The sequence below is a fragment of the Streptomyces sp. NPDC086787 genome (genome assembly GCF_044745865.1).
GTDB lineage: Bacteria > Actinomycetota > Actinomycetes > Streptomycetales > Streptomycetaceae > Streptomyces.
Genome location: NZ_JBIVBC010000017.1, coordinates 57,672 through 112,951, shown reverse-complemented (window position 1 = coordinate 112,951; position 55,280 = coordinate 57,672). Strand labels below are relative to the sequence as shown.

At 71.5% G+C, this 55,280-nt stretch carries 56 protein-coding genes, 3 tRNA genes and 1 other RNA gene (2 of these 60 cut by a window edge); 30 read left to right on the top strand and 30 right to left on the bottom strand.

Features of this window, described 5'->3' with window-relative positions; translation table 11 throughout:
• Window positions 1-111: the start of a MarR family winged helix-turn-helix transcriptional regulator gene (locus tag ACIPK3_RS29590; RefSeq protein WP_402574545.1), read on the bottom strand. It extends 405 nt beyond the left edge of the window; the window shows 111 of its 516 coding nt (coding positions 1-111); its start codon is at window positions 109-111; the stop codon falls past the left edge of the window.
• A gap of 206 nt (window positions 112-317) precedes the next feature.
• On the opposite strand from ACIPK3_RS29590, the gene ACIPK3_RS29585 reads away from it, so the two are divergent.
• Window positions 318-515, top strand: coding sequence for a hypothetical protein (locus ACIPK3_RS29585; RefSeq protein WP_402574544.1), 198 nt, complete (start codon window positions 318-320; stop codon window positions 513-515).
• Window positions 516-524: 9 nt separating this feature from the next.
• Here ACIPK3_RS29585 and ACIPK3_RS29580 read toward each other — a convergent pair whose 3' ends face one another.
• From ACIPK3_RS29580 to ACIPK3_RS29540, 9 genes are all read right to left on the bottom strand, one after another.
• A complete protein-coding gene (locus ACIPK3_RS29580; protein WP_402574542.1) occupies window positions 525-1,274 on the bottom strand; it encodes a hypothetical protein in 750 nt (249 codons plus the stop codon).
• A 408-nt stretch (window positions 1,275-1,682) separates the two neighbouring features.
• The gene (locus ACIPK3_RS29575) at window positions 1,683-2,612 is read right to left on the bottom strand and encodes an RNA polymerase sigma factor SigF (protein ID WP_402574540.1); all 930 of its coding nucleotides are present in this window, start codon (window positions 2,610-2,612) and stop codon (window positions 1,683-1,685) included.
• 267 nt (window positions 2,613-2,879) lie between these two features.
• Window positions 2,880-3,746, bottom strand: a complete 867-nt coding sequence (locus tag ACIPK3_RS29570) for an RNA polymerase sigma factor SigF (RefSeq protein WP_402574572.1) — start codon at window positions 3,744-3,746, stop codon at window positions 2,880-2,882.
• Window positions 3,747-3,915: 169 nt separating this feature from the next.
• Window positions 3,916-4,209: a Dabb family protein gene (locus tag ACIPK3_RS29565; protein WP_402574539.1), complete on the bottom strand. Its 294-nt coding sequence runs from the start codon at window positions 4,207-4,209 to the stop codon at window positions 3,916-3,918.
• Window positions 4,210-4,236: 27 nt separating this feature from the next.
• Window positions 4,237-4,416 (bottom strand): hypothetical protein, encoded by a 180-nt coding sequence (locus ACIPK3_RS29560; RefSeq protein ID WP_402574537.1) that lies wholly within the window; start codon window positions 4,414-4,416, stop codon window positions 4,237-4,239.
• A 117-nt stretch (window positions 4,417-4,533) separates the two neighbouring features.
• A tRNA-Ser gene (locus tag ACIPK3_RS29555) sits at window positions 4,534-4,621 on the bottom strand.
• Window positions 4,622-4,677: 56 nt separating this feature from the next.
• Window positions 4,678-5,109, bottom strand: coding sequence for a tRNA adenosine(34) deaminase TadA (gene tadA / locus ACIPK3_RS29550; protein ID WP_402574535.1), 432 nt, complete (start codon window positions 5,107-5,109; stop codon window positions 4,678-4,680).
• Between the two features lie 56 nt (window positions 5,110-5,165).
• The gene (locus ACIPK3_RS29545; RefSeq protein WP_402574570.1) at window positions 5,166-5,705 is read right to left on the bottom strand and encodes a hypothetical protein; all 540 of its coding nucleotides are present in this window, start codon (window positions 5,703-5,705) and stop codon (window positions 5,166-5,168) included.
• Window positions 5,706-5,978: 273 nt separating this feature from the next.
• On the bottom strand, window positions 5,979-6,245 hold the full coding sequence (locus ACIPK3_RS29540; protein WP_402574534.1) for a hypothetical protein: 267 nt from the start codon (window positions 6,243-6,245) through the stop codon (window positions 5,979-5,981).
• A gap of 94 nt (window positions 6,246-6,339) precedes the next feature.
• On the opposite strand from ACIPK3_RS29540, the gene upp reads away from it, so the two are divergent.
• Complete coding sequence (upp, locus tag ACIPK3_RS29535) at window positions 6,340-6,975, top strand: uracil phosphoribosyltransferase (RefSeq protein ID WP_402574532.1); 636 nt, start codon at window positions 6,340-6,342, stop codon at window positions 6,973-6,975.
• A gap of 59 nt (window positions 6,976-7,034) precedes the next feature.
• On the opposite strand, the gene ACIPK3_RS29530 is transcribed toward upp, so the two are convergent.
• Both ACIPK3_RS29530 and ACIPK3_RS29525 read right to left on the bottom strand, forming a co-directional pair.
• Entirely contained in the window at window positions 7,035-7,679 is a 645-nt protein-coding gene (locus tag ACIPK3_RS29530) for a LytR C-terminal domain-containing protein (protein WP_402574530.1), read from the bottom strand.
• A gap of 149 nt (window positions 7,680-7,828) precedes the next feature.
• Entirely contained in the window at window positions 7,829-8,125 is a 297-nt protein-coding gene (locus ACIPK3_RS29525; protein WP_003999914.1) for a type II toxin-antitoxin system VapB family antitoxin, read from the bottom strand.
• Between the two features lie 116 nt (window positions 8,126-8,241).
• On the opposite strand from ACIPK3_RS29525, the gene ACIPK3_RS29520 reads away from it, so the two are divergent.
• A complete protein-coding gene (locus ACIPK3_RS29520) occupies window positions 8,242-9,930 on the top strand; it encodes a helicase HerA-like domain-containing protein (protein WP_402574528.1) in 1,689 nt (562 codons plus the stop codon).
• 196 nt (window positions 9,931-10,126) lie between these two features.
• Here the strand turns inward: ACIPK3_RS29520 and ACIPK3_RS29515 are convergent, their stop codons facing one another.
• The 4 genes from ACIPK3_RS29515 to ACIPK3_RS29500 all read right to left on the bottom strand — a co-directional run bounded on the left by ACIPK3_RS29515 (window position 10,127) and on the right by ACIPK3_RS29500 (window position 12,651).
• Window positions 10,127-10,456, bottom strand: a complete 330-nt coding sequence (locus ACIPK3_RS29515) for a hypothetical protein (RefSeq protein ID WP_402574526.1) — start codon at window positions 10,454-10,456, stop codon at window positions 10,127-10,129.
• 107 nt (window positions 10,457-10,563) lie between these two features.
• Window positions 10,564-11,232 carry an HdeD family acid-resistance protein gene (locus tag ACIPK3_RS29510; RefSeq protein WP_402574524.1) on the bottom strand — a complete coding sequence of 223 codons (669 nt, stop codon included), beginning with the start codon at window positions 11,230-11,232 and terminating at the stop codon, window positions 10,564-10,566.
• 72 nt (window positions 11,233-11,304) lie between these two features.
• Entirely contained in the window at window positions 11,305-11,904 is a 600-nt protein-coding gene (locus ACIPK3_RS29505; protein ID WP_402574523.1) for an HhH-GPD-type base excision DNA repair protein, read from the bottom strand.
• A gap of 24 nt (window positions 11,905-11,928) precedes the next feature.
• Window positions 11,929-12,651 carry a siderophore-interacting protein gene (locus tag ACIPK3_RS29500; RefSeq protein ID WP_402574521.1) on the bottom strand — a complete coding sequence of 241 codons (723 nt, stop codon included), beginning with the start codon at window positions 12,649-12,651 and terminating at the stop codon, window positions 11,929-11,931.
• A gap of 77 nt (window positions 12,652-12,728) precedes the next feature.
• Between ACIPK3_RS29500 and ACIPK3_RS29495 the strand changes: the two genes are divergently transcribed.
• The 3 genes from ACIPK3_RS29495 (at window position 12,729) to ACIPK3_RS29485 (ending at window position 18,757) form a co-directional block, all read left to right on the top strand.
• Window positions 12,729-15,494 carry a GNAT family N-acetyltransferase gene (locus tag ACIPK3_RS29495; RefSeq protein WP_402574519.1) on the top strand — a complete coding sequence of 922 codons (2,766 nt, stop codon included), beginning with the start codon at window positions 12,729-12,731 and terminating at the stop codon, window positions 15,492-15,494.
• 111 nt (window positions 15,495-15,605) lie between these two features.
• Complete coding sequence (locus ACIPK3_RS29490) at window positions 15,606-17,402, top strand: copper resistance CopC/CopD family protein (RefSeq protein ID WP_402574568.1); 1,797 nt, start codon at window positions 15,606-15,608, stop codon at window positions 17,400-17,402.
• Between the two features lie 176 nt (window positions 17,403-17,578).
• Entirely contained in the window at window positions 17,579-18,757 is a 1,179-nt protein-coding gene (locus tag ACIPK3_RS29485; protein ID WP_402574517.1) for an acyltransferase family protein, read from the top strand.
• A 230-nt stretch (window positions 18,758-18,987) separates the two neighbouring features.
• Here ACIPK3_RS29485 and ACIPK3_RS29480 read toward each other — a convergent pair whose 3' ends face one another.
• Window positions 18,988-20,388, bottom strand: coding sequence for a macro domain-containing protein (locus ACIPK3_RS29480; RefSeq protein ID WP_402574515.1), 1,401 nt, complete (start codon window positions 20,386-20,388; stop codon window positions 18,988-18,990).
• 79 nt (window positions 20,389-20,467) lie between these two features.
• Here ACIPK3_RS29480 and ACIPK3_RS29475 point away from each other — a divergent pair, with 79 nt between their 5' ends.
• Window positions 20,468-21,385, top strand: coding sequence for a macro domain-containing protein (locus ACIPK3_RS29475; RefSeq protein WP_402574513.1), 918 nt, complete (start codon window positions 20,468-20,470; stop codon window positions 21,383-21,385).
• A 389-nt stretch (window positions 21,386-21,774) separates the two neighbouring features.
• Here the strand turns inward: ACIPK3_RS29475 and ACIPK3_RS29470 are convergent, their stop codons facing one another.
• From ACIPK3_RS29470 to ACIPK3_RS29455, 4 genes are read right to left on the bottom strand one after another with little or no spacing between them, the layout of a single operon-like run.
• A complete protein-coding gene (locus tag ACIPK3_RS29470; protein ID WP_402574511.1) occupies window positions 21,775-22,473 on the bottom strand; it encodes a TIR domain-containing protein in 699 nt (232 codons plus the stop codon).
• On the bottom strand, window positions 22,470-24,074 hold the full coding sequence (locus tag ACIPK3_RS29465; RefSeq protein ID WP_402574509.1) for a hypothetical protein: 1,605 nt from the start codon (window positions 24,072-24,074) through the stop codon (window positions 22,470-22,472). The genes ACIPK3_RS29470 and ACIPK3_RS29465 overlap by 4 nt, the downstream gene beginning before the upstream one ends.
• Before the next feature lie 22 nt (window positions 24,075-24,096).
• Window positions 24,097-24,726 carry a hypothetical protein gene (locus tag ACIPK3_RS29460; RefSeq protein ID WP_402574507.1) on the bottom strand — a complete coding sequence of 210 codons (630 nt, stop codon included), beginning with the start codon at window positions 24,724-24,726 and terminating at the stop codon, window positions 24,097-24,099.
• A complete protein-coding gene (locus tag ACIPK3_RS29455) occupies window positions 24,723-25,364 on the bottom strand; it encodes a hypothetical protein (protein WP_402574505.1) in 642 nt (213 codons plus the stop codon). Before ACIPK3_RS29455 ends, ACIPK3_RS29460 begins: the two co-directional genes overlap by 4 nt.
• 10 nt (window positions 25,365-25,374) lie before the next feature.
• On the opposite strand from ACIPK3_RS29455, the gene ACIPK3_RS29450 reads away from it, so the two are divergent.
• Entirely contained in the window at window positions 25,375-25,824 is a 450-nt protein-coding gene (locus ACIPK3_RS29450; RefSeq protein WP_402574503.1) for a helix-turn-helix domain-containing protein, read from the top strand.
• 92 nt (window positions 25,825-25,916) lie between these two features.
• Here the strand turns inward: ACIPK3_RS29450 and ACIPK3_RS29445 are convergent, their stop codons facing one another.
• Together ACIPK3_RS29445 and ACIPK3_RS29440 are read right to left on the bottom strand one after the other, a co-directional pair.
• Window positions 25,917-26,201 carry a hypothetical protein gene (locus ACIPK3_RS29445; protein ID WP_402574501.1) on the bottom strand — a complete coding sequence of 95 codons (285 nt, stop codon included), beginning with the start codon at window positions 26,199-26,201 and terminating at the stop codon, window positions 25,917-25,919.
• Between the two features lie 144 nt (window positions 26,202-26,345).
• Complete coding sequence (locus tag ACIPK3_RS29440) at window positions 26,346-27,572, bottom strand: S8 family serine peptidase (RefSeq protein WP_402574499.1); 1,227 nt, start codon at window positions 27,570-27,572, stop codon at window positions 26,346-26,348.
• A gap of 824 nt (window positions 27,573-28,396) precedes the next feature.
• Between ACIPK3_RS29440 and serS the strand changes: the two genes are divergently transcribed.
• Window positions 28,397-29,689 (top strand): serine--tRNA ligase, encoded by a 1,293-nt coding sequence (gene serS, locus ACIPK3_RS29435; RefSeq protein WP_402574498.1) that lies wholly within the window; start codon window positions 28,397-28,399, stop codon window positions 29,687-29,689.
• Between the two features lie 461 nt (window positions 29,690-30,150).
• Here serS and ACIPK3_RS29430 read toward each other — a convergent pair whose 3' ends face one another.
• Entirely contained in the window at window positions 30,151-31,374 is a 1,224-nt protein-coding gene (locus ACIPK3_RS29430) for an SNF2 helicase-associated domain-containing protein (RefSeq protein WP_402574496.1), read from the bottom strand.
• Window positions 31,375-31,638: 264 nt separating this feature from the next.
• Here ACIPK3_RS29430 and ACIPK3_RS29425 point away from each other — a divergent pair, with 264 nt between their 5' ends.
• From ACIPK3_RS29425 to ACIPK3_RS29415, 3 genes are all read left to right on the top strand, one after another.
• A complete protein-coding gene (locus tag ACIPK3_RS29425) occupies window positions 31,639-31,950 on the top strand; it encodes a calcium-binding protein (RefSeq protein WP_402574494.1) in 312 nt (103 codons plus the stop codon).
• 125 nt (window positions 31,951-32,075) lie between these two features.
• The gene (locus ACIPK3_RS29420) at window positions 32,076-32,324 is read left to right on the top strand and encodes a hypothetical protein (protein WP_037678403.1); all 249 of its coding nucleotides are present in this window, start codon (window positions 32,076-32,078) and stop codon (window positions 32,322-32,324) included.
• Window positions 32,321-32,722, top strand: a complete 402-nt coding sequence (locus tag ACIPK3_RS29415) for a DNA-binding protein (protein WP_402574492.1) — start codon at window positions 32,321-32,323, stop codon at window positions 32,720-32,722. Before ACIPK3_RS29420 ends, ACIPK3_RS29415 begins: the two co-directional genes overlap by 4 nt.
• 262 nt (window positions 32,723-32,984) lie before the next feature.
• Here the strand turns inward: ACIPK3_RS29415 and ACIPK3_RS29410 are convergent, their stop codons facing one another.
• Complete coding sequence (locus ACIPK3_RS29410; RefSeq protein WP_402574491.1) at window positions 32,985-33,551, bottom strand: GNAT family N-acetyltransferase; 567 nt, start codon at window positions 33,549-33,551, stop codon at window positions 32,985-32,987.
• A complete protein-coding gene (locus ACIPK3_RS29405) occupies window positions 33,548-34,321 on the bottom strand; it encodes a GntR family transcriptional regulator (protein ID WP_402574489.1) in 774 nt (257 codons plus the stop codon). The genes ACIPK3_RS29410 and ACIPK3_RS29405 overlap by 4 nt, the downstream gene beginning before the upstream one ends.
• Window positions 34,322-34,741: 420 nt before the next feature.
• Between ACIPK3_RS29405 and ACIPK3_RS29400 the strand changes: the two genes are divergently transcribed.
• The 12 genes from ACIPK3_RS29400 (at window position 34,742) to ACIPK3_RS29345 (ending at window position 44,508) form a co-directional block, all read left to right on the top strand.
• Entirely contained in the window at window positions 34,742-34,924 is a 183-nt protein-coding gene (locus ACIPK3_RS29400) for a hypothetical protein (protein ID WP_402574487.1), read from the top strand.
• Window positions 34,925-35,021: 97 nt separating this feature from the next.
• Window positions 35,022-35,276, top strand: a complete 255-nt coding sequence (locus ACIPK3_RS29395) for a DUF6284 family protein (protein ID WP_402574485.1) — start codon at window positions 35,022-35,024, stop codon at window positions 35,274-35,276.
• A 59-nt stretch (window positions 35,277-35,335) separates the two neighbouring features.
• Window positions 35,336-36,409, top strand: a complete 1,074-nt coding sequence (locus ACIPK3_RS29390; RefSeq protein ID WP_402574566.1) for a conjugal transfer protein — start codon at window positions 35,336-35,338, stop codon at window positions 36,407-36,409.
• Entirely contained in the window at window positions 36,409-36,750 is a 342-nt protein-coding gene (locus tag ACIPK3_RS29385) for an RRQRL motif-containing zinc-binding protein (protein WP_402574483.1), read from the top strand. Before ACIPK3_RS29390 ends, ACIPK3_RS29385 begins: the two co-directional genes overlap by 1 nt.
• Window positions 36,750-37,067, top strand: a complete 318-nt coding sequence (locus tag ACIPK3_RS29380; RefSeq protein ID WP_402574481.1) for a hypothetical protein — start codon at window positions 36,750-36,752, stop codon at window positions 37,065-37,067. The genes ACIPK3_RS29385 and ACIPK3_RS29380 overlap by 1 nt, the downstream gene beginning before the upstream one ends.
• A 2-nt stretch (window positions 37,068-37,069) precedes the next feature.
• On the top strand, window positions 37,070-37,240 hold the full coding sequence (locus ACIPK3_RS29375) for a pRL2-8 (protein WP_402574479.1): 171 nt from the start codon (window positions 37,070-37,072) through the stop codon (window positions 37,238-37,240).
• Between the two features lie 91 nt (window positions 37,241-37,331).
• Window positions 37,332-39,458, top strand: coding sequence for an FtsK/SpoIIIE domain-containing protein (locus ACIPK3_RS29370; RefSeq protein ID WP_402574477.1), 2,127 nt, complete (start codon window positions 37,332-37,334; stop codon window positions 39,456-39,458).
• Between the two features lie 204 nt (window positions 39,459-39,662).
• Complete coding sequence (locus ACIPK3_RS29365) at window positions 39,663-40,130, top strand: hypothetical protein (RefSeq protein ID WP_402574475.1); 468 nt, start codon at window positions 39,663-39,665, stop codon at window positions 40,128-40,130.
• Window positions 40,131-40,217: 87 nt separating this feature from the next.
• Window positions 40,218-41,081, top strand: a complete 864-nt coding sequence (locus ACIPK3_RS29360; RefSeq protein WP_402574474.1) for a bifunctional DNA primase/polymerase — start codon at window positions 40,218-40,220, stop codon at window positions 41,079-41,081.
• Window positions 41,082-41,086: 5 nt separating this feature from the next.
• Complete coding sequence (locus ACIPK3_RS29355; protein WP_402574472.1) at window positions 41,087-42,562, top strand: ATP-binding protein; 1,476 nt, start codon at window positions 41,087-41,089, stop codon at window positions 42,560-42,562.
• Window positions 42,563-42,997: 435 nt separating this feature from the next.
• Entirely contained in the window at window positions 42,998-43,240 is a 243-nt protein-coding gene (locus ACIPK3_RS29350) for a helix-turn-helix domain-containing protein (protein WP_402574470.1), read from the top strand.
• Window positions 43,241-43,248: 8 nt separating this feature from the next.
• Complete coding sequence (locus ACIPK3_RS29345) at window positions 43,249-44,508, top strand: tyrosine-type recombinase/integrase (protein WP_402574468.1); 1,260 nt, start codon at window positions 43,249-43,251, stop codon at window positions 44,506-44,508.
• 79 nt (window positions 44,509-44,587) lie between these two features.
• On the opposite strand, the gene ACIPK3_RS29340 is transcribed toward ACIPK3_RS29345, so the two are convergent.
• Window positions 44,588-44,675: transfer RNA gene (locus ACIPK3_RS29340), tRNA-Ser, on the bottom strand.
• A 72-nt stretch (window positions 44,676-44,747) separates the two neighbouring features.
• Here ACIPK3_RS29340 and ffs point away from each other — a divergent pair.
• From ffs to ACIPK3_RS29310, 6 genes are all read left to right on the top strand, one after another.
• Window positions 44,748-44,846, top strand: an RNA gene (gene ffs, locus ACIPK3_RS29335) — signal recognition particle sRNA small type.
• Window positions 44,847-44,905: 59 nt separating this feature from the next.
• Window positions 44,906-47,185: a DNA polymerase III subunit gamma and tau gene (locus ACIPK3_RS29330; RefSeq protein ID WP_402574466.1), complete on the top strand. Its 2,280-nt coding sequence runs from the start codon at window positions 44,906-44,908 to the stop codon at window positions 47,183-47,185.
• Window positions 47,186-47,297: 112 nt separating this feature from the next.
• The gene (gene purD, locus ACIPK3_RS29325) at window positions 47,298-48,548 is read left to right on the top strand and encodes a phosphoribosylamine--glycine ligase (protein WP_402574464.1); all 1,251 of its coding nucleotides are present in this window, start codon (window positions 47,298-47,300) and stop codon (window positions 48,546-48,548) included.
• A gap of 283 nt (window positions 48,549-48,831) precedes the next feature.
• Window positions 48,832-50,808 (top strand): hypothetical protein, encoded by a 1,977-nt coding sequence (locus ACIPK3_RS29320; RefSeq protein ID WP_402574463.1) that lies wholly within the window; start codon window positions 48,832-48,834, stop codon window positions 50,806-50,808.
• A gap of 200 nt (window positions 50,809-51,008) precedes the next feature.
• Complete coding sequence (locus tag ACIPK3_RS29315) at window positions 51,009-52,511, top strand: N,N-dimethylformamidase beta subunit family domain-containing protein (RefSeq protein ID WP_402574461.1); 1,503 nt, start codon at window positions 51,009-51,011, stop codon at window positions 52,509-52,511.
• 116 nt (window positions 52,512-52,627) lie between these two features.
• A complete protein-coding gene (locus tag ACIPK3_RS29310; RefSeq protein WP_402574459.1) occupies window positions 52,628-53,527 on the top strand; it encodes a phosphoribosylaminoimidazolesuccinocarboxamide synthase in 900 nt (299 codons plus the stop codon).
• A gap of 52 nt (window positions 53,528-53,579) precedes the next feature.
• Here the strand turns inward: ACIPK3_RS29310 and ACIPK3_RS29305 are convergent.
• The 3 genes from ACIPK3_RS29305 to ACIPK3_RS29295 all read right to left on the bottom strand — a co-directional run.
• Window positions 53,580-53,652 (bottom strand) — tRNA-Gly (locus ACIPK3_RS29305).
• A gap of 22 nt (window positions 53,653-53,674) precedes the next feature.
• Window positions 53,675-54,289, bottom strand: coding sequence for a response regulator (locus tag ACIPK3_RS29300; protein WP_402574457.1), 615 nt, complete (start codon window positions 54,287-54,289; stop codon window positions 53,675-53,677).
• Window positions 54,286-55,280, bottom strand: partial view of a sensor histidine kinase gene (locus tag ACIPK3_RS29295; protein ID WP_402574455.1) — the 3' portion only. It continues 256 nt past the right edge of the window; only the last 995 of its 1,251 coding nucleotides appear in the window; its start codon lies off the right edge, out of view; the stop codon is at window positions 54,286-54,288. Before ACIPK3_RS29295 ends, ACIPK3_RS29300 begins: the two co-directional genes overlap by 4 nt.

The window sequence follows — 55,280 nt, the reverse complement described above, 5'->3', positions numbered from 1 at the left end:
CGCGGCGCCGGCCGGGCAGGCGTGCGGAAGGATCCGCCCGAGGTCCCGTTTCACGGCTCCGACGGCGCTGAGCTGACGTGCCAGCTCCTCGAACTGCGCTTGCTCCGCCATCACACCCTCCTTGTTTGTTGCTTCGGGCAACCATAGTATTGCTTGGTTGCTACAGGCAAACAAATCGGTGGCCGGTGACGCAAAAGCTTGGCAAAGACAAGTATTGCGTTCGTAAACATGCAGGTGGAGCGGTCGCGACAGGGCGGCAGCGGGTGGGGTGGGCCCCCGCTTGGGCCGGAACCCGGGATTCGCTAGGGTCTCGGGCCATGGCGAACACTCAGGGCCCCCAGGGCAACTACGACCCCGCAGGCAGCACCCAGATGTTCCGCGCCTTCGTGGAGGAGACCCCCCAGGGGGGCAGGCAGCAGGCGTCCGCTCCGTCGGGCCCCCGCGTCGGTCTGATCATCGGCGTGATCGTCGCGGTGGCGGTCGTGGCCGCGGTGGCCTGGCTGGCGCTCAAGTAGCCGCCTGCCTCACTTCCACTGGACGGTGACGTCCCGCGTCTCGATGTGCATGCCGAGCGGCACGCGCCAGGCGTCGACGCACACCGTCCAGCTCTTTCGCGTGCCCGCGCCGGCCCCGATCGGCACCGGGAGGCTCTGCGTCGAGGTGACCGTCGCCCAGTCGACGCCGAGGGAGCCGATGACGTGGGTGCCGAAGGTGACCGTGCCCGAACGGACCGAGGTGCCTCCCGTGTTGCGGAAGGCCACCGTCACCTCCTCGCACCACCGCTGGTCCGTGCCCTCCCGCGCGGGGGCGCCCCAGGTGAGGGCGGCGGGGGTCGGTGCCGGGGTGTGCGTGGGCCCCGGGGCCGACGGATGCGACGGGGACGTCGCCGATGACGGGGCCGACGGGGCCGACGGCGCTGACGCCGAGGGTCCGGGGTGGGCTTCTCGAAGGTGCCCGGGGCCGTTCGCCGCGGCGGCGGGCCCCGCGGACCCACCCGGGGCCACTTCGGAGGGCCCGGCACCGGACGGCGAACCGCTCGGCGCGGCCCCCGTGCCACCACCGCCGTCGAGCGGGGTCAGCGTCACCCCTCCGGTCGGGGTGAGCCGCACCGGTGGCGAGATCCCGACCGGGCCCACCGCGACGTAGTCACCGCCGGAGGGCCCATCGCCGCCCGCGGCCACGGCCACGCCCAGACAGCCGACAGCCGCCGACACCGCCGCCGTGACGGCGCCCCGGCGGCCACGTGTCCATGTCGCCCACGTCGTCCGAAGCATCGCGCCATGATGGCTGACGCTCCGTCGGATCAGAAGGCCCGCGCACGGAAGAGTCCGGGACCGGTTTCCTGGCGGGGCGAGGCGGGGCGCCCGCGGTGTGGACCCTGCCGGTGGCGGCCGCTGTCGTTCCGGGCCGCGGCCGGGTGGTGGTCGCCGGGGCTGTCGTGGCCGTGCTTCGGCGACTGCTCGTCCTGTGCGGGCCATGTCGCAGGTCGTGGGGAGCAGCGCGCCATGACGGGCCGGGAGTGGGGCCGGGCCGCGCGATGTGGCCTTCGCCGGTGGCGGTCGCCGTCGCTCGTCGTCATGGCGGACGTGGACGGGCGACGGCCGCCGAAGCTGCCGGGATGGCGGCTTGGCGGCCGGTCGTCCGTGTCGTTCGTGTCGTTCGTCCGTGTCGTCGTGGACGGGTCAGTCCGAGATCAGGCCCTCGCGGAGCTGGGCCAGTGTGCGGGTGAGGAGGCGGGAGACGTGCATCTGGGAGATGCCGACCTCCTCGCCGATCTGGGACTGGGTCATGTTGGCGAAGAACCGGAGCATGATGATCCGGCGTTCGCGCGGGGGGAGCTTGGCCAGCAGCGGCTTGAGGGACTCGCGGTACTCGACGCCCTCCAGGGCGGTGTCCTCGTACCCCAGGCGGTCCGCGAGGGAGCCCTCGCCGCCGTCGTCCTCGGGGGCCGGGGAGTCCAGTGAGGAGGCCGTGTAGGCGTTGCCCACCGCGAGGCCGTCGACCACGTCCTCCTCGGACACGCCGAGCACGGCGGCCAGTTCGGTGACCGTCGGGGAGCGGTCCAGCTTCTGCGACAGCTCGTCGCTGGCCTTGGTGAGGGCCAGACGCAGCTCCTGGAGGCGGCGCGGCACACGGACCGACCACGACGTGTCCCGGAAGAAGCGCTTGATCTCGCCCACGACCGTCGGCATCGCGAACGTCGGGAACTCGACGCCGCGTTCGCAGTCGAAGCGGTCGATGGCCTTGATGAGGCCGATGGTGCCGACCTGGACGATGTCCTCCATCGGCTCGTTGCGGCTGCGGAAGCGGGCCGCCGCATAGCGGACGAGCGGGAGGTTCAGCTCGATCAGGGTGTCCCGGACGTACGCGCGTTCGGGGCCGTCCTCGTCGAGCGTGGCGAGCCGCAGGAACAGGGAACGGGACAGCGTGCGGGTATCGATGTCCCCCGTGGCCGGCAGTGCCGGCACGTCCGCGGCGGGCGGGAGATCCTGCCCTCGCGCGGTGTCGGGGGCCGGGATGTCGTCGAGCACGTCGAGAGCGCTGAGCTCCTTGGGCGCAGCCTCGCTCTTCGTGGGCGTGAGCACCTTCGAGCTGCCCTGTTCTGCGGACATGCCACCCCCTTTGGGTCGCGGGACGGTCGGGGCGGCGATCCTTTTCGAGGAACGCAGCCTTCACCTGAATACCGGAGCCGGAGCCTCGGCAAACGCGCTTCCCGCAGAATGTCACATGTCGGCAACACGCTGTAGTGACATGTCGACATGTGAGTTACGAATCGGCCCTGGATAAAGGGGGTCTGACGGGTTTTCGACTCTCAACTGTCGGAAAGCGTGCTGGTGAGCGATTCGCTCTCGCCGGTGATGGCTCGATCCTGTTTGCGGTTATGCGTCGATCCGGTTCGCCGAACGCAGCCGCTGGAAGCTACGCGCGAGTAGCCGCGAGACGTGCATCTGGGACACACCGAGTTCCGCGCTGATCTGTGACTGGGTGAGATTGCTGTAGTAGCGAAGCAAAAGGATTCTCTGCTCGCGTTCGGGGAGTTGCACCAGAAGGTGGCGGACCAGGTCACGGTGCTCCACGCCGTCCAGGGCCGGGTCCTCGTAGCCGATGCGGTCCAGCAGCCCCGGCAGCCCGTCGCCCTCCTGGGCGGCCTCCAGGGACGTCGCGTGGTACGACCGCCCGGCCTCGATGCAGGAGAGCACCTCGTCCTCGCTGATGCGCAGCCGCTCGGCGATCTCGGCGGTGGTGGGGGAGCGTCCGAAGGCGGTGGTCAGGTCCTCGGTGGCGCTGTTGACCTGTACCCAGAGCTCATGCAGCCGGCGCGGCACGTGCACGGTGCGGACGTTGTCCCGGAAGTATCGTTTGATCTCGCCCACCACCGTCGGCATCGCGAAGGTCGGGAACTGCACTCCCCGCTCCGGATCGAAGCGGTCGATGGCGTTGATGAGGCCGATGGTGCCGACCTGTACGACGTCCTCCATCGGCTCGTTGCGGGACCGGAAGCGGGCGGCGGCATAGCGTACGAGCGGGAGGTTGGCCTCGATGAGCGCCCCCCGCACGCGGTGGTGCTCCGGCGTGCCGGGCTGGAGCTCCTTCAGCTGGGTGAAGAGCACCTGGGTGAGAGCGCGGGTGTCGGCGCCGCGGCGTTTCTCGGGGGCAGGGGCAGGGGCAGGGGCGGGGGCAGGGGCGGGGGCAGGGGCGGGCGGCGCCTGTTCCTGGGGCGGCGCAGTACTGGCCGACACGGTCAACGCCACCTCTTCATCGGTCAATCATCCGTCAAAAGCGGTCATAGCATCACAAGACATGTGCACTGTGTGCAAGCACCGCATAACGCCGTGTTGAGGGCAAGTTGGGCCATGTGACATGCGAAAGCCCCCGGCCGGAACGGCAGGGGGCTGCTGACCGGGGGCCGGCCGCTCAGAACTCGTAGTCGGCGATCACCCACGTGGCGAACTCCCGCCACAGTGCGACGCCCGCCTGGTGTGCCGGGTGCTCCAGGTAGCGCTTCAGGGCGTCGGTGTCCTCGACCGCCGAGTTGATCGCGAAGTCGTAGGCGATCGGGCGGTCGGTGATGTTCCAGTCGCATTCCCAGAAGCGCAGCTCCTCGATCCGGCCGCCGAGTGCCCGGAAGGCCTCGACGCCGGCCACTACCCTCGGGTCGTCTCGCCCGACGCCCTCGTTGAGCTTGAACAGGACCAGGTGGCGGATCATGGCTCTTCCCTCAGTTGTTCGCTCGGTTCAGTTCTTCGCCCCGTTGGCGACCCAGGTCATGAAGTCGCCTATGGCCTTCGCGGCGTCCGAGATGCCCTCGAAACCTATCTGGACGTAGTCCGCGGCCTTCGCCGGATCCGTGATGATCACGTACAGCACGAAGACGGCGAGTACGTAGACGGCGATCTTCTTGGTGTTCACCGCCACCGCGGCCTCCCCTGTGACTGCCTGTGATTGTCGGCGGCGAGTGTAACCCCGCGTGTGCGAGGCGTACTTGACACGCCGAGTGCACGAAGGGCCCCGTCTCTCGACGGGGCCCTTCCATGGCGGTAGCGGAGGGATTTGAACCCTCGGTGACTTGCGCCACACTCGCTTTCGAGGCGAGCTCCTTCGGCCGCTCGGACACGCTACCGAGGGAGACCTTACAGCAAGGTGGGGCGTGCTCCGAAATCCGTTTGGCGGCCCTCCTCACCGGTCCCGGAAGAACTCCGTGAGCAGTCGGGCGCAGTCCTCGGCCAGCACGCCCTCGATGACCTCGGGCCGGTGGTTGAGCCGCCGGTCCCGCACGACGTCCCAGAGGGAGCCGGCCGCGCCCGCCTTGTCGTCGCGGGCGCCGTAGACCACGCGGTCCACCCGGGCCTGCACCAGCGCGCCCGCGCACATCGTGCAGGGCTCCAGCGTGACCACGAGGGTGCACCCGGTCAGCCGCCACTCTCCCAGCCGCGCGGCGGCGCCGCGGATCGCGAGCACCTCCGCGTGCGCCGTCGGGTCGCCGGTGGCCTCGCGCTCGTTGTGCCCGGTGGCGAGCACCGTCGTACCGTCCGGGGACAGCACGACGGCGCCGACGGGGACGTCCCCGCCCCGGACGGCCGCGTCGGCCTCGTCCAGGGCGAGCCGCATCGCGGCCCGCCAGCGGTCGCGTACCGGGTCCGCCGCCTGTCCCGCCGCCGGGGCGGTCAGCGGACGGTCTCCAGCACCTCCGAGGCGCCCAGGGCCTCGGCGATGGCGCCCAGCGCGTCCTCCGCGTCCAGGGCGCGCAGTTCCTTCTCGCCGACGCCGAGGTCGTCGAGGATCTCGCTGTCGCCCACCGGGCTGTGCGGCACCGCGTCGGCGGAGGTGCCGGTCCCGTCGTCGGACTCGTCGTCCTCGTCCGACTCGCCGTCCTCGGTGCCGTCGAGGTCCAGGGCGTCGAGGTCGGGGCCGTCGGAGCCGGGCTCGCGGCCCAGCAGTTCGTCCGTGAGCAGCAGCTCGCCGTAGGCGCTGCGGGCGGCTGCCGCGGCGTCCGAGACATAGATGCGAGGGTCGTCCTCGCCGTCCATGCGGACGACGCCGAACCAGGCGTCCTCCTGCTCGATCAGGACGAGCACCGTGTCCTCGTCGGGATTGGCTTCCCGGGCCAGGTCGGCCAGATCGGACAGGGTCTCCACATCGTCGAGCTCTGTGTCGCTCGCTTTCCACCCGTCTTCGGTGCGCGCGAGCAGTGCGGCGAAGTACACCGTGACTCTCCCACTGGTCATAGGCGTGCCGGTTGGGGGTCCCCCCGGCGGAGGTCTGGGCGGGGAGAGCTGGGCTCCGAGCCCCACCCACTCGGAATCGTGGCAGAAACAAGGCGTTCAGGGGACGTCTTCGGCCCGCTGTGTCCGGCTGTTTTGTTGCCGCCACCAGCGGATCGTACGCGGCTTTCGGTGCCGCTCACGCACTGCCTTGCGGTGAACGCGCGGGCATCCCCCGATCTTCCGCGCCCGTTCGCCGGGCGTTGTCGCCGGTCGCTACCAGCGGAAGTTTCGCATCCGCATCGCGTGGCGCAGCCGGGCCGCCTTGGCGCGGCGCGGCTGGACGCGGTCGCGCAACTCGCGCGCCTCGGCGAGTTCGCGCAGGAACCGGGCCCGTCGGCGGCGGCGTTCCCCGCTGGGGTCCGGGTCCGCGTTCGGGCCGGTGCCGCGGTCGGCAGACGGGTCGGCAAGGCCAGGAAGGCCAGGAAGGCCAGGACGACCGGGACGGTCGGGAAAGTCGGGAAGACCAGGCAGGTCGGGCATCGGTTCACCACCCCCTCCGTCCCTCTCGCTTTCCCCCGGGTGGGCCGTTTGATGCCAGAGCGAGCTGCTGGTGCGCGCGGTTACTGTTGTGGACATGCGTCTCCACGTCGTCGACCACCCCTTGGTCGCCCATAAGCTCACCACCCTGCGCGACCGGCGCACCGACTCCGCGACCTTCCGGCGGCTGGCCGACGAACTGGTCACCCTGCTCGCCTACGAGGCCACGCGGGACGTGCGTACCGAGACCGTCGACATCCACACCCCGGTCTCCCCGACCACCGGCGTCAAGCTGTCCCACCCGCGTCCGCTGGTGGTGCCGATCCTGCGCGCCGGTCTGGGCATGCTGGACGGCATGGTCAGGCTGCTGCCGACCGCCGAGGTGGGCTTCCTGGGCATGATCCGCGACGAGGAGACGCTCCAGGCGTCCACGTACGCCTCGCGCATGCCCGAGGACCTCTCCGGCCGTCAGGTGTACGTCCTCGACCCCATGCTGGCCACCGGCGGCACCCTGGTCGCGGCGATCCAGGAGCTGATCAAGCGTGGCGCCGACGACGTCACCGCCGTCGTCCTCCTCGCTGCCCCCGAGGGCGTCGAGGTGATGGAACGTGAACTCGCGAACACCCCGGTGACCGTGGTGACCGCGGCGGTCGACGACCACCTCAACGAGCACGGCTACATCGTCCCGGGTCTCGGAGACGCGGGCGACCGCCTGTACGGCGCGGCCGAGTAGGCCGTACGGCGCTCCGTGCGCCGGCCGTCCCCGCACTGCTGGCTCCGGGCTCCCCGGTGTCAGCAGTGCTTGTTCGTGGGGGTGCGCGTCGTCTCCGGGGACGTCAGCGCGGTCAGCGCCCGGGTGGCGTCGGCCGGGGACGCGAGGCCCTTGAAGGCCGTGCCGATGACGAGGTCGACGGCCGGGCCCTTGTGGGCGGCGTCGGTGCGCTGCTCGGGGGAGGCCAGTTGGGTCGCCAGTACCGGCAGTGCGGTGCGCAGGGCGGACGCCGGGCCGAGCAGCAGTCCGGTGCCCTTCACCTTGCCGTCGAACTCCGCCGACGCGTTGCCCACCTGACCGATCCGGAAGCCCCGCTTCTTCAGCTCGTCCGCGGTGTCCTTGGCGAGACCGGTGCGGGGCGTGGCGTTGTAGACGTTGACGGTGATCTGCGCGGGCCTCGGCAGCGACTGTGCGGCGGCGGTGGAGGCCACGACGCCCGGCTCGGCCGCCGGACACGCCTTGACCGCGGCCGCGGAGGCCTTCTCGCCGCCCGTGAAGACATCGATGAGCTGCAGGGTCCCCCAGCCGACCAGGCCGAGCGCGGCGGTGGCGGCCACCAGTCCGAACGCGAGCCTGCCGCGTTGCCGACGCGGACGCATCCGCGGGTACTTGTCCCCCGTGATGCGGTATTGGCCGCCCATGCCGGGGGGCGTCAGCATGCTCATGGGCGCAGCGTAGTGCGACCCGCCCGCGATTCCTACTAGATGATCATTCGGCGCCGGGTGGGAGAACCCGAAAGGGGCAACCCGTCAACGGTTCAGTTCGATTTCCGCGCGGGTTGTGCCGCTTTCGTGCGGGCCGGTGCGGTCGCGGGTCAGTCCAGTTCCAGCACGCGCGCGTGCAGCACCTGTCGCTGCTGGAGCGCCGCGCGGACCGCGCGGTGGAGGCCGTCCTCCAGGTACAGGTCGCCCTGCCACTTCACGACGTGCGCGAAGAGATCGCCGTAGAACGTGGAGTCCTCGGCGAGGAGGGTCTCCAGGTCCAGCTGCCCCTTGGTCGTCACGAGCTGATCGAGGCGGACCGGGCGCGGCGCGACGTCCGCCCACTGCCGGGTGCTTTCCCGGCCGTGGTCGGGGTACGGCCGGCCGTTTCCGATGCGCTTGAAGATCACACGGAAAGCCTACCGGCCAAGACGTTCCGGGCGCAGCCTCGGCGGCGCAGTGCCACGCTGGAAATGACGCAGTAAATCGGGGCAAACCTGGCACGGACCTGGAACAGGGGCCTGAGATGAGTGACCGCGAGACCATGCCGTCCACCAGCGCTCCCGGGACGCCCGCCGGCCCCACCAGTACTCCCGGGACGCCGGGGAACGCCCCCGCCCTGCCGGCCGAGGCGCTGAAAATCGCCTCCGGTTACGCCTTCGGAGACCCCGCGCTGGAACTGGGCGCCCTGGTCTGGGACGGCCTCTGCCGGCCCGACGCGCGGATCCGCGTCCCGCTGTCCATGCTCACCCGGCACGGCCTGGTCGCGGGCGCCACCGGGACCGGCAAGACCAAGACACTCCAGCTGATCGCCGAGCAGCTCTCGGCGCAGGGCGTGCCCGTCTTCCTGGCCGACATGAAGGGGGACCTGTCCGGGATCTCGGCACCAGGACAGCCCGGCGAGCGGATCCGCAGCCGCGCGGCCGACGTCCACCAGGAGTGGAGCCCGGACGGCTTCCCCGCCGAGTTCCTCGCGCTGGGCGGGATCGGGCACGGCATCCCGCTGCGGGCCACGGTCACCAGCTTCGGACCGGTGCTGCTGTCCAGGGTGCTCGGGCTCAACCCGACCCAGGAGCAGTGCCTCGGCCTGATCTTCCACTACGCCGACACCAAGGGCCTGGAGCTGGTCGACCTCAAGGACCTGCGGGCGGTCGTCGCCTTCCTCATCTCCGACGAGGGCAGGCCCGAGCTGAAGAACGTCGGCGGCCTGTCCACGGCCACCGCCGGGGTGATCCTGCGCGCCCTCACCGCCTTCGAGGCGCAGGGCATGTCCGCGTTCTTCGGCGAGCCGGAGTTCGACACCGGCGAGTTGCTGCGCACGGCACCGGACGGGCGGGGCGTCGTCTCGGTCCTCGAACTTCCCGCCGTACAGGAGAAGCCGCAGCTCTTCTCGACGTTCCTGATGTGGCTGCTGGCCGACCTGTTCCACGACCTTCCCGAGGTCGGCGACACCGACAGGCCCCGGCTGGTGTTCTTCTTCGACGAGGCGCACCTGCTGTTCGAGGACGCGTCCAAGGCCTTCCTCGCCTCGATCACCCAGACCGTGCGGCTCATTCGCTCGAAAGGGGTCGGCGTCTTCTTCGTCACGCAGACCCCGAAGGACGTGCCGTCCGACGTGCTCGCCCAGCTCGGCAACCGGGTCCAGCACGCGCTGCGCGCGTTCACCCCGGACGACCACAAGGCGCTCACCGCGACGGTGCGGACATTCCCTCGTTCGGAGTACGACCTGGACGAGCTGCTCACCTCTCTCGGCACCGGTGAGGCGGTCGTCACGGTCCTGAGCGAGAGGGGCACGCCCACCCCGGTCGCCGCGACCCGGCTGCGCGCGCCGAGGTCGCTGATGGGCCCGGTCGACCCGGCCGAGCTCGACCGGTCGGTGCGGGCGTCCCCGCTCCACGGACGTTATGCACAGGCTGTGGACCGGGAGTCGGCGTACGAGAAGCTCTCGGAGGCGGGGCGCGGGGCAAAGGGGCCCGACGAGATGCGGCGCGGGGCGAAGGGTCCCGACGAGATGCGGCGGGGCGCGAAGGGGCCGGACGAGATGGGGCGGGGCGCGAAGGGTCCCGACGAGATGCAGGCGGGGCGGGAGCAGCCGTCGATGGTCGAACAGGTCGTCGCCAGCGGAGTGTTCAAGTCCCTCGCCCGTTCGATCGGGACGCAGCTCGGACGCGAGATCACCCGGTCGCTCTTCGGTACGGCGCGGCGGAGGCGGTAGTCCGCCCCCGCCGTCCTCCTCAGCGCGTCTGTTCCTTCGGGGGCTGCTCCCGCGCGGGTTCCGGCTTCGGCTTGGCCTTGCCGCGGGCTGCCTCGGCGCGCAGCAGGGCGCGCAGCACCGCGTAGGGGTCGGTGGGCATGACTGTGCTCCTCGCGTCGGATTGCTTCGGACCGACTGGCCTGGCGGGCCGGGTCTGTCAGCAACGCAGGACCACGGAGCGCAGGATGCGCGAGGCGTGCAGCGGGGAGGGCCCGGCGGTCGGCGTGCGGCCGCCGACGGGGGTGATGGGGGCCCGGCCGGGGCGGCCCGAGGCACGCGCGGGCGGTGCGGGACGCGGGGCGGTGCGGTACGACGGCCGCAGTGCCGTGTCCAGGATGTCGATGTCGGCGTCCACGGCGTCCGCGGCCGAGGCCACGACGGGCACCAGGTGCGTCTCGGCACGGGCGCCCGGCACCAGCAGTACGAGCAGCAGGGCGAGCACCCGCGGCCAGGTGCGGCCGCGTCCCGGGTGTCGCGTGCTGCTCATGGTGCTCATGGAAGGTCATCTCCTCGCCGGATTCCCGACGTTCCTCGCGCGCCCCCCGAGTTCCGCTCGCACGGCGTACGTGTACGGCGTGCCGGTGACCGTCACGGTCACAGGGCGCGCGGCACCAACCGGGCCTGGTGGCGGATCCGGAACCCGGTGACGATCTCGACCACGCCGACCACGATCAGCCAGATGCCGGCGATCAGGGTGAGCACGGCGACCGACTCGAACGGCGAGTCGATCAGCACGATCCCGGCGATGAAGGTGACGATCCCCAGGAAGACCTGCCAGCCCCGGGCGGGCATGCTCTTGTCGGAGGCGGCGGCCAGGGTCTGGGTGACCCCGCGGATCAGCCAGCCGATTCCGATCCACAGGGCCAGCAGCAGGGTCGACTGCATGGGGCCGCGGAAGCAGAACAGGCCCAGCAGGATGGACAGCGCGCCGCTGATGAACGCCAGGACGCGCAGCGAGGTCGCCCGGTGCGTGCCGAAGGCGGAGATCAGCTGGAACACACCGCTGACGAGGAGATAGACGCCGAAGAGGACACCGGCGGCCAGCAGTGAGGCGCCCGGCCAGATCAGCACCAGGACGCCCAGTACGAGGGAGGCGACACCGGTGAGCAGGACGATCTGCCAGGCGGCTCGGGACAGGGCGTGCAGGGGGCCCTCGAGGGGCGGTTCGGGTTCGTGCCGGACGTGCGGGGGATGCCCGGAGTGCACCCTGCGGTCGTCGTACTCCCGACCCTCGGGGGTGGTGCTGCTCGGTGGCTCGGTCATGGTCCATGCTGTGACGGCGCCGGAACGGCCCGCCACTTCGGGCGGGCCACACGGCTGACCGGAGCGCCGGGGCTACCTGCCGGCCTTGGCCGCCCTTTCGGCCTTGGCGGCGGCCTTCATCTCCTGCTTGTGCGCCCGCACCTTGGCCAGCGACTCGGGCCCGGTGATGTCGGCGATGGAACGGTACGACTTCGGCTCGCCGTACGCGCCCGCCGCCTCCCGCCAGCCCTTGGGCGTGACGCCCAGCTGCTTGCCGAGCAGCGCCAGGAAGATCCGTGCCTTCTGCTCGCCGTACCCGGGCAGGTCCTGGAGCCGCTTCAGCAGCTCACGCCCGTCGGTGACGTCCCGCCAGACCGCCTCGGGGTCGCCGTCGTAGTGCTCGACGAGGTACTGGCACAACTGCTGGACGCGCTTGGCCATCGCACCCGGGTAGCGGTGCACGGCCGGCTTCTCGGACAGCAGCGCGACGAACTCCTCCGGCTGCCGTGCCGCGATCTCGTGCGCGTCCAGGTCGTCGGCCCCCATGCGCCGCGCGATGGTCGCCGGTCCCTTGAACGCCCACTCCATCGGCACCTGCTGGTCCAGCAGCATGCCGATGAGCGCGGCGAGGGCCGACCGCCCGAGCAGCGCGTCGGCCTCGGGGTCCTGGGCGAGGTGCAGGGTGACGTCCATGCCTCGATGATCCCGCGTGCGGGCTCAGCCCGCCCGCCAGTACCCCAGTGCGTGCACCCGCTGCCGGGGAATGCCCAGTTCCTTGCGCACGTACGAGGTGAGCGTCCGGGTGGTCGCCGTGTCGCAGGCGATCCACACATAGGCGTCCGGGGTGTTCTCCAGTACCTCGGGGAGACCGGCGCGGACCTGTTCGACCAGGTGGGCGCCCGCGTCCTGGCGGGGTGTCTGCCGGATGTCGTGCCGGGCGGGGTCGGTGCGGGCGGGGAGGGCGTCGAGGTCGCCCTCGAACCAGATGGTCGCGGGGACCGAACCGAACGTGTCGAGCAGGGAGTTGATCGCGGGCAGCGAGGCCGGGTCGCCGATCACCGCGAGGTGGGAGGGCTCGGGGTCGGGCTGCTCGAAGCCGGTGCCCTGCACGGTGGCCTCGATGGTGTCGCCGGGCTTCACCGAGCGGGCCCAGTCGCTGGCACGGCCCTCGTGCAGCGCGAACTCCAGGGCGAAGGTCCCGGTCGCGGGGTCCGGGTCGACCAGGGTGTAGGCCCGCTGGTGCGGCCTGCCGCCGTCGGCGAACCACAGCCGTACCCACATGGTCGGGTGGACACCGGTCGCCGCGAGCAGGCCGCCGTCGGTCAGCCGCACCCTGCGGTAGTCCGGCGTGACGTACTCGGCGTCGGTGACCGTGAGGACAAAGTCCTTGGCGCGCATCAGCTTGAGGACCGCACCCTCCCAACCCCGCCCCTGGCTCATGACCACTCCATTCCTCGCGTACGATTCCCACCGAATAACTTAGGCAAGGCTAACCTAAAGCGAAGGGGTGTCACAGGGTGGCCACCGAGATCTACCGCGATGCCTGGGGCATCCCCCATCTGCGCGCGGACAGCGCACCCGAACTCGCCCGCGCCCAGGGCCGGATCACCACCCTCGACCGCGCCTGGCAGCTGGAGACCGAGCGCCACCGCGCCCAGGGCACCTCCGCGTCCTTCCTCGGCCCCGCGTCCCTCGCCTGGGACGTGTTCGCGCGCCGAGCCCGCCTGGACGACACGGCCAGGCGCTGCCTCACCGTCCTCGAGAGCCAGGATCCGGAGACCGCCGACTGGATACGGGCCTACGTCGACGGAGTCAACGAGGGCCTCGCCGAGGGCGCCCGCCGTGCCCCCGAGTTCGCCGCGGCCCCCCTCGACCCCGGGCACTGGGAACCCTGGACCCCGCTCGCGGTCTGGCTCTCCACCCACATCCTGTTCGCCGGCTTCCCGGCCAAGCTCTGGCGCGAACAGGTCGTACGCCACCTCGGGCCGGACGCCGTCGCCCTGTTCGCCACCGACGGGCCCGCCACCGCGGGCAGCAACGGCTGGCTGGTCGGCGGCGCGCGCACGGTCACCGGGCAGGCCGTCATCGCGGGCGACCCGCACCGTTTCATCGAGGACCCCGGCGTCTACCAGCAGATCCGCCTGGCCTGCCCCGAGTTCGACGTCGTCGGCCTCGCCGTCCCCGGCATCCCCGGCATCGCCCACTTCGGCCACACCGGCACCGTCGCCTGGGCCATCACCAACGCCATGGCCGACTACCAGGACCTGTACCGGGAACGGCTGCGCCGCACCGGCGCCGGGGTGGAGGCCCTCGGCCCCGACGGCAGCTGGCGCCGCGCCGCCCGGCACACCGAGACCGTCGAGGTCGCCGGGGAGGCGCCCGTCGAGATCGAGGTGATCGAGACCGAACGCGGACCGGTGATCGCGGGCGGCCCCGAGGGCCTGGACGGCGCCGACCCCCACGGCACGGAGTCCGGCGTCCCCACCGCCCTCGCCCTGCGCTACCCGCCCCGGGTCACCGGCGACCTCGGCTTCGGCGCGCTGCTCCCGCTGCTGCGCGCCCGCCGGGTCGCCGACGTCGACCGGGCCCTCGACGCCTGGGCCGAACCGGTCAACGTGGTCCAGGCCGCCGACACCGAGGGCGGTGTGCTGCACCGCGTAGCCGGACGGGTACCGGTCAGGTCCGCGGCCAACCGCACCCGCCTGGTGCCCGCCTGGGAGCCCGGCCACGAGTGGACCGGCCGGCACGAGACACCCCGCGCCGGGCTGACCGACGGCATCGCGGTGATGGCCAACCAGCGCGGCCCGGCCGCCCCGCTCGGCACCGAGTTCGCCGCGCCCCACCGCGCCGACCGCATCCGCGCCCTGCTCGACCGGCGCCGCCGCTGGTCCGCCGCCGACATGCCCGCGATCCACACGGACACCCATCTCGCCTCCGCCGCACCCCTGCTGGACCAACTGGCCGCCCTCGACGGACTCGGCCCCGAGGCCGTACGGCTCCGGGACCGCCTGCTGGCCTGGGACCGCCGTATGGACGCGGACAGCACCGGCGCGGCCGCGTTCGCCGCGCTGCGCGGAGCGGTCGTACGGCACCTCGCCGCGCACCCGGCGTTCGCCGCGCTGACCGAAGCGCCCGCCTACCCCGAGGTGCTGCTGCCCTGGCTCGCCCTCGTCCCGCGCATCGGCTTCGCCCTCGAACACCTGCTGGCCGCGCCCGAGCTGTACGGCATCGACCGCCCGGCCGCCGTACGCGCCGCCGTCGAGGAGGTGGCGGCCGCTGCGGGCGGCACCGGGGGGAGCACCGGGCGGAAAACCTGGGGGGACACCCACCGCCTCGCCCCCTGGCGGGCGCTGCCGCTCACGCCGTACGACCCGGCCGCCGAACCCGGCCTGTCCGGCGACCACGACTGCGTGCTGTGCACCACCGCCGTGCCCGGCCTCACCGACCTCGCCGCCCGCGGCCCGGCCGCCCGCTACGTCTGGGACCTGGCGCGCCGCGAGGACAGCGCCTGGGTGGTGCCCTTCGGCGCGTCCGGGATCCCCGGCTCGCCGCACCACCGCGACCAGCTCCCCCGGTGGCTCGGCGGCGAACTCGTCCCCGTCGTCACCGACTGGGACCACCTGACGAAGGAGAACGAGACCACGATGCCCGCTCCCTACGCCGCCACCCGCGAGGCCGTCCACGAACAACCGGTCGACGGCTTCGGGACGGTCCGCGTCCTGCCGCTCGACCCGCGGGCCGACGCGGCCGTCCTGCACGACTGGGTCAGCGAGGAACGAGCCGTCTTCTGGGGCATGAACGGCCTCGGCCGCGAACAGGTCCGGGAGATCTACACCCACCTGCACACGCTCGACACCCACCACGCCTACCTGGTCGTGAAGGACGGCCGGCCGGCCGCGCTGCTCCAGACCTACGAGCCCGGCGCCGACCGGGTCGGCGAGTGCTACGAGGTCCGGCCCGGAGACATCGGCATCCATCTCCTGCTCGCCCCCGCCGGAGCGGACGGCGCGCAGGCCGGCTGGACGGCCGCGCTGATGGACGTGCTCGCCTCGTTCGTGCTGCTGGGCCTTGACCGGCAGCGGGTCGTGATCGACCCGGACGTGCGCAACGAGAAGGCGGTCGACCGGTTCCTGCGGCAAGGCTTCGAGAAGGGCCCGGCCGTCGTCCTGCCGGAGATCGACCTCCCGGACGTGTACCTGCCCGAGAAGCGGGCCCAGCTGGCGTTCCTAACCCGGGAGGCGGCCTTCCCGGCCGGGGCTGCGAGGATGCGGCCCACGCGGTGAGCACGGCGGGCCCCTCGTCCGTACGTAAGCGGAGGCACTGCCGGACGGAGGGGTGACGTGGGTGACGGGCGCGGCGATGTCCGCCGGGGAAAGCGGCGGCTCCGGGGGCTGATGCTGCTCGGCGGCATGCTGGTCCTGCTCCTCCTGGGCGGAGCGGGACCCGCCTCGGCGCACGCCGCCCTCCGCTCCACCGACCCCGCCGACGGCAGCGTCCTCAAGACCGCGCCCCGACACGTCACCCTGACGTTCAGCGAGTCCGTGGCCCTGCTCGACGACTCCTTCCGGGTGTACGACCCGCACAACCGCCGGGTCCGCACCGGCGAGGCCGGACACGCCCCGGGCGCCTCGGACACCGCCCGGATCACCCTGCCCGGCAAGCTCGGCACCGGCACCTTCACGGTGGCCTGGCGGGTGGTCTCGGCGGACAGCCACCCGGTCTCCGGCGCCTTCACCTTCTCCATCGGCAAGCCCTCCCCGACCACGGCGACGGCGATCACCCAGGACACCGAGGACCCCGCAACCGCGGGCCTCTACAACATCGCCCGCTACGCCGCCTACGCGGCCGCCGCGCTGCTCATCGGCACCCTCGTGTTCCTGGCCGTCTGCCGTCCGCCGCACGCCGGCCCACTGCGCCGGCCGGTTTGGGCGGGCTGGTGGACGCTGCTCGGCGCCACCCTCGCCCTGCTGGTGCTGCGCGCCCCGTACGAGGAGGGCACCGGTCCGGCGGCCGCCTTCGACCTCCAGGCCCTCACCCGCGCGGCGACCGGCCGCCCGGGACTGGCCCTGCTGGCCCGCCTTGCGCTGCTGCTGATCCTCGCCGCGCTGCTGCCGCGCCTGGCCCGCCGCTCCCGTCCGACGCTCACCGCCGGGGCGGTGCTCGCCGTGGGGCTCGCTCTGACCTGGGCGGCCGCCGAGCACGCGTCGGCCGGTATCCAGGTGCCGCTCGCCATGACCTCGTCCGTGCTGCACCTGCTCGCCATGGCGGTGTGGCTCGGCGGACTCACCGCCCTGCTGATCACGCTGCGCCGCGGCGCCGAGCCCGTACCGCCGCACGTCGTCACCCGCTTCTCCCGGCTCGCCTTCGCCTCCGTGACCGTCCTCACCGTCACCGGCGTCTACCAGTCGTGGCGCGGCCTCGGCTCCTGGGAGGCGCTCACCGACACGTCGTACGGCCGTCTGCTGACCCTGAAGCTCCTCGCGGTGACGCTGCTGCTCGCGGCGGCGGCCTGGTCGCGGCGGTGGACGAACGCACGGCAGGCCGCGGCGGAGGCTCCCCGGGCCGCTCGGGAACGCGTACCGGAGACGGCCGGAGCCGGCGGGGCGCCGCTGCCCGAGGCGCGGACCGTGCCGCCCACGGACGTGCCGCCTGCTGACGTGACGCTGGCTGATGTGCCGCCGACTGACGTGCCGCCCGCGGACCCGTACCGCCGTGCCCTGCGCCGCTCGGTGCTCGCCGAGGTGATGGCCGGTGTCGTGGTGCTGGGGCTGACGACCGCGCTGACGAGCACCCTGCCGGGCCGGGCCGCGGCCGAGGCGTCGCAGCCGTCGGCGGCGGTGGCCCCCGGCCTGCCGACCGCCTCCGTCACCACGGTCCCGTTCCGGGCCGGGAGCCACGGCGGCTCGGTGCAGATCACCCTCGACCCCGGCCGGGTGGGCCGGAACGCCGTGCAGGCCGTGGTGTACGGCCCCGACGGCGGCCTGGCCGCGGTCCCCGAACTGCGCATCTCCTTCACCCTGGACGCCCAGAAGATCGGCCCCCTCGACTCGGGAGTGTCCGACCGGGGCGGCTACTGGGGCACCGACTCCCTCAACCTGCCGATCCCCGGCACCTGGACGATGAAGGTGACCGTACGGGCGTCGGACCTGGACCAGGTCTCGGTGTCCCGTCAGGTGCGGATCGACCGCTAGAGGGTCTGAAGAAGATCATGCGCCGCGGGGTGTGTCGTATTGAACACAGAAAGGCCGACCGCGCGAAAATGCGCCGCCCTTGCGCCGTATGCTCACCGGGCGCGTCGCGCGGAGGCCGCGAAGCGACCAGATGACGCCCACCCGGACGGTGTGCGTGGGCAGTAGCGAGGGGGAACATGTCCCAGGCCGATGTCACGGTGCCGACCCAGCCGAAGGCGCCGGACGCACGCGATTCCGACGAGCTCGGACCGGGTGCACCGGTCGCGACGCCCGCCCGGGAGCGGGGCGCCCGGCTCTACGCGCTGGACGCGCTGCGGGTCGTGGCGGCGCTGTCGGTACTGCTGTTCCACTTCACCGGCGTGGACGCGGCGACCAAGGCCAACTGGGGCACCAACCCCAAGCACCTGTTCCCCTCGATCTTCCCCATCACCTCGTACGGCTCGTACGGTGTCCAGCTCTTCTTCATCATCAGCGGCTTCGTCATCTGCCTGTCCGCCTGGGACCGGACGCCGGGCCAGTTCGTGCGGGCCCGCTTCCTGCGCCTGTTCCCCGCCTACTGGTTCTCGGCGGTCGTCGCCGTCCTCGTCTGGCGGGGGATGCCCGACGGTGCGCGCAAGGCGCCGAGCATCAGCGACTCGCTGACCAACCTCACCATGCTCCAGGTGCCGCTCTCCGCCCAGCACCTGGTCGGCGCCTACTGGACGTTGTGGGTGGAGCTGACCTTCTACCTCATCTTCCTGGTCGTGCTCTGGAAGGGGCTGGACTACACCCGGGTCTCCGTCTTCTGCTGGCTGTGGCTGCTCGCGAGCGTCCTGACACAGCAGGAGCACGTGCCGCTGCTCGGGATCTTCGCCCAGCCGCTGAACACCGCGCTGTTCGTCTCCGGCATCGCGATGTACCTGATGTACCGGTTCGGCCCGGACCTCAAGCTCTGGGGCCTGCTGGGCGCGAGCTGGCTGGTGATGCAGAGCGACCTGGTGCAGCACGCCGACCATCTGCGGCACGACAAGGGCATGGACCGCAGCCCGTACATCGCGCTCGCCCTGGTCACCGTCTTCTATCTGCTGGTCCTCGCGGTCGCGCTGCACAAGCTGGACCGCATCGGCTGGAAGTGGCTGGCCACGGCCGGTGCCCTGGTCTACCCGCTCTATCTCCTCCACGAGGAGCTGGGCTGGGCGATCATCCGCACGCTGTACGGGCACGTGGGGGCGTGGGCGACGCTCGGCATCACCACGGCGCTGCTGCTCGTGCTGTCCTGGCTCGTCCACCGTTTCGTGGAGAAACCGCTCCAGCGGTGGCTGCGCAACACCCTGGAGCGCGAGGCTCGCAAGCGGGCGGCGACCGTCTCGAAGTGACGCCCGCCGCCTCGGAGTGACGCCGGCCCGTACGGCGACGGCCCCGGCGCATCGGAATCGGATCGGAAGCGGAGGGGCACTCCCCCCGGAAGCGGGGGAGGCGGTCCACTGGGTTCTCGGGTGGGGCCGGGCGTCGGCGGTGGGCCGCGCGACCCGCTGGACGCCGTACAGGGGGCCGGGGGATGCGGAGGAGTTCGGCGGCTCGGGCGGACGCGGTACGGCGCCCGGTCTCACTCCCGGCCCGCACGCACCAGGTTCTGCAGGCGCCGTTCGACCGGGGAGAGGTCGGTCCGGGCCAGGTCCTCCGGGCGGACCACGATGCGCAGCTCGGGGGTGAGCGCCGGGTAGCGGTGACAGGCGTCGATGAACGAGTCCACGATCAGCTCCACGAGCTGTCCCCGGTCCAGTTCGGTGACCCGGGCGAGCCCGGAGCCGATGAGCGGGACGGCCACCGGCTTGAACAGCCCGTGCACGGCCACCGAGGCCCACAGGCTGTCCAGGCTCAGCCGCAGCTCCTCGTGGCCGGAGCGGGCTACCAGGTCGTTGCCGAGCCGCGAGTAGGCGGTGGCGAACACCCGGCGCCCGCCGACCGGAACGGCGACCGTCGTACCCACCGGATAGCGCACCCGTCTGCCGCGCGGCTTGGCCCGGACGCTCTCCGTGCGGACGGACTTCACCGCGCGCAGCCCGGCCCGCAGCCTCTCGTCCAGGAGCCGGCGCTGACCGGCGAACAACCGGTCGACGAGCTGACTCTGCACGCTGTCCCGGCTGATGACGACGTCCCGGTCGGTCTCCGTGTCGAAGGTGTCGGTGAACCCGACCACCAGGTTGGAGTCGCCCTGCTCGAACAGGTCGCCGCGCACCAGCACGACATCCGTGCGGCGGCCCGGCAACGGCACGGTGTGCCGCAGCAGTTCGGCGCCGTGCCGGGCGCGCAGCGTGGCGCGCAGTACGTCCAGGGTGTGCGCGGCCCCGGGATCGTCGGGGTGGTCGTGGGCGATCAGCTCGGCGACGGGCAGCGCGAGGTCGGGGCGGCCGAGTTCCGTGTGGACGCGGACCAGTTCACGGCGGGCGGAGTCGCGCAGCGCGACGATACGGCGGATGTAGGGGGCCGCGAAGTCCTCGCCGTCCACCTCCGCCAGCGGCCGCCCGTGGATCAGCGCCAGCGCCTCGGTGAGGTGGTGGGCGGCGGTGGCGGGCGGGGCGAGCAGGGCGCCGCCGGTGATCGCGGTGAACCGGGCGCTGTCCAGTTCCTCGGGCCGCAGCATCAGGCGGTAGGCGGTCTCCGGGCCGTGCACGGTGATCTGCTGCTCGGTGCGCAGTACGCGGGCGGCGGTGCCGTCCTGGCCGGGGTCGAGGGCGCGGCGCAGTTCCAGGACGCGTTTTTGCACCTCGTTGCGGCTGCGCTGGGCCAGGTGGCGCGGCTCGTCGGCCAAGCCCCAGACGTCGCGCCGCAGTTGCCGCACCGGCACGGCCTCGCCCTCGGCGGCCACGAGCCGTACCAGCAGCCGGGTGGTCAGCGGGGTGAGCCGGGCGGGAACTCCGTCGATTTCGAGCTGGACCGGCCCCAGGACTTTCACCTGGATTCGCGCTCCCGCGTGGCCCGTGCCGTAGTCCATGCCGTTGTCCATGCGCGTTTCCCCCTCGCCGCAGCATGCCGCAAGCAATTGACAGATTATCACGGGAGCCCTCGTGGGCTTGGAGGAATAGATGAGACCGGATGATTCGCCCGGCCGTGCGCGATTGCCGCTGCGGCTGTACGCGACCCGGCGGGCCCGTCGGGTTTTCCGGCGCAACACGATGGCCGCGTTCGGTGGATTATCCGCCGTACTCCAGTTCGTATGGCAGTTCTTTCCCTTCTTTCCGCGGAGATTTCCCGACCCCGGCGCGGTGACCCTGGTGTCCGTCGCCGCTTGCCTGGTGTGGGGATTCGCGCAGGCCCGCCCGATGACGCGGGTGCGCCAGGTGTTCCGGCGGCCCGACATGACGGTGGTCGTCGAGGTGGGCGACCTGTTCGCGCAGCCGGCCCATCTGGTCGTCGGGTTCTGCGACACCTTCGACACCGCGTCCGACGGCGGGGTGGTCATCGACGCGGCCAGTGTGCAGGCCCAGTTGCTGGACCGGCGCTACGGCGGGGACGTACGGCGGCTGGACAGCGAACTGGACGTGGCGCTCGCCGGGGTCGTGCCCGTCGCCCGGGAGGCGCGGTCGGCCAAGCCGCTGGGCAAGCTGGACCGGTACCCGGTCGGCACCGTGGCCGTTCTGGGCACCCGCCCGCGGCTGGTGTTCGCCGTGGCGTACAGCCGCCTCGGCAACGACTTCGTGGCCGCCTCCAGCACGGCGGACCTGTGGACCGCTCTGGGCCGCCTCTGGGAGGCGCTCCACCGGCACGCGCAACTGAACCGGGTGGCGATGCCGTTGACCGGCTCGGGTCTGTCCCGCCTCGACCACCTCGACCAGGACAGCCTGCTCCGCCTGATCCTCATGTCCTTCGTCGCCCGCTCACGGGAGGGCACGGTCTGCCGCGAACTCCGGGTCGTACTACGCCCCGCCGACCTGGAACGAACAGACATGCGCGAGATGGCGGCATTCCTCCGGGGCCTGGCCTCCGGAGTGCAACACGCATGAGGGGCGGGCCCCCCGGCCCCGCCCCTCACACACCGCCGGCCCCGATGGCTGTCCCCCGGTCTCGGGCATGGCCTTCGGGCCTCGCACGTTCCCCCTGGCCTCCCCAGGGCCTTGCGGGTCCCCGGCTCTCGGGTATGTACCTCTGGTCTCGGCCGCGCTTTCTCGGCTTCGGCCGCGTCCTGTTGGGCTCGGCCGCGGGTACGGGGGCCCGGCCTCAGCTGCGCCCCCGTCGCTGGCCGCGTCGCCCGGCGTCAGCCGATCCCCCTGGCCTCAGCCGTGTCCGTAGGCCAAGGCCCCCGTCCCCCGCGGCCCCAGCCGCCTCACCCGGCCCGGGGCCGACAGGCCCTGCCCCTGCCCCTGGCCCCAGCCGCGGGCCGGGGTGCTCGCGCTCAGGCGAGTCGGCGGTGGGCGGACAGGTCCTGGAAGTGGGAGGTGTCCCGCCAGTCCGGGCGGCTGTCGTCGAGTCGGCACTCGGCCACCTTCAGCCGCGCGACGATCTTCATGAGGGACTCCTCCGAGCCGTCGAAGCGGATGACGTTGCGGCCCGCGATGTCGGCGGCGGGCCGCAGCCGGCCCACCTCGACGATCACGGTCCGCTCGGCGTACGCCATCAGCACCATCCCCAGTTCGATGAGCACGTTCTGCCGGGGCTGGCCGGTCAGCCGGGTCTCGTAGTCGGGCTCCGCGTTGCCGAGCAGCTGCGGATGGAGCTTGGCCACGTCGTCCGGGGTGAGCAGCACCAGGGCCGCCTGGGCGAGGGCGGGCGCGCCCGCCACCACCTCGCCGAGGAAGGGCGAGGCCGTGCCGGTCGCCCGGACGAGTTCCTCCCACTCCAGCGGGCGCAGGTCGAGCCGCCGCAGCAGCCCGAACATCGCCTTGCGCACCTCCTCGTCCCTGCCGTGCACGACGAAGACGCTGCGGCTGCGGTCGTGCGTGTGGGCCGCGTGGCCGCCCGCCCGCTCCGTCTCGGGGGAGGTCGCCGCTGCGGCCCGCTGCTGGACGGGCGCCGCCTGGTAGTTGTAGCCGAAGTGCTCGTTGTCGCCGCCGAGGATGTTCATGTTGTTCTCGCCGAACTGGTATTCGCTCACGCGGGTTGTCCCCCCTGGCTGCCGGGCGCGGTGTCGCCCGCCTGGTATTTGTGGCCGAAGTGTTCGTTGTGGCCGCCGAGAACGTTCAGGCTGTTGTCCCCGAAGAGAATGTTGGTCTGCGCCCGGTCGTGATCGGCGAGATCGACATCGTGTTCTCGAAGAAACGTGCGAATGTTCTGGAGCAGGCGGCGTTCGACGATCCGCATGTATTTGGACGCGTCGGACTTCTGGAAGAAGTGGTGGTAGACGTCGCTGGTGGCCATTTCCCGGACGCTCATCAGCGCACCGCAGTCCACCGCGTCGGTCACATAGCGGCCGAGCCGGAATTCACTGGTGTCGGCCCCGGCGAGCCCCGTCCCGACGGTGACGACATCGCTTCCGGCCCGCACCGGACGCACCAGCCGCCGCACCGGCGGGGGCAGCAGACGCTCGGGGAAGATCCGCAGCGGAAACAGGCACAGAGCCATCCACCAGCGCGGACCGGCCTTGACCATGTCCCACGCCACCCGCACGGCCAGCCGCCGGTCGAACGAGTCCGGCAGCCGGTCCACCAGGTGGAAGTCCCGCACCAGCGGCCCGAGTACGTAGGTGTAGAACTCGGTGTGCAGGGTGTCGCCCTTGATGTCGAACCCGACGAACATCGAGGTGACCAGTTCCTCGTTCCACGATCCGACGCGCAGGCACAGGTACTCGCGCGCCGCGTCGTAGTCCTCCCGCCAGTGCAGGTCCGGGAGGTCGTCGAGACCGGGCAGCACGCTCCAACCGTCGCCACGCGTACGGTCGTTCGTTCTCACCGCGGTGGTGAAGCGGCGCCGCTCGACGGTGAGCCCCTCGACGCGCTCGTCCGGCCGGGCCCCGTCGCGCAGTTCCAGGGCCATCCGGTCGTGCACATAGGCCGTGATGTCGTGGACGGTGAACGGCTTGACGGGCTTGCGCTCCACCCGTTCCAGGTCGAGCCCCTCCGTCTCGGCCCGCTTGCGCGAACCGAAGAAGGTCTTCGGCGCGCCGATCAGCAGCTGGGCGTTCGACCAGTCGTGCACCGGCGCGCCCGCGCCGACGAAGGGCCGGAAGCCGCCGTAGAAGACGAGTCCGCCGCTCGCCGACTGCTCGCTGTCGATCTTGTGGACCAGGGCCTCGGTCAGTGACGCGCTCGCCGGGTAGGACCCGTCGAACCCGCCGTCCGTCCCGGTCTCCTTCAGCCGGACCATCAGCGTGTGCAGGGTGACGACCCGGCGCAGATAGGCCGCGGCCCACAGCACCCAGCACAGCAGCAGCGAACCGGTGACGAGGCCCAGGGCGTCGCTGCCGACCAGCAGCCAGGCCAGGACGGCCGCGCCGATCGACACGCCCACCTGTATACGGCGCAGGCGACGCGCGGCGAGGGCGTGCGCGAGGACCGACACCGAGTCGTAGCCGTAGGACGGCGCGACCACTCGGAAGCGGTGCTTGAGCAGTTCCCGGATGACGTTCTTGCGGTAGACGGGGTTGAGGTAGGTACCCGCGGACAGCAGCCGGGTGGCCTTGGTGCGCGCGTAGGCGCCGGCGGCCGAGGGCATGTCGGGCGGGCCGGGGTGTCGGGGACGCAGTGTCTGTGTGGTCATGCTGGATCAGCGCTCCGCTCGGTCAGCTGGTCTGGGTCGCGGTGCCGTCGGTGATCTCGCCGTCGCGAACGGTGTAGGTGGCGTCGTACGAGCGTGAGGTGCCGTCCGTCTGGAGGGCGTCGATGGTGATCCGCACCCGTGACTCCTGGACGTACACGACGGTGATGGCCGCGTGCTGGGTCGTCGCGTAGCCCGAGACGAAGTGCTCGTAGTCGGAGTCGAGGTGCTTGCCGCCGAGTTCCCAGGCCGTCCGGTAGTTGCGGTTGTTGATCGCGGCGAAGTAGGCGGAGACGACGGCTCGCGGATCCGAGGAGGCGGAGTCTGTGGCCGTCGGGGTGTCGGTGGGTGTGGGGCTGGGATCCGTCCAGACGGGCCCGGAGTACGACGACGAGTCCGGGGGTTCGGAGTCGGACGGGGTGTCCGAGGTGACGGGTGCGCCGGGCGAGGTGGGCCACGGGGCGGCGGAGTACCCGGATGCCCCGACCGTCCCTGAGCCGCCGTCCGGTGTGGCCCAGGCCTGGCCCAGCCCCACCCCCAGAATCAGCAGCAGGGGTAAGCCGGAGACGGTGAGCCCCCAGGTGCGGGCGGCCCCGGCGGGCGGGATGAGCCCGACACCGCGGTAGGGGCGGGGCGGCGCGTGCGGGTCCTTCATGGATCGCTCCAACGGTGACGACAGTGCGCTGGCGTCTCCGATACGAACAGTGCGCCCGCTTCCGCGGCCACCGGCGGGCCGCTTCCGAACCGCTTCCGGCCGTCGCGGAACCTGCTCCCCGGACGCGGAAGGGCCCCACCGCGAACGGTGGGGCCCTTCGGCTCGGCAGCATGCTGCCGTGGATGTTCCTGCGGTCGGTTGACGCAGCCCGTGACGGTGGCGGGGCTGAAGAGGCAGTTGGTGGGGAAGTTGCCGGTGCAGGTGCCACCGGCCCCGATGACGGTGTTGGTGTACACGCCGCCGGGGGCGGGGGCGGGGGCGGGGGCGGGGGCGTTCGGGGCCACGTTGTTGTTGACCGTCCCACCGGTGAACGTGACGGTGCCGTTGAGGTTGTAGAGGCCGCCGGCGACCGATCCGGTGCCGGAGACCTTGTTGGCGTTGATCGAGGAGGAGTTCACGTTCAGGAGCGGGACACCGACCCCTTCGCTGTCGTCGGTGTACACCCCGCCACCCAGCGAGTACTGACCTGCGGCCACGTTGCCGGTGACCAGCGTGCCGCCGTTGAGGTTCAGGGTTCCCCCGGTCATGGAGATGCCCGCGCCCAGCCCGACTTCGCGCTCCAGCTGATCCGTGAACACGACGGGCCCGATGTCGCCCGCAGGCACCGCCCGCATCGCTCTGGTCGACGACGCGCGCTCCACCCAGGCGCCGTATGCCGACCCGGCGCTCATGCCGACCACGGGCAGGGACTTCTCACTCGGCGTCAAACGCCGGCTCGACCAGGATCTCGCGGCACGCTACGACCTGTCGGCGCTCGCCCGTGAGTTCCACGTCAGCACGCGCACCATGCTCCGCCGCTTCGGCGACGAGGCGGGCGAGTCCCCACTCGCGTACCTCCACAAGGCCCGGGTACGCCGGGCCGCGCACCTGCTGGAGGCAACCGACAGGACCGTCACGGACATCGCCGTCGAGGTCGGGTACCGCGACACCGGGACGTTCGGCGGGATCTTCGCCCGGCACACGGGGCAGAGGCCACGGGAGTACCGAGCGAGATTCCGCCGCCGACGCGACCACGGTGGTGGTTCCGAGCCGGCGTAGAGGACCTCTGAATGCGGCTATGGCCGGAGTTCTGTGAATGGCCGGGTCAGCAGCGCGGGGGTACTTGGGATCCAGCCGCACCGCAGGGTTCGTCACCCGGCGGCCACGACCTGGCCGGCCGTGATCTGAGGAGGGTTGGGAAGCAGCGCCACGAGGCTGTCCCGTACGAAGTCCGCCGCCCTCCTGACCGACTCGTCGGCCCCGGCCCGGTCTTCATAGACGCTGGTGGAGATCATCACTCCGTCCCCGGCGTCAATCCAGTAGTAGGCCACGAAGCCGGGGACTTGGCGGAGGAGGGGGACGAATCCCTCGTTCACCCGGCGTCCTGCCTCGACAGGATCCGTCACCCCTTCGTACCGCCGGACCACTGCGTACATGGCTGCTCTCGCTCTCCTCGTGCATCCCAAGGCCACCTTGCTTGGAACGGCATACCCTTCAGCGCGTGTCTCCCGTTCGCGGCACGCTCGGAATACGCCCGCACAGGCGCATGGGTATGACGTGAGAGGCGACTCCCTCGACGTCTACCAGGACCAGCCGCTCAGCCCGGTGACACCGTGCGGGGTGCCGATGCCGGTCGGTCCGTCGTACCCGGGGACGGCGGTGCACAGGTAGGTGCCGCCGCAGACGCCGTTGGACCCGGTGGTGATGTCGTTGAACGCGTGGGGGCGGGCGTAGGGGTAGGAGTTCGGGTAGGTACCGGGGGCGGGGTTGCCGGCCAGGGCGTACATGGCGGCGACCAGCGCGGTGGACAGGCTGGTGCCGCCGACGGTCCGCCAGCCGCTGCCGAACGACCCGAAGGTGTTGTAAACCGCGAGGCCGGTCATGGGGTCGGCGACCGCGGAGACGTCGTTCATGGTGCGGTTGGCACACAGCGGGTCGTGCTGGAACGGCGGCTTGGGCTCGTAGAGGGAGCAGCCGGAGCCGGTGCGGGACCAGGCGCTCTCGGTCCAGTGGCGCCGGTTGCGGTCGCGGGCCGGGTTCAGGGTGGTGCCGCCCACCGAGGTGACGTAGGGCGAGGCCGCCGGGTAGGTCGTTCCGTATCCCCCGTTGCCTGCGGCGAAGGTGAAGGCCACGCCTGGGTTGTCGCTGAAATGGTGATCAAACAGCGTCTCGAGCGGGAACTCCCCTGCGGCGGCCCAGCTGTTCGAGACGAACCTGGCGCCCTGCGCGACGGCCTGGTCGACCGCGGCGAGCAGGTTGCTGAGGGAATTGTTGTTGGATTCAACGACCAGGATGCGGCAGTCCGGGCAGGCCGCGCTCACCGCGTCGACGTCCAGGGCGGACTCCAGTGCCCAGCCGCTGTCGGTGCCGGACGGGGGAGTGGTACCGCCGTTTTGGTTGATCTGACGGAGGCAGCCGTTGGCCTTGGTGCAGGGTGGGAGCCTGAACCGGCGACGGTAGACGGCCAGGTCGCTCTCCAGGTCGGGGTTGTGGAAGGCGACGGTGATGGCCACTGTCCTGCCGCCGCCGTGGCGGCCGTTGAGGTCGTAGGCGCTGCGGATGTCCTGGGGACCGTAACCGGACGGCCTGGTGTCCGGCGGGGTGGAGGACATGGACGGTGAGTCGGTTTGGATCGTGGCCAGGCAGGCCGCCTGGTCAGGCGCGGTCGGTCGGGCGCAGGCATCCTGGCCGCTCGCTCGGGAACCGGCGGGCGCCGCGAAGGCGGGTGCCGCCGGCGGGACGAAGGCCAGGCCCACCACCGTGAGGACCGTGGCCAGCAGCGACCGGATCGGGCGGACACCGCGCATGACACTCCTTCGGGGTCGGGCGGCTGTCCCCTCGTCTGTGCCGGGCTGCCGCCGTCAGGCGTCCGGGTCGGCGGCCCCAGCCGTTCTGCCGCAGTGCCGGCATCCGACCGCACGTCCCCGCACGGCGTCTGCCGTGCGGTCCACTGTCGGCCGAGGAGCGGCGGGGCGGCCTGAGCCCCACCCGGCGAGCCGTCAGATGGCGTACAGGAAGCACCCTCACAGCGGATCAGGAAGGGGTCAGGCCGCTCAGGAGTGGCACGGAGTGCCGGAGCGGGTAGTCATGCAGATCACGGGTTGGTCATCCACGGCGATGGCGGCCCGTTGGGTGACTGCCGTGGTGGTAACGACCGTTATCGGTGATCTCCGCCTGCCCCCGACCCTCACCTCCCTGAGCGTCAGGTGCCGAGCAGCATCTCCACCGCTGTCGCAGGAATTGCTCAGCGGAACCCTGTGTCGTTGTCGAGCATTTCGGGGGCGGCGTCGTTGAAGACGGCAGGGGTGCGCGCGGTCTTGGAGTACCCGGGCCCCCGCGTCCTGGTAGCCCACGGCCTGCTGGTCTCCGTGCTTCTGTGGCACCGCGAATGGACTCCTGGCGGGGCCGTGCCCCCTCTTCTTCCCGGAAGCCCCGTACATCGAGCCCGTCGCCATCCCCGATGACGAGTTGCCGGCATTCGTCGGGGCCCTGGTCACCGATCTTGAAACTGGCGTTCTCGACAACGCGGTCGACTCTGGTTCCAGGGAGGTAATGCGGATCGGCGAAGGGGCTGCGGTTGCTACCGTCGATCCCGTATCCCACCACTCGCCGGATCAGAAGGATCTTCCTCATGCATGATGCCCGCGCCCTGATCGAAATGGGTGCCGAAGCGGTTCGTCGGCTCGCTCGTCGCGGCTACACCCTGGACCTGTCCGAGCTGGAGTCCCTCCACTCTCGGCGCAACCAGAACATCCGCTCGGCCGACGAACTGCGGGCAGAGTCCAAGCGAGTGGCGAGCGAGGTGCAGCAGACGGCCAAGCAGGGCGGCGACATCAGCAAGCTCAAGGAGCGCGCCCGCGAGCTGAAGGACCAGATCCGCGAGATCGAGGCCGGCCAGGAGGAGATCGAGGCCCAGCTGCGCGATCTGCTCCTGAGCATCCCGAACCTCCCGGACGACTCGGCCCCCGACGGCGACTCCGAGGAGTTCGCGGTCGAGATCCGGCGCGTTGGCACACCGCCCGCCTTCGCGTTCGAGCCGAAGGACCACGTAGACCTCGGCGAGGCCACTGGCATCCTCGACTTCGGCAGGGCGACGAAGCTGTCCGGTCCGCGCTTCGCGGTCTCGCGCGGCGCCGGAGCAGCGCTGGAGCGCGCTCTGGCCACGCTCTTCCTCGACCTCCACACCCGCCGCCACGGGTACACCGAATACGCGGTCCCCTACCTGGTCAGCCGCAAGACCATGACCGGCACCGGCCAGCTCCCGAAATTCGAGGAGGACCTGTTCAAGACCGGCGTCGCCGACCGCGAGCTCTTCCTCATCCCGACGGCCGAGGTCCCGCTGACCAACCTCTACGCGGACGAGATCATCCCGCCGGCCGAGCTGCCGGTGGCCATGACCGCCCACACCCCGTGCTTCCGCTCGGAGGCCGGCTCGTACGGCCGGGACACCCGCGGGCTGATCCGCCAGCACCAGTTCGCCAAGGTCGAGATGGTCAAGATCGTCGACCCGGAGACGGCGGACGCCGAGCTGGAGGAGATGGTCGGCCACGCCGAGGCGTGTCTCAAGGAGCTCGGCCTCGCCTACCGGGTCATCAAGCTGCCCGCCGGCGACACGGGCTTCTCCGCCCAGCTCACGTACGACATCGAGGTCTGGATCCCGAGCCAGAACACGTACCGCGAGATCTCCTCGGTCTCCCACTTCGGCACCTTCCAGGCCCGCCGGGCGAACATCCGGACCCGAGGCGAGGACGGCAAGCCCAAGCTTGCCGCCACCCTCAACGGCTCCGGCCTGCCCGTCGGCCGCACTCTGGCCGCGCTTCTCGAGCAGGGCCAGCAGCAGGACGGCTCGATCGCCCTTCCCGAATCCCTCTTCCCGTACCTCGGCTTCCGCCGTATCTCGGCGGACGGAACACCCGAGGCATGACGTCGCTCGTCGGCGTCTGCGACTTCCCTGGTAGCTATGCCTTTCCACCCGCCGGTTAAGGCGGAATCGAACGATGGCTGTGGGCGGTCGCCGTAGGCGCCGACGTACACCTCCTCGGGCCGGGCTGGCTCACGGACCTGGAACACGACTGGGTCCGCAAGCCCCTCCGCCTGGAGGACCTCACCCACGTGGAGGGAGACGATCTCCGCTGTCCAGGCCCTGGACCCGGTCCTCAAGGACGTCCAACCCCGCACGTATCGAAGCGGGTTCATCCCGCAGCCGGTCGTCCGCTTCACCGGCCAACGGGACGCGGAAGGTCGGTTGACGGACGGCTTCCTGACCTCCTTCGTCAACGTCTCCCGAGTCCAACCCATGGGCGGCCTCGACGAGTACGGCGCCATCCTCGACGGTTGGCTGACAATCCTCTCCCGACTCGGCTTACACGCACGGCATCTGAGCATCTACGGAACGCTCACCCCGTGGCGCCGACGGCAGGTCGAAGGCATCACCTGCGCTTCCGCCACCTGGACCTCACCCTCGGCCACGGGATCGCCCCAGCACCTCGGGGTGCTGGCGGAATCACGCGGCGCGTCATAGGCACCGTCGATCCCGAAGCGGAGGGCCTCGGTGTCCAGCAGACCGGCCGCGGTGGAACCGGGGGCGGTGCGCTGCCCGATCTCCGCGGTCGCGGTCAGCGCCTTGACCAGTTCGCGCGGCCAGTGCACGTCGACACCGGCCGCGCGCAGCGCGTCCGTGGCATCCCCGAGGAGCTCGAAGGCTTCGTCGTCGGTCAACCGGAGCTGATCGGGAGCGGCATCGTCTAGCAGCCTCCGCAGCGGAGGCCAGGCGCGGGCGCCGCGGCGCAGGGCGAGCAGGGTCTCGGTCTCGGCGCGTGGGCCGAGCAGCCGCTCCACTTCAATCGGCTCGCTCCACAGCCGTGCGGCCTCGATGACGAGCGCCGGGTCCGCCGCGGTGTGCAGTTGCAGGACGGCCCGGAACTGCCGTCGGCGTCCTTCGGGCACGTCGACGCGCAGGGAGACGCCGACCTCGGCGGTCAGCGCCGCCTGGGTTTCCTCGGCCCATTCACGCAAGGTGGGCACGGCACGGGCCTCGCGCCAGGCGTACGGCAGCGCTCCCATCGCGAGCGGCGCGGCCGGCGTGCGGACCAGGTCATCGGCGACCGCGTCGCAGAACTGGCGTACCAGCGCGGCCGGTTCGGCGATACGTACCGGCGCAGGACCTGGCTCGGGCAGGCAGTGGGCGTGTGGCGGGAAGGCGGCGGCCAGGGCGTCCAGCGTCCGGCGCTGGGCGGCGGTAAAGGGACCCACCTGCCAAGTGTCGTAACCGGCGGGGGTGAGGGCCGGGTGGAGGCGGCCGTCGGCGAGCAGCCGCAGCGCGAAGCGAGTGGCGGCCTGCCAGGCGGCGCCGGAGGGATGCGTCGGCTCCGCATTGACCAGGGTGGAGACAGCGACGGCGACAGGCAGCGCGTAACCCTCGACCCTGCGCCGCCTGACCGAGCGGCCGTGCGGCAGGACCAGCTCCACCACCTCGGTCTCAAGGCCGGTGGGCGCCGTACTGTCTCCGGCTGCTGCCCCGGTCGGCTTCCACAGCAGCAGCCGCCCAAGGCGGGCGGGCTCACCGGGCAGGAAAACCGCCGCCCAGCCGGCACCGAGCAACTCCCTCACGAAGGCGGATGTTTCCTGCCGGGCCAGCGGCGGTGCGCTCCTCGCGCCCGTACTCGGCTCTCGTACGACGACTCGTGCCACTCTCTGTCTGCCCTGTCGCTTGCCGGACCCTCCCCGGGCCCGCTCACTACCGAACCCCACCAGGCAACGTCACACGCTGGCAACCGCGGGCCTTGGCTTGACTGCCGGCGACGGCGCCACGCCGGATATGCCGCTGCTGAACGCACCGGTCCTCAACCTACGGTGCAGCGCTACGGTGAGGCCATGAGCACCTGGGACCCAGCCGTGCTGGAGGCGTTGATCGAAGAGGCCACCGTCGACGCCTACGGCGAGGATGAGCAGCTCACCGGCTTCTTCACGATGATCGAGGAGAGCCTTGCCGTGCCGTTCACCACGACTGTTCTCGGCGCCGACGTGAGCGTGGTCGGTGTCGATCTGACCGAGGACGGGCGCGTGGTCGCACGCTGCGCCCGAGGGGCGGTCCGACAGGACATCGGAATTCTGGACCTGCCGCTGCCGGAACCCGCCCCCGAGGGCTCGCAATGGATCGAGGCATACCGCTACTGGGCCCGCTGAACTGGCGCGCTGCACAACTTCCCAGCTGGGCCCCAGAACGGACAGCCGCCTCGACTGCCGCGGGCTCGGACCGCATGCGGGGAACAGACAGCGCGTAGCGCGCATACCGCAGTATGCTTACGGCTATGGCTGACACCACGCGCATCACCGTGACACTCCCCACCGAGCAGGTGGCGGAGCTGAAGAAGATCACGGACAACATCTCCGGCTACGTGGCCGAAGCCGTCGCCAGACAGATCCGGCACCAGCTCCTGGGGGCCGACCTGCGCAGCCACACAGACGAGCACGGGGCCTTCAGCGAGGAAGAGCTGGCCGAGGCGCGGGCGCGGATCTTCGGCACGACGCAGGCCGCCGGCGGCGCGAGCGCCGCGTGAGCGAGCACATTGAGACCGTCGTCCTGGACAGCGAGGGGTTGTCGGCCTGGGTGGCGCAGGACCGGAAGGTTCTGGCGATGTTCCAGGTGTTCCACGACATGGGAGCGGACCTTGTCGTCAGCGCCAACACCATCGTGGAGGTGAGCCACGCCAGGGTGAACCTGGCCCGACTGCAATGGGCGCTCTCCCGGGTCAAGGTGGATCCGGTCACGGAGGCGGCAGCCAAGGCGGCGGCGCAACTGCTCAAGGGCGCCGGTCTGCACGGACACAAGTACGCGATCGACGCCACCGTCGCGGAAGCGGCCTTGCGTCAGCCGGGCCCGGTCGCCATCCTCACGTCGGATGTCGATGACCTGACTCGGTTGTGCGGCAGCAAGGTTCGGGTGATCGGGCTATGACGTAGATGAGACCGCGAACGACGAAGGGCCCCACCGCGAACGGTGGGGCCCTTCGACATCGTGCCCGGTGAGGCACTGGCGGAGGATACGAGATTCGAACTCGTGAGGGGTTGCCCCCAACACGCTTTCCAACTCTGCGCGAGTGGGTCCGTGGCCGTTCGGGGGCGTTCAGGGACTGGAGCTGGGCTGTCGCTGAGGCCGTTCTGAACGCCCCCGAACGGCCACGGATGAGACTGCGGTTGAGACTGGGCGGCTGAGGAGATCAGGCACGCCGGAGCGGCTTTGGAGCAGTCGTCTCGTCTACGAATTTGTGGTTCACGGGTTGTGTCGCGCGTTGAGCGAGCCAGCCTGAGACGCGTGGTCCGCCGTTCACGGCGCCTCCCTCCGTGACCGTACGGACGTGCTCGAACCCGTGGCGGAGGTAGTAGCGCTGGAGCGGCTCGTTCGTGGTCCAGGCGTCCAGGCGGAGCCATGTGGCGCCGGACCGGTGCGCCCGATCCCCTGCCCAGTCGAGCAAGCGTCCGCCGAGATCCTGTCCGGCGTGTGTCCGGGCTACCGTCAGCTTGTTCACGAACATCGATGGCTCGGAGAGCTCAGCGTCCGACCAGAGTCCGTCCTCTGCCTCCGGAGTCAGCGTTATGGTCGCGGCCGTCGCGTCCCCGTCGCGGACCATGAAGACCACACCGGCCTCGATCGTGGCGAGCAGCCTGTCCGCCGGATACGGGCGTCTCCACTGGTCGGTGCCTAGCGCGCCCAACCAAGCTGCTGCCTCCTCACGGAAGGCGAGCAGCTTGGACAGGTCGGCCGAAGTGGCGTTGCAGATTCTCACTGGGGTTCGTTCTCGCTCCGTGCGGACAGGTTCCCGATCTCGTAGTTCATCCGGTTCAGGTCTCCCCGGAAGGTTGTAACGGTGCACCGGATCGGGCGGTCGTTGGAGAACCCGGTACGGGTCCACAGGAGCACCGGGACGCCAGCGCCGATCTCCAACAGTCGCGCCTCTTCTGGCGTCGGCATGCGGGCGGCGATCTCGTCGAAGTACCCGATCTGCTCGATACCGAGACTGGCCAGGTAGCGCGTAGTCCCCTCTGCGATGTCGCCAGGTTCGGTCAGCCGGGGGCCCTGCTCTACCAGCCACTCCGGGTAGTGGGTGGCCTGCGTTGACCACGGCACGTCATCCACGAACCGATGGCAGAACCGCAGCACGGTCCTGGAACCTTCTTCGACCTTCAATCGCTCTGCCACGTACGAGGGGGCGGGGGTCAGTTCCACCCGGAAGGTCTGATGGGGCCGGCGCCCGGCGTTCGTCACGTCCGTGCTGTACGCGTCACCGTTCTGCGGGAACTCCAGGTTCTCGAAGCGTGAGGCGTTCAGCTCGAACACCTCGTGCTTGGTCACCTCGTAGCCAAGGCCCTGACTGGACGAGATGAGCCCCTGACTGACTAGGAGGCTCAGACCATTGCGGACGGTGTTGCGAGACGCGTCGAAGCGGGCGGAAAGCTCACTCTCGGAGGGCAGCCGAGACCCCGGCAGGTACGTGCCGTTGTCGATCTCTCGGCGGAGCGCGTCGGCCACTTGCCGGTACTTCGGCTGCTTGTTCATGCCCTCATCATGACGCACTCGCGCAACTTGTTGGTACATGTAGGCCTCATTCCCTTGACGACTCACTGTCCGTGGGTGCAACATCACTGCATCAGCTTGTACCAACAAGCTGAGCAAGCGGTTTAATTCCTTCGAGTTGGTCCGATTGCGCTTCACCTGCGTGACCAGGAGCCCCGCGTTGGTCGGGGGGAGGTTTCCCGGCGCCTTGTCAGCCGGAGGGCTTGAGACCGAAAGGTCATGTCCCCATACGCCTTCGCCGGGAGCTCTGCTCTCGAAGGGGACTTGTACAGCTCGGCTAACCGCCGCTTCTGCTGCGGTCGGCTGCCTCTCCCACCCGTACGAACCCCGCCTCGCGCGGTGTCGGACGGGTGGGAGTGCGGGGAGCCGTGGGGCTTCACCCACCACCGGGAGGACACGTTCATGGACCGTCTGAAGAAGGCCGCCGCCAACAACCGCGCGGCCGCCAACGTGCAGCGCGCCCACGGCCGTGAGAACACGGCCAAGCGCCTGGAGAACCGCGCGGACGCGCTGGAGTCCGGCAAGGTCACCGACCGCACCGACGACGCGATCGCCCTGGTCCGCGCCGCGTTCCGCCGCCGCTGACCTCGAACCCCACCTTCCCTGAAACGGCGCGCGGCTCCCGGGTGGCACCCCGGGAGCCGCTGTCGGGCCGTTCACCGTTCGAGAGGAACACGACCCAATGGAACACATCGTCACTGTTCAGGACGCTGTTACCGCGTTCGCGGACTGGATGGAACCCACCGACGCGGAACTGGACGCGATCGAGGAGGAGATGCCCGTCATCCTGGCGGACGTCGACCTGCTGGGCGCGCAGATCACCGCCATGGACCGGATCCCGACCGAGCTGGACGCCCGCCGGATCCGCCGCGCCCGCCGCCGGGCACTGGCCGCGCGGGTCGCGCTGGTCAGCCGCATCCCGGGGGTGGTGGCGTGAGCGCGGGCAGGAGGCTGACCAAACCCCAGTGTGTCGTGCTGGGTGCGGCGTTCGTCATCATGGCGGCCGTCGGCGGCATCGGCGGTTACGGCACGTTCTCCAACATCGGCCATGCCTACGGCACCGGGACCGCGCTCGGAGCGGTCGCCGCCGGTGAAGGCGCGACCGCCGTCCTCGGTCTGGTCCTACTTGGGCTGACCATGCTGGGCCAGTCCTCCCCCCGGATCATCCGGGTGGGGCTGTGGGCGCTGCCCGCCGCCGCCTCGGTCATGGCCGCGATGGCCGGTCCGGATCCCGGGCGGACCGTCATCTACGCGGTGACCCCCATGGGCATGTGCGTCTCAGCCGAGGGCATGGCGTTCCTGGCCCGGCGGATCGTCGTCCACACCGACGGCCACGACGCCGAGGCAGAGGCCCGTGCGGCGGCCGTGGTTCGGCAATTGGCCTATCACCGGGCCGTGGCCGCCAACCACCCCAGCGAGCGGGTCAAGAAGTGGTCGGAGCGCAAGTCGTGGCGCCTCGCCCGCCGGGTCGGCACCGGCGACCACACCCTTGGCGCACGGCTGCTCGACGTGCAGCGCGAGCGCGTCACGGCAGGCGCCGATGCCGCGCTGACGGGCATGTTCAGCACCCCGACCGATGCACCGGCGCTTCCGTCAGCCGCCCCGATCAGCCGGGCAGCCAGCCTCAGCGTGAATGCGGAGGAATCAACTGCAACCATGAGGATTCGGTCGATGGCTGACCAGGTGGAATCGACCCCCGTCACGATCACTGTGTCCCGCCTTCCGGTCCCCGATCCCGTCCCGGCGGACGCGGGAAAGTCGAGCCTTCCGCTCAAGCCGATCCCCGCCCTCGCGGCCCCCGTCAGGTCGACCCCGCGCCGCCCAGCGGTGCATCGGCCGGTGGCGGCTGAGTCGGCCCGGCCACCCCGGACGACGTACCGGGTCCCGGACGCCGCGAAGGCTCCACGGACCCGGCGCACTGCCGAGCAGCTCCTGACCGAGGCGCGGACCGTCACGGCGGGCTGGCCAGACGTGAAGGTGACGGCCGAAGGCATCCGCCGTGCCCTGCACGTCTCACCGGTCAACGCGCGCAAGCTCCGTGACACGCTCCTCAAGGAGCGGGCTGCCTGATGAGCGCGTTACCGGTCTTCCGGTGGCGGCTCGCTCCGGACGGCTACGCCACCCGCCGCCAGCTCCGCGCCCAAGGACTGCGGCCCGGCGGGCAGGACGTGGCGGCGCAGCTCGAACGCCCGCGCCGCCGCCGGCCCCCGCTCATCGCCTACCTGTACCGCGTCGACCAGGCCAAGCCGGTGCGGCCGATGACTCCGGCGCGGTGGGCGGCGCTCGCCAAGGCCAACCGCGCCCGCCGCATCTGCCCGCACTGCCGCATGGATGCGGGCTACGTCATCCCCCCGTCGCTCGGCACCTGCGTGCCCTGCGACTCCCCTTCTCCCTCGCCTAGGAGTGTGTGATGGGCAAGCCCGACACCCGCCGCCTGGATCGCGAGATCCAGCAGAACGAGCGCAAGTTGCAGGCGGTCCACAACCGCGAGCTGTGGCCGCTGAACGGCCGCGAGCGCCGGGCCGTGCTGGGCGCGGTCGTGTCCGGGACGCGCAGCCTGCACCGGGGAAACGGCACCGACCGCGCCGACCGCCGCATGGACACCGCCTGGCAGTCGGCCGAGACCCGGCTGATCGCGGAGATCACCGCGCTGCACACCGAGCGTCAGCGGGTCGTGAACGAGGCGGCTGCCGCCAAGGCCGCGAAGAAGTCGTCGGGTTGGTGGTGACCATGGCCGCCACGAACCCGCCGCCGGGCCAGTGCCCGCAGTGCTGGCAGCACGCCCACGACAAGCGCACCCACCGCCGCCTGGGCCCGCGCGAGGACTGCCCGCAGTGCGTCGACCACATGGTCAACGGCTGCCCCACCCTCGTGCCGAAGAAGTCCTCCCGCTGGTGGTGACCGCGCCCCGCCGGGCCCCAACAGGCCCGGCCCCCGCCGCACTCTTCCCTCTCGCTTCGCCCCGGTCCGGGGCAGTCAGGAGCCTGCCGTCATGAGCGGCAACGTCGTCCACCTGCACAAAGCCACCACCCCCGCCGAACCCACCGACCCGCCCGCGGTAACCACGCTGACCGTCGTCCCCGACCCGGCACCGGCCGCGCCCGTGCCCCTGTGGGTGCGCTCCGGCCGTGCCGTCAAGAGCGCCGTCACGCACGAGGCCACCCGGACCACCGGCCGCACAGTCGTCCGCCATTCCCTCTACACGTTCAACGGGGCGCGGATCGTGTCCCGCCGCGCCTGGGACGGCCGTACCGGATCCCGGTACGAACGCATGATCCGCGCCGCCGAAGCCGCCGGGAACCATGAGCTGGCCCAGGAGTGGGAGGAGCGGTTGCAGCGCTTCCGTGAAGCCCGCCACCGCCGTCGCATGGACCTGCTGCACTCCCCGGTGGACGCCGCCAAGGGCGTTGCCGTCGGCACCGGTATGGGCGTCGGCGTGCTGGTCGGCCTGGGCATCGTGATGGCTCTCAACACCAAGCAGCCAGGTGATGTGATCACCCCGTTGAAGGCGACCATCGACTTCATCGCCCTGCTGATCCGGATCGTGCAGGTCGTATGGGGCCCTGCCCTCACGATCGGCCCGTTCCTCGCCCTGCTCGCCCTGTGGGCCGTGGGCAGCAAGCAGCAGGCCGCCCCCGCCTGGGCGCTCCCGGCCAACACCCGCTCCAGCGAGGGTGAGCCGATCACCCCGTCGATCGTGGTCAAGGCCCTGCGTGACCTCGGTGTGCCTGCCCTGCGCAACGCCATCAAGGAGATGGGCGACGCCGGTGCGGCGATGCTCGGGCCGATCCGGATCGCCGGATGCGGCGTCGAAGTCGATGTCACCCTCCCGTCGGGGGTGTCCACGGTCGAGGTGCAGCAGCGCCGCCGCAAGCTCGCGGAGAACCTGACCCGGCACGAGCACGAGGTGTTCATCACCATCCCTGAAGCAGCCCGCACGGTGCGTCTGTGGATCGCGGACTCGGGGGCGCTGGACGAGCCGATCGGCCCGTCGCCGCTGGTCACCGACGACTCGATGACCGCCGACTACACCAAGGGGAAGGCCCCGTGGGGCCAGGACCTGCGCGGCGACGCGGCACAGATCAGCCTGTTCCAACGGCACCTGCTCATCACGGGCCTGTCGAACCAGGGCAAGACCGTAGCCCTGCGCTCCCTCGCCCTGTGGCTGTCGCTCGACAAGTCGGTGCAGTTCCTCATGGGCGACCTCAAGGGCGTCGGCGACTGGCGCATGTTCAAGGGCGTCGCGGACGTCCTGATTGAGGGCCCGACCGACGAACACGTCATCCAGGTCACCGAGATGGTCGAGGGCGCGGTGGACGAGATGAACCACCGCATCCAGGCACCCCCCGGCACCACCTTCCCCCCGCTGATCGTGCTGGTGGACGAGGCGCAGGTCGCGTTCATGTGCCCGGCCAAGGACGACGAGAAGCGCCCCTATGGCGGCGCGAAGGCCAACTCCCGGTACTTCATGGCCGTCCGGAAGATCCACAACCAGGGCCGTGCCGTGAACGTGCTGATGTGGCAGGGCACCCAGGACCCGACCAACGAGAACCTTCCCAAGCTGGTCCGCGAGGGCGCCCACACGCGTGCCTCCCTCGCCCTGGGGACCGAATCCCAGGCACGCATGGCCCTGGGAGACAAGGCCGTAGACGGTGGGGCGGCTCCGAACCTGCTGCGCCCGGGCCTGGACCGGGGAACGCTGGTCGTCGCCTCCGACGGCATCACCATCCCGGCCGGTCAGGCGTCGATCACCGTGCGCACGCACTACGTCGATGACGATGCGGCCAAGGCCATCACCGACCGCGCCAAGGCCCTGCGCGGCGGGGTCACCACGCTGCACGCCGTCGCGCACGACCAGGAGCCGCGCAATCAGCTCGCGGACGTCGCGGCCGTGGTCGGCACGGACACCCGCGTGCTCACCCAGGACGTCCTCAAGCGGCTCGCCGTGCTCGCCCCGGACGCCTACGGCACATGGTCGTTCATCGACCTCAAGCGCGTCCTGGACGGCACCGGCGCTGAGCCGTACAAGTCCGACGGCCGCATGGTCGTCGGACGCGACCGCCTCGCCGAAGCCCTCGCCCACCGAGACACGGACGGTTCCGCTTCCGCCGAAGGATGACAGGGAGCCGACCCCCGACCGGTCAGGGAGGCAGGGAGAACTCCCTAACCCCCTCCCTGACCCGCCTCCCTGGCCCTGACCTGCACAAAGGATCACTCAGGGAGGCAGGGAGGCATTCCAGGCCAGCACCCTGAAACCCCCTCCACAGCCCACCCCCAAGGGGGTGGCTCCGCCTCCCTGACCGAGCACCCGAAGGGATTCCGCATGCACCCGAACCCCGCCCACCAGCCGCCCACGACCGGGGCCGTGCAAGTCCACCAGCCCACGCCACTCGCCCCCGCCGCCCCGGTGATGTCCGCACCCATCGTCGTCCAGCCGACGGCCGTGCCGACGGTCGCGAGCGTCGTCCTCCCAGACGGCCGGATCGTCACCGGTTACGCCATCACCCCCATGCAGCCCGAAGCGGTCACCGCCAAGCCGGTCGTGTCCCGCACGGCCGTGAACATCGCTCTGGGCGGCATCGGGTTCGGCGCGGTCTGCGGCGGGCTGCTCCTGCTTACCACGTTCATCGCCGCACTCACCGCGCTCGTCACCCAGCTCATCACCCTCGCCGCCGTCATCTTCGGCGGCTGGATCGCCGTGCAGGCCTTCAGCACCCGGGGCCGCACCGGCGGCGGGACCACCATCCACATCCGCAAGGCCGTGATCAAGCGCAACCGCTTTCACGGCTAGCTACGCCAAGGGCGGCCCCCGTCTCGCCAAAGTCCGGGACCGCCCCTGTCCAGCCAGTCACCCATCAAGGAACTGGAGACCTCCAGCATGACCCAACCCACCCTGATCCGGCGAGTACCCGTCCTGCACACCGCCCTGCACCTCGCGGCCGCCGGCACCCCGGTTCTCCCCCTGCGCGAGGGCAAGGTGCCCTTCGGGAACTGCCGGGCCTGCGCCGACAACGCCTGTGGTGGCAGGCCGAACATGAAACACGCGGGCCCCTGCCAGTGCCCGGCCCCCTGCCACGCCTGGGCCGCCGCCACCACCGACCCCAGCGTCGTCACCTCCCGGCACTGGTTCGCAGCATGGGAGCGAGCCGCCTGCGTCGGCTACCACCCCGGCGGCGCTGACCTGACCGTGGTCGACCTCGACAACCCCGCCGCCGTCGGGTGGGCCCGCCGCACCCTGCCCGCCACCCGCAGCGTGCCCACCACCCGGGGCGAGCACTGGATCTACCAGGGGGCCATGCGCTCCGTGAACCGCGTACGGCCCGGCGTGGACCTCAAGTCCACGATGGCCTACGCCCGGTGGCTCGGACCCGGCACCGGCACCATCACGGCGCTGCCGGATGTCGTGCGCGCGCTGGCCGTGAGGAAGCCTTCCCCGGTCCGGTCGGCGCTGCCGTCCTTCACGATGCCTGCACCGGGCGGGGACGGGCAGTGCCCGCACCGCACGCCTGCCTACCTGGAGCGTGGCATCGCCATGGCGGAACAGCGCATCACCGACGCCCGCGAAGCGGTCCACGCCACCGTCTATCGGACGTTCCTCGCGGTGCTGTCCCGCCACGGCCGGTGCGGCTGCCTCACCGACACCCACATCACCCGGCTGTTCACCGCCGCCCAGGCCAAGGGCGAGTCGGGGCGGCACTGCTCCGAGGCGTGGGCCAACGCCCGCGCAGCGCTGGGGATGTGAGCGCCGTGTCCGAGGACGAGAAGAACCCGGCGCGGGAGGTCATCACGGACTACGCGCAGTCCCACTTCCGGTACTTCCGCACGACGGAGGGCACCGTGTACGCGCAGCGCAACGGCCACCCCGTCGCCCGCCCCATCCGCTCCCAGGGCACCACCGGCAGCCACCGCCAGGAACTCATGGTCGACCTGTTCAACGACGGGCACGGCGTGTTCAACGGCACCGCCATGAAGGAGGCGCTCGACTTGATCGAGGCACTCGCGCTCAGCCGCGACGTCCAGCCCACCCACATCCGCGTCGCCCCCGGCCTGGACGGAGCGACCTGGCTCGACCTGGGGCGCGATGACGGGCAGTCCGTACGCATCCACCCCACCGGTTGGGACGTGCGGGTACCCGACCCGCGCGAGGTCTGCTGGCGCCGTACCCAGCTCACCGGCGAACTCCCCATGCCCGCCAAGGACACCGACGGCAAGGGAATCGACCTGCTCTTGGGCCTGTGCAACTTCGCGGGCCCCGCCACGGAGTGTCTGGCTATCGCATGGCTGCTCGGCTGCCTGGCGCCGACCACGCCCGTCCCCGCCCCGTTCCTCACCGGCCCCCAGGGCGCGGGCAAGTCCACCGGCGGCCGGATGCTCGTGCGGATCATCGAAGGAATGACCGGCGACCTGCGCCGCGCCCCCAAGGACGAGGAAAACCTGATCACCGCCGTGGCTGCCGGATGGGTCACCGCCCTGGACAACCTCTCCCACCTGCCCCCGGACCTGTCCGACCTCATGTGCTGCATCGTCACCGGCGCCGAGTCCATCAAGCGCGCGCTGTTCAGTGACGGAGACGTCTACCGCTCCCGCTACCGCCGCCCCCTGCTCCTGACCGGAATCGACGTCGGCGTCATCCGCCCCGACCTGGCCGAACGGCTGCTCCCCCTCCGGCTGGAGCGACCCCGGGTGCGGCGCACCGAGGCGGAGCTGTGGGCAGACTTCGAGTCCGCGCTGCCAATCATCCTCGGATCCCTGCTGGACCTGGCCGTGCAGGTACGGGCCGCTGAGGCGGTCACCCCGACTGACCTTCGGATGGCCGACTTCGCCCACCTGTGCGCCCAGTTCGACCAGGTCATGGCCCTGGGAGCGCTGGACGCCTACCGGGCCAGCCTGGACGACCTGAACGACGACGTCATCGAAGGTGACCTGCTCGCCCAGACCGTCCTCAAGCACGCCGACGGGCTCACCCCCGTCGAAGAGGTCCGGATGACGTCGGCCGAGTGGCTGCACGCCCTCACTACCCTCTACAGCGGCGAGGATTGCCGCCCCCTGCCCAAGGGCTGGCCCACCACCGGGAAGGTCCTCTCCGACCGCCTCAAGCGCCTCCAGCCCACCCTCGCCGCCCGGGGCGTCCTGGTGGACTGGGGCCGCAACAAGGCTGCCCGGTACATCGAGATGGCCCGGCCCGCCCCGACTCCGCCACGCGAGCAGCAGCCCGCGTTCTGACCCGTCGCGGGCGGACAAGCAAGAGGAGCACGGCCGCCCGGGTGCTCCTCTTGCTGTTCCGGCGGCGCAGCCGCTCGGCAAGGGACGCGCCGCGCAGCGGCCCGCTCTTCAGCTCTCAGGAGCCACGCACCACCACAGACACCACCCCCCCTTTTTTTTCCTAAGAAGGGAAGATCTGCGTCACCCGCGTCACCAGGACCCATCGGACGGCCCTTGAACTGCGGAAACAGTGGTGACGCAGACGGCCGAACCCTGCGTCATCGTGCGTCACCTGCGTCACCCCGATGACAGGTGGCTGTGTCACCGGTGACGCAGACCCCGAATCCTTGCGTCACCCAAATCCGCAGGTCAACGACCCAGGTGACGCGGATGACGCGATGACGCAGAAATCCCAGCCTCGGACAGCACAGACCATCCCGCCCAGGAGGTTGATCCGTGACGACCAGCGCGGAGCCCGTACCGGGCCCCGAAGCCGAGTTCGACCCCACGCTCCTCGCGCTCACGGTCGAGGAGGCCGCCCGCCGCCTCTCCGTCGGCCGCACCACGATGTACGCCCTCATCCGCGATGGGGCCGTGGAGACCGTGCCCATCGGCCGTCTCCGTCGTGTCCCCGTGAAGGCCATCAGCGCCTACCTCGACGCCAATACGCAGACCCGTTTCCGGCGCATCGCCGCATAAGGAGAACCATGGCAAAGCGCTCCAAACGCCCTGATGGGGCGTCGTCCATCTACTTCGGCAAGGACGGTTACTGGCACGGTCGGGTCACTGTCGGCGTCCGGGACGACGGGACACCCGACCGGCGCCACGTGTCCAGCAAGATCAGCGAGGCGGAGGTGATCAAGAAGGTTCGTGACCTGGAGAAGCAACGGGACGCGGGGATGGTCCGGAAGCCCGGGCGTCCCTGGACCGTCAAGGCGTGGCTGTTGCACTGGGTTGAGGAGATCGCGAAGCCGTCGGTGCGAGAGAACACCTACGCCGGTTACGAGGTGGCCGTCAGGGTTCACCTGGTTCCCGGGGTCGGCGCGCACCGCCTGGACAAGCTGGAGCCGGAACACCTGGAGCGCTTCTACACGAAGATGCAGGCCAACGGCAGCAAGCCCGCCACCGCCCACCAGGTCCACCGCACCGTCCGCACGGCACTCAACCACGCCATGCGGCGCGGACACGTCACCCGGAACGTCGCCATGCTCGCTGTCCCGCCCCGGATCGAGGACGAAGAAGTCGAGCCGTACGACATCGAGGAGGTTCAGCGTCTCCTCTCCGAAGCGGCCAAACTCCGGAACAGCGTCCGCTGGTCCATCGCACTCGCCCTGGGGCTCAGGCAGGGGGAAGCGCTCGGCCTGCGCTGGTCGGACGTGGACCTGAAGGCGGGCATCCTGCGGGTGCGGAAGAACCGTCTTCGTCCGAAATACCTGCACGGCTGCGGTGGCGAGTGTGGGCGGAAGCCCGGCTACTGCAAGCAGCGGATCAGGAAGAACGAGGACACGGCGAACACGAAGTCGCGCGCTGGTCGCCGGGTGATCGGCGTGCCTGACGAACTGGCTCGGCTCCTGGAACTGCACCGACAGGAGCAAGAGCGCGAACGGGCGCAGGCCGCTCAGGAGTGGCACGAGACGGGGTTCGTCTTCACCTCGCCCTTCGGGCAGCCGTTGATGCCCAGTACCGACTATGACGTGTGGAAGCAGTTACTCACTGACGCGAAGGTGCGCGACGGCCGGCTGCACGACGCTCGGCACACAGCCGCCACGGTGCTGCTCATCCTCGGAGTGCCGGAACGGGTAGTCATGCAGATCATGGGTTGGTCATCTACGGCGATGGCGGCCCGCTACCAGCACGTGACCGGAGGAATCCTGGCCGACGTGGCGCAGCGGGTGGGCGGTCTCATCTGGGAGGTGGCCAAGCCCGCTGCCGACGACCGTCCGAAGGGCTCTGCCGGAGCGCGTTGAGACTGTAGATGAGACTGCGAACGACGAAGGGCCCCACCGCGAACGGTGGGGCCCTTCGACATCGTGCCCGGTGAGGCACTGGCGGAGGATACGAGATTCGAACTCGTGAGGGGTTGCCCCCAACACGCTTTCCAAGCGTGCGCCCTAGGCCTCTAGGCGAATCCTCCGCTCGGAACATTACATGACCGAGGGGAGTGCTCGCGAACTCGTTCTCGCAGGCTGTCATCGGGTACTCTGTGCGCAGCCCCTCACGTGGCGCTATCTGACTGAACTCCCCCAGGGCCGGAAGGCAGCAAGGGTAAGTCGGCTCTGGCGGGTGCGTGGGGGGCGCTTGCGTTTGCCGGGCGGGAGCCCTGGGCGGGGCCGGTTGTCGGTGGGCGCCTATAACCTCGTATGCGTGTCGTCTCTCGCGTTGTACCGCCGCTATCGCCCGGAGACCTTTGCCGAGGTCATCGGGCAGGAGCATGTCACTGACCCGTTGCAGCAGGCGCTGCGCAACAACCGGGTCAATCACGCGTACCTGTTCAGCGGCCCGCGCGGATGCGGCAAGACGACCAGCGCGCGCATCCTGGCCCGCTGTCTGAACTGCGAGCAGGGACCGACGCCCACGCCGTGCGGCGAGTGCCAGTCATGCCGTGACCTGGCCAGGAACGGCCCCGGCTCCATCGACGTGATCGAGATCGACGCCGCCTCGCACGGTGGTGTGGACGACGCCCGCGAGCTGCGCGAGAAGGCCTTCTTCGGGCCCGCGGGCAGCCGGTACAAGATCTACATCATCGACGAGGCCCACATGGTCACGTCGGCGGGCTTCAACGCGCTGCTCAAGGTCGTCGAGGAGCCGCCGGAGCATCTGAAGTTCATCTTCGCCACCACGGAGCCCGAGAAGGTCATCGGGACCATCCGCTCGCGGACCCATCACTACCCCTTCCGGCTGGTCCCCCCGGGCACCCTGCGGGAGTACCTCGGCGAGGTGTGCAAGAAGGAGGACATCCCCGTCGCGGACGGGGTGCTGCCGCTGGTGGTGCGCGCGGGCGCGGGGTCCGTGCGTGACTCCATGTCCGTCATGGACCAGCTCCTCGCCGGCGCCGCCACGGACGGTGTGACGTACGCCATGGCGACGTCCCTGCTCGGCTACACCGACGGGTCCCTGCTCGACTCCGTCGTCGAGGCGTTCGCCACAGGCGACGGCGCCGCCGCCTTCGAGGTCGTTGACCGCGTGATCGAGAGTGGCAACGACCCCCGCCGCTTCGTCGCCGACCTGCTGGAGCGGCTCCGTGACCTGGTGATACTCGCCGCCGTCCCGGACGCGGTGGAAAAGGGGCTCCTCGACGCTCCCGTCGACGTCGTCGAGCGCATGCAGGCCCAGGCCGGCGTCTTCGGCGCGGCCGAGCTGAGCCGCGCCGCAGACCTGGTCAACGAGGGGCTCACGGAGATGCGTGGCGCCACCTCGCCCCGCCTCCAGCTGGAACTCATCTGCGCGCGCGCCCTGCTGCCCGCGGCCTACGGCGACGAGCGGTCCGTGATGGCCCGCCTGGACCGCCTGGAGCGCGGCGTCAACCTCTCCGCGGGCGCCGGCCTGCCCACCGCCGGGTACGTTCCCGGGCCCGACGCCCACGCGGGCGGCGGCCCCGCCGCGGCCCGGGCCGCGGTACGGGGTACGACGCCCCCGGCGGCCGCGCCGGCACCACCCGTTGCCGTACCCGCCGCCGTACCTGCGGCTGAGCCCGCCCCGGCCGCCGCACCCGCACCCGCGCCCACACCCGCTCCCTCCGAGTCCGCTCCCGCTCCCGCTCCCGAGCCCGCGCCCGCTTCCGTCGAGCAGGCCCCGCCCCCCGCGCCCACTCCGGCCGCCCCCGCCCCCGGCGCCTGGCCCACCGCCGCGCCTACCGGTGCCGGACGGCGGCCCGGCGGGTGGCCCACGGCGGCCCCGGCGGGCGGTGGCCGCCCGCCGGAGAGCCAGGGCGGCACGCCCACCCCTACCCACACCGCCAGTGCCCCGGCCCCGCAGTCGGCGCCCGCCGCGACCCCCGCATCCCCCGCCCCCCAGGCGGACCCCGCCCCCGGCGGTCTCGACCCCCGCATGCTCTGGCCGAACATCCTGGAGGCGGTCAAGAACCGGCGCCGCTTCACCTGGATCCTGCTCAGTCAGAACGCCCAGGTCACGGGCTTCGACGGGACCACACTCCAGCTCGGCTTCGTCAACGCGGGCGCCCGCGACAACTTCGCGGGCAGCGGCAGCGAGGACGTGCTCCGGCAGGCGCTGGCCGAGCAGTTCAACGTGCAGTGGAAGGTCGAGGCGATCGTCGACCCGTCGGGCGGCTCCGCACCCCCGCCACCCACGCCCGGCGGCCCCTCCGGATACGGCGGCGGCCCGTCCGGTTACGGCAGTCCCGCCGGCCCCGGCCACGGCGCTTCGCAGGCCGCCCCCGCCGCCTCCCGGCCGACGGCCCCCGCCGCACCCGCGACGCCCCAGGCCCAGACCCGACCCCAGGCCGACTCCACCTCGGCACATCGGCCGACGGCGGCTTCCGAGCCGCCCCCGCCGCCCCCGGTGTCCCCCGAGGACGACATCCCGGAGGACGACGACCCCGACCTCAACGAGTCGGCCCTCTCCGGGCACGACCTCATCGTGCGGGAACTCGGAGCCACGGTCGTGGAGGAGTTCTCCAACGAATAGCCCTCCCGCCACCTACCTGGCTCCTCCCTTGGAGGAACCCACAACAGTCCTGCCCGGCGCCCTTCGGTGGCCCGCACAAGGCGACCCGCCGCCCGCCCGTTAGGCTGACCCCGTGAAGGTCCTCGTCATCGGCAGCGGCGCCCGCGAACACGCCCTGTGCCGCTCCCTGTCCCTCGACCCCGACGTCACCGCGCTGCACTGCGCCCCAGGCAACGCCGGCATCGCCGAGGTCGCCGAGCTGCACCAGGTCGACGCCCTGGACGGCAAGGCCGTATCCGCGCTGGCCACCAGGCTCGAAGCCGAGCTGGTGGTCGTCGGCCCGGAGGCCCCCCTGGTCGCCGGGGTCGCCGACGCCCTGCGCGAGGCGGGCTTCCCGGTGTTCGGCCCCTCCGGGGAGGCCGCGCGCATCGAGGGGTCCAAGGCCTTCGCGAAGGAGGTGATGGCGGCGGCCGGAGTGCCCACCGCCCGCTCCTACGTCTGTACGACGGCCGACGAGGTGGCCCACGCCCTCGACGCCTTCGGCGCGCCCTACGTGGTCAAGGACGACGGGCTGGCCGCGGGCAAGGGCGTGGTCGTCACGCAGGACGCCGACGCCGCCACCGAGCATGCCGCCGCCTGCGAGCGCGTGGTCATCGAGGAGTTCCTCGACGGCCCCGAGGTGTCCCTTTTCGCGATCACCGACGGACGCACCGTCGTACCGCTCCAGCCTGCCCAGGACTTCAAGCGGGCCCTGGACGGCGACGAGGGCCCGAACACCGGCGGCATGGGCGCGTACTCCCCGCTGCCCTGGGCCGACCCGAAGCTCGTGGACGAGGTCCTGCAGACCGTTCTCCAGCCCACGGTCGACGAGATGCGCCGCCGCGGCACCCCGTTCTCCGGTCTGCTCTACGCCGGCCTCGCGATCACCTCCCGCGGCATGCGGGTCATCGAGTTCAACGCCCGTTTCGGCGACCCGGAGACCCAGGTGGTCCTGGCCCGTCTGCGGACCCCGCTGGCCGGCCTGCTGCTCGCCGCCGCGAACGGCACCCTGGACGACCTGCCGCCGCTGCGCTGGAGCGACGACGCGGCGGTCACGGTGGTCGTCGCCTCGCACAACTACCCCGGCACCCCGCGCACGGGCGACCCGATCAGCGGACTCGACCGGGTGGCCGCCGAGGACGCCCCGCACGCGTACGTCCTGCACGCGGGCACCCGGCGCGACGGCGACGCCGTCGTCAGCGCGGGCGGCCGCGTGCTGTCCGTCACGGCGACCGGCGAGGACCTGACCCAGGCCCGTGAGCGGGCGTACGCGGCCGTGGGCCGTATCGGTCTCGACGGGGCCCAGCACCGTACGGACATCGCCGCGAAGGCGGCGGGCGAGTAACACCCGTAACACCCGCCTCTTCACCACCTTCAGGCCCCGGAGTTCACGACCAGAAATCCGGGGCCCGATCGTTGCTGCCTGTCTCCACCTCTGACCAAGGCCATTCCATCGAGTGACCAATGGCCCAACCGGCTGACGGGGGCCTGGGCCCCAACTAGGGTGCGGCGCAAGCGTTCCGGCACTTGGCCCACCGGCATTGCGATGTCAGTACCGGGTGCCACAGTGGGGGAGTGAGCAACGCCAGGACAGCACCAGGGCTACAGGGAGGGGGTGACGTCCGGTCGTGACCGGAATCGGTGTGGAGAGGGGTGCGCACGCCGCGCGTTCCCGGGCCCTCGCCGTGCTGCGCGTGCGTGGCCGGGCGCTGGGCGTCGCCGTGCTGCCCGCGGCGGCCGCCGTGATCCTGCTGGCCGGCGGTGCCACGGACCATCTCGTCGGGCGGGGCTGGGACCTCGCCCGCTGGATCGTGACCGTGACCGCGCTGCTGGTGCTGCTCGCGGCCGCGGGCATCGCGCTGCTCGTCGCCCGTGCCCGTCCCGCCGTGAGCCCGACGGTCCCGATCCCGGAGGAGTCGGCCCCCGACCTCTACCGGATGGTGCGAGACCTCGCCGACCGGCTCGACGTGCCCGCGCCCTCCGCCATAGCGCTCACCCCGGACTGCGACAGCTGGCTGGAGGACCGCACCCACCCCGCGCACGGCCCGCCCCAGCCCCGGCACCACGACGAGCTGGCGGACCCGGGACGCCGTGTGCACCGTCGTACGGCGGCCGCGCCCGTCCTCGTCATAGGCTCCCCGTTCCTGTGGTGGATGCGGGTCGGCGAGCTGCGCGCGGTCCTCGCGCCGGTCGTCGCCGGTACCGGCCCCTCGGCGCACCCGGACATAGCCGCTGCCCGCCGTTTCGTACGCGGGCTGGACGCGGCGGTGGCCGTGACCTCCGGCCCCGGCCGGGGCCCGGTGTCCCGCGCGGCGCTCGCGGCCATCCGCTGGGTGCCGCGGGCCATGCTGCGCGGCTGCCGGGAGCACGCGGCCGAGATGGAGCGCGGGGTGGCCGCCGCGGCCGCCGAGCGAGCCCAGGCCGTGGACTACGGGCTGCGGATCGTCGCCCAGGAACAGGTGGGACTGGCCTACGCGGGCTGGGACCGGCTGCTGACCCGGGTGGCGCTGCCCGCCTGGCGGATGGGCCGCTGGCCCTGCCGGCTGGACGCGGGTGTCGTCGCGGCGCTCACCGAGCTGTCCCGGCGCGACCGGCTGGCCGAGGGTTTCGCCTCCCGACTGGGCGAGCGGCCCGCGTGCGATCTGCTGGAGGAACCCGGCCTGGTGGACGAGGCCGCCTCGCTGCTCGCCGCCCGCCTCTTCCACGGCGGGCCCGCCGGGCCCGGCCCGGACTGGGCGCCGGTGAACTGGCACGAGTATCCGGACGAGGTCGTGGACCGCAAGTGGCGCACCGACGCGGCCCGTCTGCACCGGGTCCTGGACGCGCTCGGCGTCCGCGCCGCCGACGGCGCGGCCACCCCGAACGCCGCCGGCCCCACCCTCTCCCGCGTACTGGACCATCTGACGTCCGCCCCGGCGCGCGACGGCGCCCCGGCAAACGCCGACGCCCCGGCTCACGGCGCTGCCCCGACCTGCGACGACGTATCGGCCCGCGCCGATGCCTCGTCCCGTACCGATGCCTCGGTCCACGACGCCACCCACGACGACGCCCCGGCAAACGACGACGCCCTGGCCGGGGACGACACCTCGGCGTACGACGACGCTCCGGCCGGGGACGACGCCGTGGCCCACGACGACGAGCCGGGCGGCGACCCCGGTACCCGGCGTGGTGCGGCGCTCGCCGCACGGCTCAGCGCCGAGCTGGCCCGTGAGGAGGCCGCCGCCAGCGCGGAGCCGCGGACCGAGCAGCCCGGCCAGGTCTCCGGGCACGGCCACGGGCACACGCACGGTCACGGCCAGGGCCCCGACGTGGTGCTCTGGGACGACGGAGCCCTGCCCCTCTTCCCCCTCCAGCCCCCGCGCACCGCCCGTGAGCTGCTCGCCGACCACGTCACGGCGATGGTGTGCTGCGCCGCGATGGACACGGCGGGCGCGCTGCCCGGTCTCGACTGGCTCGACGGACCGTCCCTCCTCATCAACGGCGAGCGCGCCGGCGATCTGACCTCCCGTGTGCTGAGCCTGACCGAGGAGGGCGACCCGGACCCGCTGCGGGCCTGGCTGATCGAGTCGGGGATACGACCCGAGAAGCCGGTACGGCTGGTATGACCGGCCGGACTCGCCGCCGTAGCGGAATGCCACCTTCCAATTAAGGTCAATTCGCAACGAGTAGTGACCGCGCGCGTGCGTCATGTGATGTGCTGGGGATCGATCCCGCACATGGCAATGGCGTACGACATACGACGGCCGCACCGCACAACACCACAGGGATCACGGGGGCCCGCGGGACCCGAGGGAGGGGAGCGACCATGGGATCCGAGCAGATCCGCCGATGGGAGTCCGGGGCACTCGCCCACGCCGTGACGGACCCCTTCGGTCTGGGGCCGGTCCCCTGGCTGCGCGGCAGCGAGACCTACTTCGACGACAGCGGCCACGTCGTCCCCTGGTATGTGGACGCCGTCCAGCAGCACGGGCGCCAGACGTCTTCGGGCGTGCCGCGGGTACCGGCGCCCCGGCAGGGCGGCGGGCCCCGCTCGGCCGACGACGTCCACCGTCAGATCAAGGGCTTCGCCTCCACCGGCGCGGTCTCGCCGGGCGAGGCCGTCGACTTCCACATCACGGTCGACCCGCCCCAGCAGTTCAGCGTGGACGTCTACCGCATCGGCCACTACGGCGGTGACGGCGCCGCCAAGATCACCACCAGCCCCCGGCTGTCCGGCATCGTGCAGCCCGCGCCGCTGGCCGCCGACCGCACGGTGTCCTGCCACCACTGGTGGCTGTCCTGGCGGCTCCAGGTCCCGTCCTACTGGAGCATCGGCGCCTATGTGGCCGTTCTGACCACCGCCGACGGCTACCGCTCCCACGTGCCGTTCACGGTCCGCGACAGCCACCCCGCCGACCTGCTCCTGCTGCTGCCCGACGTCACCTGGCAGGCCTACAACCTCTACCCGGAGGACGGCCGCACCGGCGCCAGCCTCTACCACGCCTGGGACGACGGGGGCCGGCTGCTCGGCGAGGCCGACGCCGCGACCACGGTCTCCTTCGACCGTCCCTTCGCGGGCGCGGGTCTGCCCCTGCACGTCGGGCACGCCTACGACTTCATCCGCTGGGCGGAACGCTACGGCTACGACCTCGCCTACGCCGACGCCCGCGACCTGCACGCGGGCCGGGTCGACCCCACCCGCTACCGGGGCCTGGTCTTCCCCGGCCACGACGAGTACTGGTCGGCGCAGATGCGCCGCACGGTGGAGATCGCCCGCGAGAGCGGCACCTCGCTCGTCTTCCTCTCGGCGAACACCATGTACTGGCAGGTGGAGCTGGGCCCCTCCGCGTCCGGCGTGCCCGACCGGCTGCTCACCTGCCGCAAGCGCAGGGGTCCCGGCAGGCCGGTGCTGTGGCGCGAGATCGACCGCCCGGAACAGCAGCTGATCGGCATCCAGTACGCGGGCCGTGTGCCCGAACCCCACCCGCTCATCGTGCGCAACGCCGGCCACTGGCTGTGGGAGGCGACCGGCGCGGGCGACGGCGACGAACTACCCGGCCTGGTGGCGGGCGAGGCCGACCGCTACTTCCCGCGCACCGCCCTGCCCGAGCACGAGGAGCGCATCCTGCTCGCCCACTCCCCCTACACCGACAGCGACGGCGCCCCGCGCCACCAGGAGACCTCCCTGTACCGCTTCCCGTCCGGCGCCCTGGTCTTCGCCTCCGGCACCTTCGCCTGGTCCCCGGCCCTGGACCGCCCCGGCCATGTGGACCCCCGTGTCCAGCGGGCCACCGCGAACCTCCTGGACCGCATCTGCAAGCACGACTGACCACGACCGACCCACTGACCGGGCTTCCGGCCGGCCCACTGACCGACCCGCTGTCCATCGGCCGCCACCCCGTGCGGGACAATCGAGCCAGTTGGACAGAACCACGGGGAGGAACCGTGTCCGGATTCGTAGAAAAGCCCGAGCCAGTCCAGGTTCCGGGTCTGGTCCACCTGCACACCGGCAAGGTGCGCGAGCTGTACCGGAACGACGCGGGCGACCTCGTGATGGTCGCCAGCGACCGCATCTCCGCCTACGACTGGGTGCTGCCGACCGAGATCCCCGACAAGGGCCGCGTCCTCACACAGCTCTCCCTGTGGTGGTTCGACCAGCTCGCGGACCTGGTCCCCAACCACGTCATCAGCGCCGAGCTGCCCGAGGGCGCCCCCGCCGACTGGGCCGGCCGCGCGCTGGTCTGCCGGTCGCTGAGGATGGTGCCGGTCGAGTGCGTTGCCCGTGGCTACCTCACCGGCTCGGGGCTCGCCGAGTACGAGAACTCCCGTACCGTCTGCGGTCTCGCCCTGCCCGAAGGACTCGTGGACGGCTCCGAGCTGCCCGCGCCGATCTTCACCCCGGCCACCAAGGCGGAGGTGGGCGAGCACGACGAGAACGTGGCGTACGAGGAGGTCGCCCGGCAGGTCGGCGCCGACGTCGCCGCGCAGCTGCGCCAGACCACCCTCGCCGTCTACCACCGCGCCCGGGACGTCGCCCGCGAGCGGGGAATCATCCTCGCCGACACCAAGTTCGAGTTCGGCTTCGCCGGGGACGACCTCGTCCTCGCCGACGAGGTGCTCACCCCGGACTCCTCCCGGTTCTGGCCGGCGGACCAGTGGCAGCCGGGCCGCGCGCAGCCGTCGTACGACAAGCAGTTCGTCCGCGACTGGCTGACCTCGGCCGAGTCCGGCTGGGACCGCACGAGCGAGCAGCCCCCGCCTCCGCTGCCGCCGCACGTGGTGGAGGCGACCCGCGCCAAGTACATCGAGGCGTACGAGCGACTGACGGGACTCGCCTGGGCGTGAGCCGCTGAGCGACGCGAAAGGCCCCCGGCGGAAGCCGGGGGCCTTTCTTCGGAGCGGACGACGAGGCTCGAACTCGCGACCTCAACCTTGGCAAGGTTGCGCTCTACCAACTGAGCTACGTCCGCATGCGCCGTGGCGCGAGAGCAACTATACCCAACCTCGCTCCCGGGCGAGACGCACTGCCGCATGCCGGTTGTCCGCGCCGAGTTTCGTCACCGCCGACGAGAGGTAGTTGCGCACGGTCCCCGGGGACAGCGCGGCCCGCTCGGCGATCTCCGCGACCGGCGCCCCGTCGGCGGCCAGCTCCAGTACCTCGGCCTCCCGCGCGGTCAGCGGTGAGTCCCCGGCGGAGATCGCGTCCGCGGCCAACTCGGGGTCGACGTACCGGTTTCCGGCGTGCACGGTACGGATGATCTCCGCGAGCCGCTGCGCGCTCACGGTCTTCGGGACGAACCCGCGCACACCCGCCGCAAGGGCCCGCTTCAGATGGCCGGGCCGCCCGTGGCCGGTGACGATCAGCACCCGGCAGCCGGGCAGTTCGGCCCGCAGTGATGTGGCGACCTTCACACCGTCCGCGCCCGGCATCTGAAGGTCCAGTACGGCCACGTCGGGTGTGTGGGCCCGCGCCATGGCGAGTGCCTCCGGGCCGGTCGCGGCCTCGGCGACCACGACGAGGTCGTCCTCCAGGGCGAGCAGCGCGGCCAGCGCGCCGCGGATCAGATGTTCGTCGTCGGCGAGCAGCACCCGTAGCCGGGAACTCATGACACGACTCCCGTGACTGTCTTCCCGCCCGGCACGGGGACCTCCGCCACCAGCCGGAACCGGTCCTCCCCGACGGTCCCCGCCGCGAGCGTGCCGTCCACCGCGGCCAGCCGTTCCCGCAGCCCCGCGAGCCCGGAACCCCCGCCCCCGTCCGGTGTTCCGGACGCGCCGTCGTTCTCCACCGTCAGCACCACACGCCCCTCCAGTACCCGCAGACTCACGGCACACCGCCCGGCGTCCCCGTGCCTCAGCACGTTGGTGGTGGCTTCCCGCACCACCCAGCCCAGCGCGGACTGGACGCCGCCGGGCAGCCCGTCGGCACCGCCGGTGATCTCGCAGTCGATCCCGGCCGCCGTCAACACCCCTCGCGCACCGGCGAGTTCGGCCCCGAGGTCCGCTTCCCGGTAGCCCCGTACCACTTCCCGCACCTCCCGCTGCGACTCCCGGGCGATGCGCTGCACCTCGATCATCTGCTCCACGGCCTCCGGCCGCCCACGCCGGGCCAGTTGGACGGCCAGCTCGCTCTTGAGAGCTATCACGGACAGGTTCCGGCCGAGGACGTCGTGCAGATCCCGCCCGAACCGCAGCCGTTCCTCGGCGACGGCGAGCCGGGCCTCGATCTCACGGGCGCGTTCCGCCTCCCAGAGCACGGACAGGGTCCAGGCACCGCAGCGTGCGGCCGTCAGGGCGAAGCCGACGGCGAAGCCGCAGAGCACCGTCGTGGCGACGATGCCGAGACCCTCCGGGCGCACGGTCCAGAAGGCGGCCGCGATCACCGCCGTGAGGACCGCGGACCGGCGCAGGAACACCCCGACGGGCACGGTGAACGCGTACGGGATCCCGAACGGCACGAGCACCGCCGCGACGGCCAGCCGGACCGAGAACGGATCGGTCCCGTCGATGGCGGCGAGTGCCACGACGACGCAGAGTGCCAGGCCGAGCAGGACGGCGGGGCCGCGCTGGGAGCGCGCCGGCACCTCGGCGCGCTCCA

Bases quoted from the DNA above. Each gene is read 5' to 3' on its own strand.
- ACIPK3_RS29585 (WP_402574544.1), top strand. From the start codon at position 318: ATGGCGAACACTCAGGGCCCCCAGGGCAACTACGACCCCGCAGGCAGC.
- ACIPK3_RS29580 (WP_402574542.1), bottom strand. From the start codon at position 1,274: ATGCTTCGGACGACGTGGGCGACATGGACACGTGGCCGCCGGGGCGCC.
- ACIPK3_RS29575 (WP_402574540.1), bottom strand. From the start codon at position 2,612: ATGTCCGCAGAACAGGGCAGCTCGAAGGTGCTCACGCCCACGAAGAGC.
- ACIPK3_RS29565 (WP_402574539.1), bottom strand. From the start codon at position 4,209: ATGATCCGCCACCTGGTCCTGTTCAAGCTCAACGAGGGCGTCGGGCGA.
- tadA (WP_402574535.1), bottom strand. From the start codon at position 5,109: ATGCGGCTCGCCCTGGACGAGGCCGACGCGGCCGTCCGGGGCGGGGAC.
- ACIPK3_RS29540 (WP_402574534.1), bottom strand. From the start codon at position 6,245: ATGCCCGACCTGCCTGGTCTTCCCGACTTTCCCGACCGTCCCGGTCGT.
- upp (WP_402574532.1), top strand. From the start codon at position 6,340: ATGCGTCTCCACGTCGTCGACCACCCCTTGGTCGCCCATAAGCTCACC.
- ACIPK3_RS29530 (WP_402574530.1), bottom strand. From the start codon at position 7,679: ATGAGCATGCTGACGCCCCCCGGCATGGGCGGCCAATACCGCATCACG.
- ACIPK3_RS29520 (WP_402574528.1), top strand. From the start codon at position 8,242: ATGAGTGACCGCGAGACCATGCCGTCCACCAGCGCTCCCGGGACGCCC.
- ACIPK3_RS29515 (WP_402574526.1), bottom strand. From the start codon at position 10,456: ATGAGCAGCACGCGACACCCGGGACGCGGCCGCACCTGGCCGCGGGTG.
- ACIPK3_RS29510 (WP_402574524.1), bottom strand. From the start codon at position 11,232: ATGACCGAGCCACCGAGCAGCACCACCCCCGAGGGTCGGGAGTACGAC.
- ACIPK3_RS29505 (WP_402574523.1), bottom strand. From the start codon at position 11,904: ATGGACGTCACCCTGCACCTCGCCCAGGACCCCGAGGCCGACGCGCTG.
- ACIPK3_RS29500 (WP_402574521.1), bottom strand. From the start codon at position 12,651: ATGAGCCAGGGGCGGGGTTGGGAGGGTGCGGTCCTCAAGCTGATGCGC.
- ACIPK3_RS29490 (WP_402574568.1), top strand. From the start codon at position 15,606: ATGCTGCTCGGCGGCATGCTGGTCCTGCTCCTCCTGGGCGGAGCGGGA.
- ACIPK3_RS29485 (WP_402574517.1), top strand. From the start codon at position 17,579: ATGTCCCAGGCCGATGTCACGGTGCCGACCCAGCCGAAGGCGCCGGAC.
- ACIPK3_RS29480 (WP_402574515.1), bottom strand. From the start codon at position 20,388: ATGGACAACGGCATGGACTACGGCACGGGCCACGCGGGAGCGCGAATC.
- ACIPK3_RS29475 (WP_402574513.1), top strand. From the start codon at position 20,468: ATGAGACCGGATGATTCGCCCGGCCGTGCGCGATTGCCGCTGCGGCTG.
- ACIPK3_RS29465 (WP_402574509.1), bottom strand. From the start codon at position 24,074: ATGACCACACAGACACTGCGTCCCCGACACCCCGGCCCGCCCGACATG.
- ACIPK3_RS29460 (WP_402574507.1), bottom strand. From the start codon at position 24,726: ATGAAGGACCCGCACGCGCCGCCCCGCCCCTACCGCGGTGTCGGGCTC.
- ACIPK3_RS29450 (WP_402574503.1), top strand. From the start codon at position 25,375: ATGTCGCCCGCAGGCACCGCCCGCATCGCTCTGGTCGACGACGCGCGC.
- ACIPK3_RS29445 (WP_402574501.1), bottom strand. From the start codon at position 26,201: ATGTACGCAGTGGTCCGGCGGTACGAAGGGGTGACGGATCCTGTCGAG.
- ACIPK3_RS29440 (WP_402574499.1), bottom strand. From the start codon at position 27,572: ATGCGCGGTGTCCGCCCGATCCGGTCGCTGCTGGCCACGGTCCTCACG.
- serS (WP_402574498.1), top strand. From the start codon at position 28,397: ATGCATGATGCCCGCGCCCTGATCGAAATGGGTGCCGAAGCGGTTCGT.
- ACIPK3_RS29425 (WP_402574494.1), top strand. From the start codon at position 31,639: ATGAGCACCTGGGACCCAGCCGTGCTGGAGGCGTTGATCGAAGAGGCC.
- ACIPK3_RS29420 (WP_037678403.1), top strand. From the start codon at position 32,076: ATGGCTGACACCACGCGCATCACCGTGACACTCCCCACCGAGCAGGTG.
- ACIPK3_RS29405 (WP_402574489.1), bottom strand. From the start codon at position 34,321: ATGAACAAGCAGCCGAAGTACCGGCAAGTGGCCGACGCGCTCCGCCGA.
- ACIPK3_RS29400 (WP_402574487.1), top strand. From the start codon at position 34,742: ATGGACCGTCTGAAGAAGGCCGCCGCCAACAACCGCGCGGCCGCCAAC.
- ACIPK3_RS29395 (WP_402574485.1), top strand. From the start codon at position 35,022: ATGGAACACATCGTCACTGTTCAGGACGCTGTTACCGCGTTCGCGGAC.
- ACIPK3_RS29390 (WP_402574566.1), top strand. From the start codon at position 35,336: ATGGCGGCCGTCGGCGGCATCGGCGGTTACGGCACGTTCTCCAACATC.
- ACIPK3_RS29385 (WP_402574483.1), top strand. From the start codon at position 36,409: ATGAGCGCGTTACCGGTCTTCCGGTGGCGGCTCGCTCCGGACGGCTAC.
- ACIPK3_RS29380 (WP_402574481.1), top strand. From the start codon at position 36,750: ATGGGCAAGCCCGACACCCGCCGCCTGGATCGCGAGATCCAGCAGAAC.
- ACIPK3_RS29375 (WP_402574479.1), top strand. From the start codon at position 37,070: ATGGCCGCCACGAACCCGCCGCCGGGCCAGTGCCCGCAGTGCTGGCAG.
- ACIPK3_RS29370 (WP_402574477.1), top strand. From the start codon at position 37,332: ATGAGCGGCAACGTCGTCCACCTGCACAAAGCCACCACCCCCGCCGAA.
- ACIPK3_RS29365 (WP_402574475.1), top strand. From the start codon at position 39,663: ATGCACCCGAACCCCGCCCACCAGCCGCCCACGACCGGGGCCGTGCAA.
- ACIPK3_RS29360 (WP_402574474.1), top strand. From the start codon at position 40,218: ATGACCCAACCCACCCTGATCCGGCGAGTACCCGTCCTGCACACCGCC.
- ACIPK3_RS29345 (WP_402574468.1), top strand. From the start codon at position 43,249: ATGGCAAAGCGCTCCAAACGCCCTGATGGGGCGTCGTCCATCTACTTC.
- ACIPK3_RS29315 (WP_402574461.1), top strand. From the start codon at position 51,009: ATGGGATCCGAGCAGATCCGCCGATGGGAGTCCGGGGCACTCGCCCAC.
- ACIPK3_RS29300 (WP_402574457.1), bottom strand. From the start codon at position 54,289: ATGAGTTCCCGGCTACGGGTGCTGCTCGCCGACGACGAACATCTGATC.